51 protein-coding genes (1 of these 51 only partly in view) are annotated in these 56,762 nt (G+C 62.6%); 20 read left to right on the forward strand and 31 right to left on the reverse strand.

What is annotated here, in order from left to right:
* Positions 1–108 precede the first annotated feature (108 nt).
* Positions 109–279, forward strand: coding sequence for a hypothetical protein (locus ACFQ6Y_RS00510; RefSeq protein WP_317555728.1), 171 nt, complete (start codon positions 109–111; stop codon positions 277–279).
* 215 nt (positions 280–494) lie between these two features.
* Positions 495–1,193: a type 1 glutamine amidotransferase domain-containing protein gene (locus ACFQ6Y_RS00515; RefSeq protein ID WP_378627669.1), complete on the forward strand. Its 699-nt coding sequence runs from the start codon at positions 495–497 to the stop codon at positions 1,191–1,193.
* 77 nt (positions 1,194–1,270) lie between these two features.
* On the opposite strand, the gene ACFQ6Y_RS00520 is transcribed toward ACFQ6Y_RS00515, so the two are convergent.
* Genes ACFQ6Y_RS00520 through ACFQ6Y_RS00530 form a run of 3 tightly spaced genes read right to left on the reverse strand, consistent with a single transcriptional unit; the run spans position 1,271 to position 4,112 of the window.
* Positions 1,271–2,569: a DUF222 domain-containing protein gene (locus ACFQ6Y_RS00520; protein ID WP_378627673.1), complete on the reverse strand. Its 1,299-nt coding sequence runs from the start codon at positions 2,567–2,569 to the stop codon at positions 1,271–1,273.
* Between the two features lie 59 nt (positions 2,570–2,628).
* Positions 2,629–3,483 carry an alpha/beta fold hydrolase gene (locus ACFQ6Y_RS00525; RefSeq protein ID WP_378627676.1) on the reverse strand — a complete coding sequence of 285 codons (855 nt, stop codon included), beginning with the start codon at positions 3,481–3,483 and terminating at the stop codon, positions 2,629–2,631.
* The gene (locus ACFQ6Y_RS00530) at positions 3,480–4,112 is read right to left on the reverse strand and encodes a TetR/AcrR family transcriptional regulator (protein WP_378627680.1); all 633 of its coding nucleotides are present in this window, start codon (positions 4,110–4,112) and stop codon (positions 3,480–3,482) included. Before ACFQ6Y_RS00530 ends, ACFQ6Y_RS00525 begins: the two co-directional genes overlap by 4 nt.
* A gap of 68 nt (positions 4,113–4,180) precedes the next feature.
* On the opposite strand from ACFQ6Y_RS00530, the gene ACFQ6Y_RS00535 reads away from it, so the two are divergent.
* Positions 4,181–5,614, forward strand: coding sequence for an amidase (locus ACFQ6Y_RS00535; RefSeq protein ID WP_378627683.1), 1,434 nt, complete (start codon positions 4,181–4,183; stop codon positions 5,612–5,614).
* Here ACFQ6Y_RS00535 and ACFQ6Y_RS00540 read toward each other — a convergent pair.
* From ACFQ6Y_RS00540 to ACFQ6Y_RS00555, 4 genes are read right to left on the reverse strand one after another with little or no spacing between them, the layout of a single operon-like run.
* On the reverse strand, positions 5,611–6,249 hold the full coding sequence (locus ACFQ6Y_RS00540) for a DUF5701 family protein (protein ID WP_378627687.1): 639 nt from the start codon (positions 6,247–6,249) through the stop codon (positions 5,611–5,613). The genes ACFQ6Y_RS00535 and ACFQ6Y_RS00540 overlap by 4 nt on opposite strands.
* Before the next feature lie 10 nt (positions 6,250–6,259).
* The gene (locus ACFQ6Y_RS00545) at positions 6,260–6,904 is read right to left on the reverse strand and encodes a TetR/AcrR family transcriptional regulator (protein WP_378541644.1); all 645 of its coding nucleotides are present in this window, start codon (positions 6,902–6,904) and stop codon (positions 6,260–6,262) included.
* Positions 6,892–7,155 carry a hypothetical protein gene (locus ACFQ6Y_RS00550; protein ID WP_378530453.1) on the reverse strand — a complete coding sequence of 88 codons (264 nt, stop codon included), beginning with the start codon at positions 7,153–7,155 and terminating at the stop codon, positions 6,892–6,894. Before ACFQ6Y_RS00550 ends, ACFQ6Y_RS00545 begins: the two co-directional genes overlap by 13 nt.
* On the reverse strand, positions 7,152–7,586 hold the full coding sequence (locus ACFQ6Y_RS00555) for a hypothetical protein (RefSeq protein ID WP_378541646.1): 435 nt from the start codon (positions 7,584–7,586) through the stop codon (positions 7,152–7,154). The genes ACFQ6Y_RS00550 and ACFQ6Y_RS00555 overlap by 4 nt, the downstream gene beginning before the upstream one ends.
* Positions 7,587–7,740: 154 nt before the next feature.
* On the opposite strand from ACFQ6Y_RS00555, the gene ACFQ6Y_RS00560 reads away from it, so the two are divergent.
* Both ACFQ6Y_RS00560 and ACFQ6Y_RS00565 read left to right on the forward strand, forming a co-directional pair.
* Complete coding sequence (locus ACFQ6Y_RS00560) at positions 7,741–9,069, forward strand: diacylglycerol/lipid kinase family protein (RefSeq protein WP_378627690.1); 1,329 nt, start codon at positions 7,741–7,743, stop codon at positions 9,067–9,069.
* 113 nt (positions 9,070–9,182) lie between these two features.
* Complete coding sequence (locus ACFQ6Y_RS00565; RefSeq protein ID WP_378627694.1) at positions 9,183–10,757, forward strand: carboxylesterase/lipase family protein; 1,575 nt, start codon at positions 9,183–9,185, stop codon at positions 10,755–10,757.
* Here ACFQ6Y_RS00565 and ACFQ6Y_RS00570 read toward each other — a convergent pair.
* Positions 10,750–12,708, reverse strand: a complete 1,959-nt coding sequence (locus tag ACFQ6Y_RS00570) for a BTAD domain-containing putative transcriptional regulator (RefSeq protein ID WP_378627697.1) — start codon at positions 12,706–12,708, stop codon at positions 10,750–10,752. The genes ACFQ6Y_RS00565 and ACFQ6Y_RS00570 overlap by 8 nt on opposite strands.
* A gap of 98 nt (positions 12,709–12,806) precedes the next feature.
* Here ACFQ6Y_RS00570 and ACFQ6Y_RS00575 point away from each other — a divergent pair, with 98 nt between their 5' ends.
* Entirely contained in the window at positions 12,807–13,685 is an 879-nt protein-coding gene (locus tag ACFQ6Y_RS00575) for an alpha/beta fold hydrolase (protein ID WP_378627700.1), read from the forward strand.
* Here ACFQ6Y_RS00575 and ACFQ6Y_RS00580 read toward each other — a convergent pair whose 3' ends face one another.
* Entirely contained in the window at positions 13,686–14,663 is a 978-nt protein-coding gene (locus ACFQ6Y_RS00580; protein ID WP_378627703.1) for an ABC transporter substrate-binding protein, read from the reverse strand.
* 244 nt (positions 14,664–14,907) lie between these two features.
* Here ACFQ6Y_RS00580 and ACFQ6Y_RS00585 point away from each other — a divergent pair, with 244 nt between their 5' ends.
* The 3 genes from ACFQ6Y_RS00585 to ACFQ6Y_RS00595 are packed head-to-tail and all read left to right on the forward strand — an operon-like array spanning position 14,908 to position 18,810.
* The gene (locus ACFQ6Y_RS00585) at positions 14,908–16,461 is read left to right on the forward strand and encodes a Rieske 2Fe-2S domain-containing protein (RefSeq protein ID WP_378627706.1); all 1,554 of its coding nucleotides are present in this window, start codon (positions 14,908–14,910) and stop codon (positions 16,459–16,461) included.
* A 14-nt stretch (positions 16,462–16,475) separates the two neighbouring features.
* Positions 16,476–17,141: a YoaK family protein gene (locus tag ACFQ6Y_RS00590; RefSeq protein WP_378627710.1), complete on the forward strand. Its 666-nt coding sequence runs from the start codon at positions 16,476–16,478 to the stop codon at positions 17,139–17,141.
* 40 nt (positions 17,142–17,181) lie between these two features.
* Positions 17,182–18,810: a cation:proton antiporter gene (locus ACFQ6Y_RS00595; RefSeq protein ID WP_378627714.1), complete on the forward strand. Its 1,629-nt coding sequence runs from the start codon at positions 17,182–17,184 to the stop codon at positions 18,808–18,810.
* Here ACFQ6Y_RS00595 and ACFQ6Y_RS00600 read toward each other — a convergent pair whose 3' ends face one another.
* Positions 18,811–19,248 (reverse strand): DUF2867 domain-containing protein, encoded by a 438-nt coding sequence (locus ACFQ6Y_RS00600; protein ID WP_378530487.1) that lies wholly within the window; start codon positions 19,246–19,248, stop codon positions 18,811–18,813.
* Between the two features lie 53 nt (positions 19,249–19,301).
* Between ACFQ6Y_RS00600 and ACFQ6Y_RS00605 the strand changes: the two genes are divergently transcribed.
* Both ACFQ6Y_RS00605 and ACFQ6Y_RS00610 read left to right on the forward strand, forming a co-directional pair.
* Positions 19,302–19,874 (forward strand): TetR/AcrR family transcriptional regulator, encoded by a 573-nt coding sequence (locus ACFQ6Y_RS00605; protein ID WP_378627717.1) that lies wholly within the window; start codon positions 19,302–19,304, stop codon positions 19,872–19,874.
* Positions 19,875–20,053: 179 nt separating this feature from the next.
* Positions 20,054–20,182, forward strand: a complete 129-nt coding sequence (locus tag ACFQ6Y_RS00610) for a hypothetical protein (protein WP_003943237.1) — start codon at positions 20,054–20,056, stop codon at positions 20,180–20,182.
* 60 nt (positions 20,183–20,242) lie between these two features.
* Here ACFQ6Y_RS00610 and ACFQ6Y_RS00615 read toward each other — a convergent pair whose 3' ends face one another.
* Complete coding sequence (locus ACFQ6Y_RS00615; protein ID WP_378627721.1) at positions 20,243–21,127, reverse strand: NAD(P)H-binding protein; 885 nt, start codon at positions 21,125–21,127, stop codon at positions 20,243–20,245.
* 56 nt (positions 21,128–21,183) lie between these two features.
* Here ACFQ6Y_RS00615 and ACFQ6Y_RS00620 point away from each other — a divergent pair, with 56 nt between their 5' ends.
* Entirely contained in the window at positions 21,184–21,510 is a 327-nt protein-coding gene (locus tag ACFQ6Y_RS00620) for a helix-turn-helix domain-containing protein (protein ID WP_019745900.1), read from the forward strand.
* Between the two features lie 7 nt (positions 21,511–21,517).
* On the opposite strand, the gene ACFQ6Y_RS00625 is transcribed toward ACFQ6Y_RS00620, so the two are convergent.
* The 6 genes from ACFQ6Y_RS00625 to ACFQ6Y_RS00650 form a co-directional block, all read right to left on the reverse strand.
* Positions 21,518–22,579 carry an alpha/beta hydrolase gene (locus ACFQ6Y_RS00625; protein WP_378627724.1) on the reverse strand — a complete coding sequence of 354 codons (1,062 nt, stop codon included), beginning with the start codon at positions 22,577–22,579 and terminating at the stop codon, positions 21,518–21,520.
* Positions 22,580–22,662: 83 nt separating this feature from the next.
* Entirely contained in the window at positions 22,663–24,132 is a 1,470-nt protein-coding gene (locus ACFQ6Y_RS00630) for a cellulase family glycosylhydrolase (RefSeq protein WP_378627728.1), read from the reverse strand.
* An 80-nt stretch (positions 24,133–24,212) separates the two neighbouring features.
* The gene (locus ACFQ6Y_RS00635) at positions 24,213–26,336 is read right to left on the reverse strand and encodes a phosphocholine-specific phospholipase C (protein ID WP_378627731.1); all 2,124 of its coding nucleotides are present in this window, start codon (positions 26,334–26,336) and stop codon (positions 24,213–24,215) included.
* Between the two features lie 104 nt (positions 26,337–26,440).
* Positions 26,441–28,186 (reverse strand): Ig-like domain-containing protein, encoded by a 1,746-nt coding sequence (locus tag ACFQ6Y_RS00640; RefSeq protein ID WP_378627735.1) that lies wholly within the window; start codon positions 28,184–28,186, stop codon positions 26,441–26,443.
* A gap of 29 nt (positions 28,187–28,215) precedes the next feature.
* On the reverse strand, positions 28,216–29,358 hold the full coding sequence (locus ACFQ6Y_RS00645; RefSeq protein WP_378448302.1) for an Ig-like domain-containing protein: 1,143 nt from the start codon (positions 29,356–29,358) through the stop codon (positions 28,216–28,218).
* A gap of 269 nt (positions 29,359–29,627) precedes the next feature.
* Complete coding sequence (locus tag ACFQ6Y_RS00650) at positions 29,628–31,565, reverse strand: O-acetyl-ADP-ribose deacetylase (RefSeq protein ID WP_378627737.1); 1,938 nt, start codon at positions 31,563–31,565, stop codon at positions 29,628–29,630.
* 77 nt (positions 31,566–31,642) lie between these two features.
* Between ACFQ6Y_RS00650 and ACFQ6Y_RS00655 the strand changes: the two genes are divergently transcribed.
* The 3 genes from ACFQ6Y_RS00655 (at position 31,643) to ACFQ6Y_RS00665 (ending at position 33,985) form a co-directional block, all read left to right on the forward strand.
* On the forward strand, positions 31,643–32,323 hold the full coding sequence (locus ACFQ6Y_RS00655) for an NUDIX hydrolase (protein ID WP_378627740.1): 681 nt from the start codon (positions 31,643–31,645) through the stop codon (positions 32,321–32,323).
* 61 nt (positions 32,324–32,384) lie between these two features.
* Positions 32,385–33,509, forward strand: a complete 1,125-nt coding sequence (locus ACFQ6Y_RS00660) for a dihydrodipicolinate reductase (protein WP_378530505.1) — start codon at positions 32,385–32,387, stop codon at positions 33,507–33,509.
* Positions 33,506–33,985: a carboxymuconolactone decarboxylase family protein gene (locus ACFQ6Y_RS00665; RefSeq protein ID WP_378448298.1), complete on the forward strand. Its 480-nt coding sequence runs from the start codon at positions 33,506–33,508 to the stop codon at positions 33,983–33,985. The genes ACFQ6Y_RS00660 and ACFQ6Y_RS00665 overlap by 4 nt, the downstream gene beginning before the upstream one ends.
* Positions 33,986–33,987: 2 nt before the next feature.
* On the opposite strand, the gene ACFQ6Y_RS00670 is transcribed toward ACFQ6Y_RS00665, so the two are convergent.
* The 6 genes from ACFQ6Y_RS00670 to ACFQ6Y_RS00695 are packed head-to-tail and all read right to left on the reverse strand — an operon-like array spanning position 33,988 to position 41,765.
* On the reverse strand, positions 33,988–34,776 hold the full coding sequence (locus ACFQ6Y_RS00670; protein WP_378627743.1) for an SDR family NAD(P)-dependent oxidoreductase: 789 nt from the start codon (positions 34,774–34,776) through the stop codon (positions 33,988–33,990).
* Positions 34,766–36,511, reverse strand: coding sequence for an amidohydrolase family protein (locus tag ACFQ6Y_RS00675; protein ID WP_378627747.1), 1,746 nt, complete (start codon positions 36,509–36,511; stop codon positions 34,766–34,768). The genes ACFQ6Y_RS00670 and ACFQ6Y_RS00675 overlap by 11 nt, the downstream gene beginning before the upstream one ends.
* Entirely contained in the window at positions 36,508–38,169 is a 1,662-nt protein-coding gene (locus tag ACFQ6Y_RS00680) for a class I adenylate-forming enzyme family protein (RefSeq protein ID WP_378627750.1), read from the reverse strand. The genes ACFQ6Y_RS00675 and ACFQ6Y_RS00680 overlap by 4 nt, the downstream gene beginning before the upstream one ends.
* A gap of 19 nt (positions 38,170–38,188) precedes the next feature.
* Positions 38,189–39,229: an NAD(P)-dependent alcohol dehydrogenase gene (locus tag ACFQ6Y_RS00685; protein ID WP_378541680.1), complete on the reverse strand. Its 1,041-nt coding sequence runs from the start codon at positions 39,227–39,229 to the stop codon at positions 38,189–38,191.
* Complete coding sequence (locus tag ACFQ6Y_RS00690; protein WP_378627755.1) at positions 39,226–40,380, reverse strand: serine hydrolase domain-containing protein; 1,155 nt, start codon at positions 40,378–40,380, stop codon at positions 39,226–39,228. Before ACFQ6Y_RS00690 ends, ACFQ6Y_RS00685 begins: the two co-directional genes overlap by 4 nt.
* Complete coding sequence (locus ACFQ6Y_RS00695) at positions 40,377–41,765, reverse strand: flavin-containing monooxygenase (protein ID WP_378627757.1); 1,389 nt, start codon at positions 41,763–41,765, stop codon at positions 40,377–40,379. The genes ACFQ6Y_RS00690 and ACFQ6Y_RS00695 overlap by 4 nt, the downstream gene beginning before the upstream one ends.
* Before the next feature lie 166 nt (positions 41,766–41,931).
* Between ACFQ6Y_RS00695 and ACFQ6Y_RS00700 the strand changes: the two genes are divergently transcribed.
* Complete coding sequence (locus ACFQ6Y_RS00700; protein ID WP_378541686.1) at positions 41,932–42,588, forward strand: TetR/AcrR family transcriptional regulator; 657 nt, start codon at positions 41,932–41,934, stop codon at positions 42,586–42,588.
* A 3-nt stretch (positions 42,589–42,591) separates the two neighbouring features.
* On the opposite strand, the gene ACFQ6Y_RS00705 is transcribed toward ACFQ6Y_RS00700, so the two are convergent.
* Together ACFQ6Y_RS00705 and ACFQ6Y_RS00710 are read right to left on the reverse strand one after the other, a co-directional pair.
* Positions 42,592–43,164, reverse strand: coding sequence for a TetR/AcrR family transcriptional regulator (locus ACFQ6Y_RS00705; protein WP_378627760.1), 573 nt, complete (start codon positions 43,162–43,164; stop codon positions 42,592–42,594).
* A gap of 36 nt (positions 43,165–43,200) precedes the next feature.
* Positions 43,201–44,316 carry an agmatine/peptidylarginine deiminase gene (locus ACFQ6Y_RS00710; RefSeq protein ID WP_378627763.1) on the reverse strand — a complete coding sequence of 372 codons (1,116 nt, stop codon included), beginning with the start codon at positions 44,314–44,316 and terminating at the stop codon, positions 43,201–43,203.
* A gap of 174 nt (positions 44,317–44,490) precedes the next feature.
* On the opposite strand from ACFQ6Y_RS00710, the gene ACFQ6Y_RS00715 reads away from it, so the two are divergent.
* Positions 44,491–44,805 (forward strand): hypothetical protein, encoded by a 315-nt coding sequence (locus ACFQ6Y_RS00715; protein WP_378448288.1) that lies wholly within the window; start codon positions 44,491–44,493, stop codon positions 44,803–44,805.
* A 30-nt stretch (positions 44,806–44,835) separates the two neighbouring features.
* Here ACFQ6Y_RS00715 and ACFQ6Y_RS00720 read toward each other — a convergent pair whose 3' ends face one another.
* On the reverse strand, positions 44,836–46,422 hold the full coding sequence (locus tag ACFQ6Y_RS00720; protein WP_378627765.1) for a helix-turn-helix domain-containing protein: 1,587 nt from the start codon (positions 46,420–46,422) through the stop codon (positions 44,836–44,838).
* Positions 46,423–46,592: 170 nt separating this feature from the next.
* On the opposite strand from ACFQ6Y_RS00720, the gene ACFQ6Y_RS00725 reads away from it, so the two are divergent.
* The 3 genes from ACFQ6Y_RS00725 to ACFQ6Y_RS00735 all read left to right on the forward strand — a co-directional run bounded on the left by ACFQ6Y_RS00725 (position 46,593) and on the right by ACFQ6Y_RS00735 (position 49,614).
* Complete coding sequence (locus ACFQ6Y_RS00725; RefSeq protein ID WP_378627769.1) at positions 46,593–47,423, forward strand: siderophore-interacting protein; 831 nt, start codon at positions 46,593–46,595, stop codon at positions 47,421–47,423.
* Positions 47,424–47,497: 74 nt separating this feature from the next.
* Positions 47,498–48,583, forward strand: coding sequence for an ABC transporter substrate-binding protein (locus tag ACFQ6Y_RS00730; protein ID WP_378627772.1), 1,086 nt, complete (start codon positions 47,498–47,500; stop codon positions 48,581–48,583).
* Positions 48,584–49,353: 770 nt separating this feature from the next.
* A complete protein-coding gene (locus ACFQ6Y_RS00735; protein ID WP_378627776.1) occupies positions 49,354–49,614 on the forward strand; it encodes a MarR family transcriptional regulator in 261 nt (86 codons plus the stop codon).
* Positions 49,615–49,711: 97 nt separating this feature from the next.
* Here the strand turns inward: ACFQ6Y_RS00735 and ACFQ6Y_RS00740 are convergent, their stop codons facing one another.
* The 5 genes from ACFQ6Y_RS00740 to ACFQ6Y_RS00760 all read right to left on the reverse strand — a co-directional run.
* Complete coding sequence (locus ACFQ6Y_RS00740; protein ID WP_378627778.1) at positions 49,712–51,259, reverse strand: ATP-binding cassette domain-containing protein; 1,548 nt, start codon at positions 51,257–51,259, stop codon at positions 49,712–49,714.
* Positions 51,259–52,890, reverse strand: a complete 1,632-nt coding sequence (locus tag ACFQ6Y_RS00745; protein WP_378627782.1) for an ATP-binding cassette domain-containing protein — start codon at positions 52,888–52,890, stop codon at positions 51,259–51,261. Before ACFQ6Y_RS00745 ends, ACFQ6Y_RS00740 begins: the two co-directional genes overlap by 1 nt.
* A 129-nt stretch (positions 52,891–53,019) precedes the next feature.
* Positions 53,020–53,913: a hypothetical protein gene (locus ACFQ6Y_RS00750; protein ID WP_378627786.1), complete on the reverse strand. Its 894-nt coding sequence runs from the start codon at positions 53,911–53,913 to the stop codon at positions 53,020–53,022.
* A gap of 46 nt (positions 53,914–53,959) precedes the next feature.
* Positions 53,960–55,732: a sulfite reductase subunit alpha gene (locus tag ACFQ6Y_RS00755; protein ID WP_378627790.1), complete on the reverse strand. Its 1,773-nt coding sequence runs from the start codon at positions 55,730–55,732 to the stop codon at positions 53,960–53,962.
* A 33-nt stretch (positions 55,733–55,765) separates the two neighbouring features.
* Positions 55,766–56,762 carry the final stretch of a glutamate synthase-related protein gene (locus ACFQ6Y_RS00760; protein ID WP_378627793.1) on the reverse strand. The gene runs 4,472 nt beyond the window's last position, so 997 of the gene's 5,469 nt are visible here — the last part of the coding sequence; its start codon lies off the right edge, out of view — the gene reads right to left on this strand; the stop codon is at positions 55,766–55,768.

Here is a 56,762-nt window from a genome sequence, read left to right on the forward strand (position 1 = left end):
CGTTGTCAAGAGTTACCTGACTGATGCTCAGTTTAATTAATGCACGATCTATTTGTGTACTATCTAAATGGTCTCCGGTCCTATTGGCCGACGTCGAAGGGGTTGCTGGTGAAAATCGTGGTTCTGTCATTCCTGTTGGCGCTGACCTTGATGACGGTCGGGATCATCGCGGCACGCAACCGCAGTACTCGGCCAGCCGTGACCGGGGTAGTTACTGCTGCGTCGACGGTTCTCGCAGCCGCCTGGACACTTTTTGCCGTGGCTTTCGTTTTGGCCTGATCGCGCTGCTCGACCCAGATGCCCGAGTTGGGAAAGTGGGTATGACGGATTCCAGGCCGGTTGGTGAGAAGTCGCACTGGAACCGGCGATGCGGAATTCCCTTCCGGTGAGTGCGTTTTATCCAGGGGAGCGTTCTCCGGGGTTTCGTGTCCCGGGTTCCTGAATACGACGGTTCCTGACTACGACGGTTCCTGACTACGACGAAAGGTTGCGCGATGACAAAGCTGTTGTTTGCAGTCACTTCTGCAGATCACTGGACGCTGAACGACGGAACTGCCCACCCGACCGGGTACTGGGCGGAAGAACTGGTCGAGGCGCATCGCGTTTTCGTCGACGCCGGCTACGAGATCGTGATCGCGACGCCTGGCGGTAAAGCTCCCGTTGTGGACGAGGGAAGCCTGGCGCCCGAGGTGAACGGCGGGCAAGAAGGCGCCGACCGTATGCGCAAGTACATCGCCGATCTGCAGCCGGTGCTCGATTCGCCGGAGATTTTGGAGAACTCCGATGCTGCCGACTACGACGTGGTTTTCGTACCAGGTGGACATGGACCGATGGAAGATCTTGCGGTGTCGGCATCCTTCGGCGAGCTTCTCGTGAACTTCTTGGATGCAGACAAGGTGGTCTCGGCGGTCTGTCACGCACCGGCGGCACTCCTGCCGGCGAAGAGGACCGATGGGAGCTGGCTGTTCGACGGCTATCAGCTGACCTCGTTCACCAATGAAGAGGAGACGCAGGCTGGTCTGGCGGACAAGGCTCCGTGGTTGCTCGAAACTCGACTACGCGAGTTGGGTGGCAAATTCTCGAAGGCTGATGCCTGGTCGCCTTACGTCGTGGTGGACCGGAAGCTCTACACCGGTCAGAACCCGGCGTCGTCGAAGCCACTCGCCGAGCGGATCGTCGCCGACTTGGGCTGAGCATGGCTTCTGGCACCGCATCGAGATCTCCTCGATGCGGTGCTGGGCCGTGTTCTGTTGTCCCCGAGAAGCTCTTCTCAGGTTTTGAATGTTGTGTTCGCCGGCCTGGGGTGCTGCCCGGGGTCGATCGAGGGTGGCGGGATGAACCAGGGTTTGTTGTCGACGCCGATTCGGATTTCCCATTTTCCGACGAACCCCGCTTTGCGGTGCATCAGTCGGTGGTGCGAACGGCACAGCAGGACAAGGTTGTTCATCACCGTCGGACCACCGTTGGCCCAGTGCTTAATGTGGTGTGCGTCGGTCCACGCCGGTACGCATGTGCAGCCGGGGAAGGCGCAGCCCTTGTCGCGGGCGATCAACGCCACCCTCTGTTCCGCGCTGACCAACCGTTTTCCGGGTCTCGCATCCAACGGCGCCCCGTGATCATCGAGCAATACAGTCGACAGGAAACAATCACACCCCAACAACCTCGTCTGAGACACCGACAGCGGTCCCAACCATGGCATGTGCCCGACATCAAGATCTGACGGGGACTCTTCACCATCAGAAGGCGCGGCGGCACAATCCCGATGCTCAGCCAAATCGCGCGCGTTGATGTGCACGTTCACATGCGGACGCTGCCCACCATCGGCACCGGTCTTGGCGCAGTCCAGATACCGGCGGATCAGTTCGGTGAACCCGTCCGCCGTCCGCTTCGCCGCCGACCGAGCGTCAGGGGTTCCGTCCGGCGCCGGGGTCGGCATCGTCAGATTCGACAACGCCGACAGCAACATTTCGCCGGTGAGGGCGTCGAAATCACCCCGCACCACCACCCGACCGTTCAAGGTCGAGGCGATCCGCAGTTCGTTCCGATCGACATCTTCGGCCGGCGGAATCTCATCCGATTCGAACACCCGCTCCAAGGTCGCGATGACGTGCCGCACCTTCGTCGTCGTCGCCTCCACACCCGACGCAGCTGCGAGCAACAAGTCGATGCAGCGAGGGAGTGCTTCCTCCGGCATCCCCTTCGGCGGGGATTCACAAAACGTCACGATCAAGACGGCATGATCGAACGAGCAATCCCCAACATCGAACCGAGCCGCCACCGCGGGAAACGGCCGCAGCGCCGCACCAAGGGCGGCGATCTTCTTCCCGTCCCGAACCTGCAGCATCGTGTTCGCCGCCAACCACGCCCCCACCCCGCGAGAGGCGATCACCTGATCATCCGGGCGCATCGACAACTCGTCCACCACCGCCACCCGCACCGCCTCGAGACGCAGAATCTCCGCACTCGCCGACACCGCAGCCTCGCGCAACTCCGCAGCAGACAACTGCCACAGGCGTCCGCGTAACCCCACCACAGAACCCGACACCACATCCGACGACAAGACACTCATTGAATCCCCCGATCCCCTACACACAGGGTACTCGAACACCCGTTCGAGTCAAGTGGGAATTAAGCGAGGGCGCGAATGAGTGGAGTGGGGTCCGCGACGACGAACAGATGGCCGCCCCCGCTGATCTCTTCGAAGCGAGAGTGGGGCATCAACGAGTGTGCCCAGCGGGCAACTTCGATGGGTACGTTTCCGTCTTCGGTTCCGTGTAGGAAAACTGTTGGTACCGAGATGGATTGGAAGAGCCCTGGCACCTCGTGGCGATACCGAGCCAAGTCGACAACCGCTGCCGATCCGCCCTGCGCGATCCCTTCGGATGAATCCAATTGGAGGGCGGGGCGATGCGACTCGTCGGTCATGACGGCCTGATCGGCGGCCGGCCAGATCGAGACGGAGTCGCTGCGTAGCTTGGAGAACACTCCGGTTCCTGCGAGCATTGCGCCGGCCACACGGGGAGCCCAGTTGGCGGCAAAGTACAACGCAGATACCAGTTTTATTCTGCGTCGCAATGTATCTCGCGGCGCACCGGGAATCATGGCGCACGCCAACACCAGTTTCGAGATCCGTTCGGGAACGGCTGCAGCGACCGCGAGCGCGTAACCACCGCCCCCGGAGAAGCCCATGAGTGTGGCCGAGTCCAACTCGAGGTGATCGATCAGGGCGACGTAGTCGTCGTCCCAGGAATGAAATCCCCTGTCCAGGCACGGATCTGTGCGTCCGAAGCCGGGGCGATCGGGAACTATCAGCCGTATGCCTGCCGCCGCAGCCGCGTTGTCGAGTGAGAGACCCTCGTATCGGCTGCCAGGTGATCCGTGGACCACGACTACCGGGCGGCCGGTCGGATCGCCGTACTCGCAGAACGCGATACGGCGCCCGGAGGCGTCACGAATTTCGGTTGTCGTCACGCTGCTTGTCATGTTGTACTTCCTTGCTGCGCGATCGACGCCACACCGTCCAGGATGAGAGTGACTCCGAATTCGAATCTTCGGGCGGGATCGTGATGAAGTGCGAAGACCGATGCATCGCGTCGATCAGCGGGTGCACTGTCGAAAGCTCCGCGTCCCAATTGAATTGCGACGTGTCCGGTTACAAAATCATGCAGGGCGCCGTACGCGTACGTGGCCTGTTCGTCCTCGAGGCCGGCCAGGGAAAGGGCACTTACGACTCGGTGGGCAGTATCGTCGGCGCCGGGGGCTTCCAGTGATGCCTGCCGATGGGCTTCCAGGACCAGGGGATGGCGCATCAGGAGATCGTGGAGGCCGTAGGCGAACGTGCGGGCAACCCCGCGCCAGTCGGTCGGCCAGTCGATCGACGAGACGGCTTCGCCTACGAGAGTCGAGATCAGATCTCGCCTCAAGGCGTCGATGCCACCGGTTGTGCGGTGGACGGACATCGGCGATATGCCGAGTCGCTCGGCGAGTACCCGAAATGACACCGCATCCAGGCCGTCCGTATCGGCAATCTCTGCCGCGGCATCGAGAATCTGTCTGTGACTCAATGCTTTTGGTCGGCCGGCCCTTGCGGAGCCGGCGGATTCGGATACCATGCTGACAACAATAGCGATACGCGTATCGAAATTACAAGTGTCTATCGACCTACAAGGAGTGCTGCCCGATGACTGATCTCCATCAACTGTCCGCCGTCGAACTTGCCAGTGTGATCGCCGCCAAGCAGGTCTCCATTCCCGAGGTAACCAGGTACTTCGTCGACCGTGCGACCACTTCCGACGACGTGGGCGCGTTCACGACGATTGCCGAGGAGCATGCAGTTGCACTGGCCGAACAAGCCCAGCTCAGGCTGGACGAGCGGGACGCCGGACCGCTTCCGCGCCTGTTCGGCGTTCCGACTGCAATCAAGGATCTCGACGCTACTCGCGGCATCCGCACGACCTTCGGATCGGCGCTGTTTCGGGACTTCGTGCCCGATGCCGACGACGAGATCGTCGAGGCGATCCGCGAAGGTGGGCTGATCGACATCGGAAAGACCACAGTGCCCGAGTTCGGGGCGGCGTGTTATACCGAGCCGGAAGTTGCTCCGCCCGCTCGCAGTCCGTTCGATCGCACACGAAGTGCCGCCGGCAGCAGTGGTGGTGCGGCGGCCGCCGTGGGCGCTGGTCTGGTGCCGTTTGCCCAGGGAAGTGACACGGCGGGGTCGTTGCGTTCTCCGGCAAGTGCGTGCGGTGTGGTGGGCCTCAAGCCGAGCCGCGGTTTGATCACGATGGGAGTGGCAGGGCACGACAACTTCGGATTTGCGAGCAAGGGGCCGATCGCCCGGACAGTTCGCGATACCGCTGCGCTGTTGGACGTTCTGGCAACGCGACCTGGCGCGGGCACTATCCACCCGCCTCGGCCGAAGTCGTTCGAAGAGTTTGTCGTACAGGCTGGGGGAGTGCAAGCTCGCCCCTTGACCGTCGCTCTTGCTCACGGATCGGTCTCCGGCGGAGCCGTGGATCCGCAGCTCTCGGATGCTGTGTCGAAGGTTGGTACTGTACTGGAGGAGCTGGGACACAATGTGTTCGAGCGACCGCAAGCCCGCGATGACGTCTTTGTTGATGCCTTCACCAAAATGTTCTCATCCTTGGCCGGCACCAAGCCGATCCCGGAAGAATACGAACACCTTCTCCGTCCGATTGTGCAGCACTTGCGAGTTCAAGCAAGCGAGGTGCCGTCCGGCGATCTGGCAGCGGCCATTGGTGTGGTGCAAGCATGGGCGCGGCGATGGAGCCTCGACTACGCCGACGCCGATCTTGTCGTCACCCCGACTGTGACCAAGCCGCCGCTTGCGATCGGGGAGTTGCGCAACGACGAAGACCCCGCGACCGAACTGATCGACATGGTCGCATTCACCGGAAACACTATCGTCGCCAACGCAACTGGATTCCCGTCGATCAGCTTGCCGCTCGGTTGGACGGAAGACGGTGTTCCGCTCGGCGTGATGATCTCCGCGAAGTGGGGTTGTGACGCGGAATTGCTCTCGGCCGCTGCACTGCTCGAGGCCGCGATGCCGTGGAAGGATCGGTACCGATTCGACCGCGCAACCGTGCTCTAGTTCGGGAGCGGTACCCGGTCGCTCGCCGATGCAAAGCCCAACCACGTGTGGCGGTTGCCCCACCAACACCACCCGACTTTCGGGGCGTTGCGGTTGTCTTTGCCATCCCGACCGGTTCCGTTGCTGATCCACACGGCGGGAGTTCTGGTGTCGAAAGATCCGTCAGGCTTACGCAATCGGGAACCGATGGTCATGAAGCACTTTCCGCGTTCGAGAATGTCGGGGCGCTGCAACAACCAGTGGATGCCTTCCGTAAGCGTCAGCGGCGTACGGTCTGCGTCGACGATTGCGGGCAGCGCTTCGTCCGGGCTCCAATTTGCCAGGTGGTCCCCACGGTCGACTTCACCGAGCAGATGCAATGCGCTTTCGGGCAGCATTGCCTGCTCGGTGGGTGCGAACAAATCAACATCCGCCATGTCGACGACAACGAATCCGCTTTTGCTCTTGTGCCTGAGCAGTGGAGTCAGAACTGAAGCTGGAGCCAGTTTTTCGTGGACGGTAAGCAATCCCGCGTCACCGTGTCCGGCTGCGGCGGCCGCCCTGACGTCGTTGGCGGAAAGTCCGGCCATCTCGTGCACTCCGAGTTCGATCAATCGCTCGGCCTGCTGATCGATGGGTGGGAGGTCGAAGTGCATACCTGCGATCCTACCGATCGTGGGCAGGCCGATCAGTGGGTTCGGCGGCGAGGGAAGTCGGCCACGCAACGCCCAACGCGCGCATGATGAACGGGACGGTGGTCGCTACGACGGTGTCCACGCGGTCGCCGGCCATGAGCATCGGGCGCCGGCTTTCCACGCAGGCGAGGATGAGTTGCGCGGAGGCGGCTGCATCGGAATCGACAAAGACACCGGCGTCAACACCTTCCTGGACGAGCTGTTCGACCAGAACCGACAGCGGGACAATACGTTCGAGAAATCGTTCGCGATCCTGCGCGGACAACAATTCGACCAATGCGATTCCCGTGAATCGCTGCAGCGAGAACTCGACGAGCGTCAGTTTGACGAGGATTTCGAGTCGGTCGACAGGATTCTCGCGATCCGCGAGTTCGCGCTCGGCCAGGAGTAGGAATCTCTCCATTTCGCGGGTGGACCAGGCGAGCAGTAACGCAGATTTGTCGGGGAAGTAGTTGTACACCGCTGTCCGCGAGACGCCGGCTGCCTGGGCCACAGTCTGCAGCTTCACGTTCTGCCAGCCCTGCTCGTGAAGTTCGCGAATGAAGGCGTCCAGCATGGCTTCTCGGGTGGCGACCTTGTGCTCCGCGGTTGTCGCGCCACCGGTCAACTTCGGCATGATCGATCCTCCTGTGTCTGATTCACGGTCACGGGGAGGTCGAACAGATCCGCAACAAGGCGTGGATCACCTTGCCACATCGAGACTGGTACGAGCATCATCTGCTGCGCGATCGAGCGTACGGATCGGCTGACCTCCTGCTCTTCGGCGGGGGTGAGCGTCGTGCGTTTGCGCAAACGCTCCATCTCCGCCGCAGTCAGATCAGTGATCCATTCTTCGGCCGCAAGCGAGAGGGGTGAATCCGGTGTCACGACCGATCCAACTCGGCACTGGAGAACCGCGAAGTCATCACTGACAGCGTGATGACGGCTACGACCGAGACGGCGTGTGCCGCCGCCAGCCAGAGCGACTCGGGTGCATGTTTGTGGAGTGTCGGCGCCATCAGCATGGCCATGAGGAGGGCGAGACCCGACAACATCGCGGGACCGTCGGGTCGGCCGACAAGCAGGGTGACCAGAAGAACGAGCGCGACGACGCCGCAGGCCACATCTGCAGGCGGGTACGTTGCCGGAACGATTCCGCGGACAGTGTCGGTGAAGGTCAGCCCGATCGTCACCAATTGCGCAAGACCTGTCGCGCCGGCCAACCAGGCCGTCCACCGCAGGCCGTGGAGACCGGCTTTCCGAGTCCCGGTCAGGTGAGCTTCCGGAGATCCCCATGCTGCGGTTGTCGGTGTTGTCACGGGCCTGCTCCTTTTTATGACGAGGTGTCGTCATAACGTATCAGCGCATGAATGGTGGGTTTCCGAGGGCTGGTTATTGGCTAGTCCTGAGGGAGCAGACACGGAAGTATCAACACTTGAATAGCCGGCCAGTCGGACTGCGGGAGGTGGCTCGATGACGACCCCTGTCCGTACGGATCGGCCTTCGTCAAAACAGCGTTGGTTGGCGCGCGCGGCATTTGCGGCGTTGGCCTTGTCGGTTGGGGTGCTTCTGACCTTCGCCGGCTTGAAGACCCTGACGATGCTGCTCCTGGGGATCGGCGGCGTGATTGTGTGCGTCGTGGCGGTGTACTGGTTTCTGACGACCCGCGGGTTTCTGCGCTGGATCTCGTTGGCGGTGGCGGTACTGACGCCGATCGTGGTGCTCACCTTCCTGGTCCGAGAACGCCTCCTGTGGGTGGTGCTCCTCGCGATCGGATTGTTCGTCGTAGCCGGTATCTTCGCTCGCACCGCCTTGGAGGGGGAGGAGAAGGAATTGCCGGTTGTCGAGCGACCGGCACCGCCGCCCGTCAAACCGTTCTTCGTGATGAACCCGAACTCTGGCGGTGGCAAGGTCGAGAAGTTCGACTTGAAACGCAAGGCCGAGGAACGGGGGGCCACGGTCGTACTGCTCGAGGGGCCCGAGAAGATCGATGTGACGGCCTTGGCCAGGCAGGCGGTCGCGGATGGCGCCGACCTGCTCGGCGTTGCCGGTGGTGACGGGACGCAGGCACTGGTGGCCGCTGTCGCGGCCGAACACGATCTGCCCTTCCTCGTCGTCAGCGCGGGAACGCGCAACCACTTCGCAGCCGACCTGGGTCTCGACCTCGAGGATCCGTCACGATGCCTCGACGCACTTGTCGACGGCGTCGAGGTCACGGTCGATCTGGGGAATGTCGGCGGTAGAACCTTCGTCAACAACGCATCGTTCGGTGCATACGCCGAGGTCGTCCAGAGTCCGGAATACCGCGACGCCAAGACCAGTACCTTCCTGCAGATGCTCCCGGATCTGCTCGCCGGACGTGCCGGAGCGGTACTGACTGCCCGCTCCCCGAGCGTGTCCGCGATCGGGCCCCAGGCGGTGTTGATCAGCAACGGACCGTATGAGATGAACGACTTGGCGGGGCTCGGCCATCGCCCGCGTTTGGACCGGGGCACTCTCGGGATCGTCGCGATCTCGGTTGTCAGCGCCCGTCAGGCCGTCGGGTTGCTCCATCGGGCGCATCAGCACGGGCTGGCCCAGGGCACCGGATTCGAGGTGATCATCGACGCCGACACCGATGAGATTCCGGTCGGCGTCGACGGCGAGGCTCTCGTGATGCCAACTCCCGTCAGGTGCACAGTCAGCCCACAGGCACTGCGGGTCAGAGTCCCCCGAGATCGTCCGGGCGTCCGTCGACCCAGGCATGCCTGGGATCTGGTCCGGTTGCGAGAGTTGGCGAAGTTCACGAAATCCGGTGCATGACCTGGCCGATGGCCTTGCGTGACTGCCAGCAGAGTGAATCCGGCAAACATGTCCGTTTTGTACCGGATGCTGGCAGCATTGAGTGCCGGTACGGATCCTCGAGGAGCAATCGAATGACGATCACCCCCAGCGAAGCGCCGGTAGTCGAGACAACGTTCGGGCCGGTTCGAGGATCGACGAAAGGCGCGGTATCGAGTTGGAAGGGTATCCGCTACGCGGCGCCTCCGGTCGGTCCACTGCGATTTCGTGCACCGGTTCCGCCGCAGCCGTGGACCGAGATCCAGGATGCAACTGAATTCGGGCCGTGCGAGCCGCAAAGTCGACTCGCGATGATCCCGCTCGGTGAGAATGTTCCGATGGACGAAGACTGCCTGTTCCTCAACGTGTGGGCGCCGGGTCCCGTCGGTTCTGAAGCTCCGGGTAAACCGGTCATGGTCTGGATTCACGGCGGCGCGTACTTCCGCGGCGCATCCAGCCAACCACTTTTCGACGCAACCACATTGGTTGAAAACGGTGACGTAGTCGTAGTCTCGATCAACTACCGGATCGGTGTGTTCGGCTTCGTCGATTTCTCGTCCTTCAACTCGAGTGAACATACCTTCGAGCCCAATGTCGCGCTCCGCGACATGATTGCAGCACTGCAGTGGGTTCAGGACAACATCGCGGCTTTCGGTGGCGATCCGAATCGAGTGACGCTGTTCGGTGAGTCGGCAGGCGGCGGCGCCGTGACGACGCTGATGACCGTCCCGTCCGCGCGCGGCCTGTTTCATCGCGCCATCGCCGAAAGTTCGCCCGCCACTTCGGTGTACGGGAGTGAACGCGGCGAGATCGTCGCGAAGCTGTTTCTCGAGATCTTCAGTGGCGGAGGCGATCTGGGCCTGTTGCGGTCTACGTCCGCCGAAGACTTGGTCGGGCCTTCGGACGAGTTGTTTGCTCGCGTCCCGCAAGAGACGCCGGGAACCCTTGCGTTCGCGCCTATTGTCGACGGTGATCTGCTCCCCGACTACCCGGTGCGAGCGTTTCGTCACGGCAACGCACACCCGATTCCGCTCATCATCGGGACCAACAGGGACGAGTCTTCGCTCTTCCGGATGATGAAGTCGCCGTTGATGCCGATCGATCCCGTCGTGATCACGTCGATGTTCGCGGAGATCGCCGACGAGCACCCAGGGCTCGAGTTACCCGATCATTCCCAGATCGAAGGGGCATACTCGGGGCTGTCGAAGCTGGGCGCCGGCCTCGGTCTGACCCGTGACTTCGGATTCCGTCTGCCGACACTGTGGATTGCCGAGGCGCACAGCAAGATTGCACCGACGTGGTTATATCGCTTCGACTACGCGCCGCCGATGCTCAAGGCACTGAAGATCGGTGCGACCCACGGCACCGAACTTGCCTACGTCTTCGGCAACATCAATCACGGAGCGCGGGACATCACCTACAAGTTGGGTGGGCTGAGCGCGGCGCGTCGTGTATCGGAGCGTATGCAGGCGAGGTGGTTGGACTTCGCCAGAGCTGCAGGCGATTACGCCGCCGGGACTGATCGTGAACTGGGTACAGATCCAAGGTGGCCAACGTACGACACCGACCGACGTGCGACGTTGTTGATCGACAAGCACGATGCCGTTGTCGCTGACCTCGACCGCGAGATCCGGGAGGCGTGGGGTGACACGGTGATCGCATTCACCTGACGGGTCCGACCGAGCCCAGCTCGGCGAGATAGTCCGAGACAGGTCCCGCAGTGAGCATTCCGCTTCCAGCGCCGGCAATTTCGGATGCGGCAGACAGGAGTGCCGCTCGGGCTCGCTCCTTGACTCGGCTGTCGCCGACCGCAGTCGCCGCAGCAGCAGTCAGGCACCACAGTGCCTCGGAGAGTAAATCTTTAGGCGGGTCTGGCAATGCGTCGACTGCCTGGGCGGCCTCGTTCACCTCTCCGTGTGCGAGAAAGAGGTGTGGCCGGGCCCAGGGTTCGTACGGGCCCCACTGCGTCGTGGCGTCGAACCTTGCCGGCAAACCGCGCCACACTCGGAGTGACAGAATTGCGAGAGGGAGTATTCCGTCCTCGAGTCCGGGCATGCCGGAATCGTAAAGGTTCACCGCCGCAGCTTCGTACAGCTTCTCGCAGTGAGCCGCATCCGCTCCGGTAGCGGCCGTTCGCATTGCGCGGAACCAGGTGGTGAACACCGCTGCCAACGGCCGTTCGTGACGTCCAGCCAATCGGTCAACTGTCTCGGCATGTAGCTCGGCTGCAGCGAATTGCCCCAGTGCACCGAGGGCTTGCATGCGGATCAGATGGCCGAGGATCTCGAAGGTGGCCAGGCCGTGTCGAACGGAGAGGTCTACCAGTTCACGGCCGATGCCGTCGCGCTCGGAGGCCAGACCGGTAGTCCAGAACGTCTGCATGAACAACCCGTTCAGAGCAAACGCCAAGAGTCCTGGATCGTCGAGAGCACGACCGATCTGTACTGCAGCACGGGCACATTCGAGCCCGCGATGATCGGGCAGTCCGCGCGATTCGAGTGCGATCGTCGCCAACAGTCTGGCCCGAGCGGGTTCGTTGCCGTCCGGAAGGCGATCGAGGGTGCGCTGTGCGGCCTCGACGATCCGCGCAGCCTGCCGAGGATCGTCGGATCGTGTCCAGATTCCGGGCACGTCGTAGTTGCCGATGATCCGTGCGGTGAGTTCGACATCGTCCAATTGTTCAGCGGCGCCGATGACTGTCAGTCGCTGGTTTCGGGCAGTCTCGAGTCCGCTTCCGCCGGCAACTGCCAAACTTCGGAGGAGGCCGACGGTTGACTCCAATCTCGATTTCGATCCGGCCTCTACGGTCCTGTCGTACGCTGCCGAAACCTGAGTGAAGATCTGTTCTGCCCCTACAGGATCCAGGTGCGTCTCCCGGCGGAGAATGTCGGACTCGAGGTCGTTCAGTCGTGGACCAGGGTCGATGCCCAACTCTTCGGCGAGTAACCTTCGTGCGCGACGAAGGACTGCCAGAGCATCGCCCTGACGGTGGGAGCGGTACAGTGCGAGGGCGAGTAATCGCCAACCCTCCTCTCGCCAAGGGTGTTCCGTCACGTGGGCATCCAGATCGGGAATCGCTTCGGCGGCTTGCCCGAGATCCAGTTGGGTGGACGCCAAGTGTTCGACGGCCGTCAGACGCAGTTCCTCCAAGCGCGATCGCTCCGTTCGGACCCAAGGCTCGTCGGCGAACTCCGCGTAGGCCGGCCCTCTCCACAGCTGCAGCGCGGTTCGGAGCAGTTCGAGTGCTTGCGCCGACGTCGAATCGGCGGCCTCACGCACCAGCCTTTCGAATTCCCAAGCGTCGACCGCGTCGGGTGCAGCATGGAAGGCGTAGCCAGGCCCTTCGGTGACAATGACTTTCGGCTTCGTTCGCGGCGCACGATCCGGTTCGAGCGCGCGTCTCAGTGCGGAAACGAACGTACGTATTGCGCTGGTCGCCCCGGCCGGAGGATCGACCCAGAGGTCGTCGACGATCACGTCCACCGGAACGACACGTCCACGGGCGACGATCAGACGAGCGAGGACGGCTCGGTGTCGTGGACCCTTCAGAGCAATCTGGTGTGAAGACTGGTTCCACGCGACCACGGGTCCGAGAACTCCGAAAAATGTGTGGTCTCGCATTTCCCCACGCTATCGCGCTCATCGAACGCTCATCGACTCCGGCGAGGCTGATTGCCATCACCCCGACTTGCCATCACCCCTACAAACGAGAGCGACCGATGACGATCACCATTCCAGGCTTCGAGTACCAGCAGATTTCTACAACAGACGGGGTGCGGCTCAACGTCGCGGTCGGCGGAAGCGGGACACCACTCGTGCTTCTCCACGGCTTCCCCCAGACTCACCTCATGTGGCGTCACGTCGCGACCGCATTGGCGTCGGATCACACCGTCATCTGCCCAGATCTGCGCGGCTACGGAGCCAGCGACAAACCGATCGAGGAAAACGCCGACACCTACTCCAAAAGAACAATGGCTACCGAGATCGTCGAGGTGGCGAGGAGATTGGGACACGAGAAGTTCGCCCTCGTCGGCCATGATCGTGGCGCACTGGTTGCCATCAGAGCGGGGCTGGATCACCCAGATGTGATCACGCATCTCGGTTCGTTGGACGTGCTCCCCACCTTGGATATGTGGGACATCCTGCACGGGTCAAATGCTGCTGTTGCATTCCATCTGTATCTCATGGCTCAGCCGCCCGGTCTCCCCGAGCAGATGATCAGCGCCAGCGCCGACGCGTTCTTCGAGTACTTTCTCGACGCGTGGACGCAAAACCGCGAGGCGATTCCGGCTGACGTGCGGGCGGAATACCTGCGTGCCTCACGGGAGGCGGTGCCCTCGATCGTTGCCGATTACCGGGCGTCGGCAGGCATCGACATCGAACACGATCAGGCCGATCGCGATGCGGGCAACCAACTGCACATGCCGGTCACGGTCATCCAGCAGGACTGGGGTTCGATGCTCGGTTACGACGCCGAGGCCCTGTGGAAAGCGTGGGCGCCCGATCTCGAGCACCGCACGCTGTCCGCTGGTCACTTCATGGCAGAGGAGGCGCCTGCCGAAGTGGTCGACGCGATCCGCACCCTGCTGAAGAGGTAGTCAGCGCTTGACCCCGGCAGCCAAGTCGTCGACGAGGACCTTGGCAGTCAAGGCGTATCCCGCGGCCTTGTAGTAGTCGAACGGAATCACGCGACCGGCCTGTGCGGCGGGCAGTCGCTGCCACGTAGGCGAGGTGTACACGCTGCCGGAGGCGCTGCGATCCAAGGCGAAGATGACGTCGGCTTCTTCGAGACGGTTGAACTGCTCCGACCCGAGCATCACGCGAAGGTCAGGGCCTTCACGGAGCACCTCGAGCCCGAGGTCCTCGGCGACGGCGGTGCGGAAATCGTTCTGGAACCACGCGATTTGATCCTCCGCGGCAGCCACGAAGGCAACCTTCTTGCCGGCCATCAGCGGTTCGACGGTCGGGCGGACCTGAGCTACGTGGGCGTCGTAGTCGGCGAGTACTTCTTCGGCGCGATCGCTGCGCCCGATGCCGGTGAGGAAGTCCGACATGACCTTGCGCCACTCCGGTGTGAAGTCCTTGCCGACGGGCAGGACCGGTGCAATCTGCTGCATCCGGTCGTTGCCGTACGACCCGGTGTCCCACCAGCCTGCGCTGAGGACGAGGAGGTCGGCGCCGAGGGTCGAGATGTATTCGAAGTTGGGATCGGAAGCACCTTCGGCGAAGATCTCGACACCCGTGGCATCCGGGACCTCACGGCGCAGGTGTTTGGCTGCGCCGGTCGGGTAGGCGGTCACCGGGTATCCGGCGAGGATCGACAATTCGAGGCCGTCCCGAGGGTCGAGGGCGACGACGTTCTGTGGGTCCGTCGGAATGATCAGCTTCTCGTCGCCGCGGGTGAACGCGAAGGTCTCCGCGTTCTCGGGCGTCGAACTTTCCGTGCTGGCGCAGGCGGCGAGAAACGCGGTCGCAGCGACGCCCGCGCCGACGCCGAAGAAACCGCGTCGCGTCAGGTTGTCCACGATCGCCCAGTAGTCGTGATCGGTCGTGGAGGGAGAAAGGAGTCGAGTCATGCTTGTTAGGTTAGCCTTAGGGGCTGGCCTCGGGAATGCTGAAACAGCCCCCACGAGCGCCAAGAAATACGGCGAACACGCCAGCGTGGAGAGTGTTGTCGGCGTCACCTACCTGTCTGATTCACAACCCACTTTTGACCTCTGACGTGCATGACGTCACAACCGGCCGCCTCCTCGATCGCGATTTGGCCCTGATCGCGCCGACTATGCTGGGTTGACCAGCAGTACGATTTCGGAGGTTGCAATGCAGATCACCAGCGTCGGCCACGCAGGATTTCACATCCAGACCGAGGCCGGATCCATCCTGTGTGATCCCTGGGTGACCCCGACGTATTTTGCGTCCTGGGTGCCGTTCCCCGACAACACCGAGTTGGACTGGGACGCTCTCGGCAACTGCGATTACCTCTACGTCTCGCACCTGCACAAGGACCACTTCGATCCGAAGAATCTGATCGCGCACGTCAACAAGGACGCCACCGTCCTGCTCCCCGATTACCCGGTGCCGGACCTCAAGCGTGAGCTCGAGAAGCTCGGCTTCCACAAGTTCTTCGAGACCGAAGACTCCGTCAAGCACACCGTCAGCGGTCCCAAGGGCGACCTCGACATCATGATCATCGCTTTGCGCGCTCCCGCAGACGGTCCGATCGGTGACTCGGGCCTCGTCGTCTCGGACGGGGAAACCACCTGTTTCAACATGAACGACGCCAGGCCCGTCGACCTGGACCCACTGACCGACGCCTTCGGGAAGGTCGACATCCATCTGCTGCAGTACTCGGGCGCGATCTGGTACCCGATGGTCTACGACATCCCGAAGGGCACCAAGCGCAACTTCGGCAAGCAGAAGCGTCAGCGTGGCATGGACCGCTGCCGTAACTACATCTCTCAGGTCGACGCTGCCTGGGTGGTCCCGTCGGCCGGCCCGCCGGTCTTCCTCGACGACGACCTGCGCTACCTCAACGACGATCACGGCGACGAGGGAAACATCTTTCCCGACCAGATCACGTTCCTCGAGCAGATGCGCATCAACGGCAACGATCGCGGTCTGCTGATGATCCCCGGCTCGGCCGTCGAACTTCGCGGTAGCGAGAAGGTCGCGCTGACGCATCCCATCCCGGACGCAGACGTCGACAAGATCTTCTCCAACAAGGCCGAGTACATCGAGAAGATGGCGGAGAAGATGGCCCCGGTCATCGCCGCGCAGAAGGCCACGTGGGCTCCGGCCGAAGGCGAGCCACTGCTCGACGGTCTCAAGGCCAAGTTCGAGCCGATCATGGCTCAGTCCGATCTCATCTGCGACGGAATCGGCTACCCCGTCGGACTGGTGATGGGGGAGGAGACCGTTGTCCTCGACTTCCCGAAGCGGATCGTTCGTGAACCCATCGACGGAGAAGGTAAGTACCGCTACGGCTTCCGCATCGCTCCCGAACTGGTTCGCACTGTTCTGCGTGACGACGAGCCCGACTGGGTCAACACCATCTTCCTGTCGACGCGCTTCACGGCGTGGCGCATCGGTGGCTACAACGAATTCCTCTACACGTTCTTCAAGTGCCTCACCGATGAACGCATCGCCTACGCCGACGGCTGGTTCGCCGAGGCCCACGACGACAGCGCGTCTATCGAGCTGGGCGGGTACGAGATTCAGCGTCGTTGCCCCCACCTCAAGGCTGATCTGTCGAAGTTCGGTGTCGTCGACGGCACCAACCTCACCTGCGATCTGCACGGCTGGCAGTGGGATCTCGAGACCGGCCGCTGCAAGACGTCCAAGGGTCACGAGCTGCGCACCAGCAAGCTGAGCTGAACCGAGCTCGTCGGGTGACGGGATACAGCAGGTCGCTGATCGGCCTGGCGACAGCGCTCGCCGGGTTGGCCGGTTACGTCGACGCGCTCGGATTCATCACGCTCGGTGGGCCTTTCGTTTCGTTCATGAGCGGCAACATGACGCAGGCGAGCGTCGCATTTGCCGACGGAGTGTGGGCGGCCGCGCGGGTGGCCGGCGGGATCATCGTGCTCTTCCTCCTGGGAATCGCGTTGGGAACCGTCGTCACCCACTTCACGGAGCGGTACTCCGTCCGGACCCGCAAGGTCACGGTGCTCGCGGTTGTGGCCGGGCTGCTGGCCATCGGTTCGGTGATGAGCAGCCTCGACATCACCCCCGGCGCGATCTCGTCGATGGCTTTGGCAATGGGAGCCGTCAACTCGGTGTTCCAGCGCGACGGCGAGGTGACGATCGGCGTCACGTACATGACCGGTGCGCTGGTCAAGATGGGCCAGCGTCTGACCGGAGCCTTTCTCGGCGGCCCGAAGTGGGCGTGGCTGCAGCACTTCGGGATGTGCGCGGGTTTGATCGCCGGCGCGGTAATCGGTGCGTTGGTTCATCGGTGGATCGGCCTTCACGCTCTGTGGCCTGCGTCGGCATTCACGGTTGTTCTGGTCGCCGTTGCCTGGCGGGTCTCGCCCCCGGCGCCGGCGCAGGTGTAGAAAGAGCCAGACACACAAGCTGGGGGTACAGGGGGACGCAGTGGATGCTCTGATCATCGTGGTGCTCGGTCTGCTCGGAATCGTCGCGGCCTCGACGCTCGGAGCGCGTATCGGAGTCGCAGCACCGCTGATTCTGGTGATGGCCGGGATCGTTGTCAGCCTCCTACCCTTTGTCCCAGCGGTGGACATCGACCCGGAATGGATTCTGGCAGGCGTGCTTCCGCCACTGCTGTACTCCGCCTCGGTCTCGATGCCGTCGATGGAGTTTCGGCGTGAGTTCGGTGCCATCGGTGGGCTTTCCGTTCTGCTCGTTGTCGTGAGTGCGCTTGTTCTCGGTGTGTTCTTCTCTTGGGTGATACCAGGACTGGGCATCTGGTGGGGCATTGCACTCGGTGCGATCGTGAGTCCGACGGATGCCGTCGCGACATCTATCGTCAAGAAGCTCCCGGTCTCGCCGCGGGTGGTGTCGATCCTCGAAGGCGAAAGCCTGCTCAACGACGCCACCGCTCTGGTTCTGTTGCGTACTGCCATCGCCGGCGCCGCCGCGTCGGTGTCACTGTGGAGTGTGTTGGGCAAGTTCGCTTTTGCCGTGGTTGTGGCCGCGGTCATCGGTGTTGTCGTCGGCAAGGTCAACCTGATGGTTCGTGCACGTGTCACCGATTCGACGGTCAACACGGTCATCTCGTTCACGGTGCCGTTTCTGGCGGCGATCCCCGCCGAAGAGTTGGGTGCGTCAGGGTTGGTTGCTGCCGTCGTGGCTGGGCTCGTCACCGGCTACGACGCTCCTCGGAAGCTGTCACCGCGACATCGGTTGTCGGACTCCCAGAACTGGCGCACAGTCGAATTGGTCCTCGAAGGCGCGATCTTCCTGGTGATGGGCCTGGAACTCTCGTCGATAGTCGACGATGTCCGGGTCGACCACGAGGGCATATCCACGGCGGTCTTCGTGGCGGCGGGGGCTCTGTTCCTCACGATCTTGGTGCGTGCTCTGTACGTAGCCCCGCTCCTGCGAGCGCTCCAAGCGCGGGCGAGATTTCGTGAACGTATGAAGCCCAGACTCTCCGACATCGCGAATCGACTCGACAATCCGGAAGACTACCCGCCAGACGAACGACGCCGCAGTAGGCGTCGGGAGCCTTCGGCGAGCCAGATGGAACGGTTCAAGATTCGGGTGCGGCGCACGGTTGCCGATATCGACTACTACCTCGCTGCGCCGCTGGGATGGCGTGAAGGCACGATTGTCATCTGGGCCGGCATGCGCGGGGCGGTCACTTTGGCTGCCGCGCAGACTCTGCCGGAAGACACCCCGAGTCGATCGCTCCTGATCTTGGTTGCGTTCCTGGTGGCAGCAGGCTCGTTGATCCTTCAGGGCGGGACGTTGAAGCGCGTCGTAGTGGCGGTCGGTCCGGCAGCACAGGACCTCACCGATTCCGAACTAGACGAGCATCGCAGGTTGCTCGAGCTTCTCGAAGATGCGTCGGCGAGTGTCGTTCTGCCAGAGGGTCGGTCGAAGAAGAGGATCCGTCTCGACGTGATCGACGCGCAGCGTCAAGCGTTACTCGACGCGCGGGACGACGGCCTGTTCGACGCACGGATGCTCGGATCGGCACTTGCCGCGCTGGATGCCGATCAGATCAGTCTCGAACTCAAGGGCGGTCCGGACGGTTGATCACGTGCACAGCCTCTTTCGCGCCGACGTCATCATCGCCCGAGTGATGACGCCGTGCAGTATCTGAACGGGTGCGAAGTAGATTCGGCCCGCTCTATTCTTCAGCTCCACGGCAGTGACGACGTGCAAGAGGCCGGCGTCGTTGTCGGCCTGAACCGAGGCGACAAATCGTAGGTGTTTCTCGTCCGCTTCGATGAGGGCCTCGCCGTCGGCGATTTTGTCGACGGCAAAGGTGTCGGGGCGTCCCTGGGCGATACCGAGCAATCCGACTACCCGCTCCCTCAACCAGAACATCGCGAGAACTGGAGCGGGGACATTTCTGACGTCGAAGACTGCCTGTGCCCACTCCTCGGAAGTATGGGTCGGAACAGGCGGGATGGTGATCGTGGTGGCCTCTGCCCAGTCCGGCGCAGGCATGGCCTTGAAAGCGAGTGTCATTTCGTCCTCCGTACGGTGCCGTATGGAACCTACCCATACGGTACCGTACGGAGGTGACGAATGCCCGCGCCCGACTTTCTCGCGACCAGTGGATCGATGCAGCTTTCCAGGCTCTGGCCAGCCATGGGCCTGATGCAGTTGCCGTGGAAAAGGTGGCGCGCACGCTCGGATCGACCAAGGGTTCCTTCTATTGGCACTTCGCCAACCGCGACGAGTTGCTGCAGGCTGCGCTCGATCGGTGGGAAGTTGTGGCAACCGAGAGACTGATCTCGTCCGTCGAGTCCTCTGGTGAACCGGCGGAGGCGCGATTGCGTCGTCTGGTGGATTCGGTCACGACCGGATTGGCCGATCGCCGTGCGGAGTTGGAACTACTTGCCGGGATCGACCATCCATTGGTTTCGGCGGCGGTTCGACGTGTCACCGAGCGTCGCGTCGCGTACATCGTGACGTTGTTGGCCGATCTGGGTATGGACAGGCACAAGGCGGAACATCGTGGCGTACTTGCATATTCGATGTACCTGGGGCAGATGCAGCTGGTGCACAGTGCGCCCGATGCGGTTCCTCGCAGCGGTGCGGACCGTCACGCACTCGCCGACGAGTTCGTGAACATGGTTCTAGCTAGGTAAGTCCGCCGTCGAACTCGGCGTGATCTGCGCATCACCCTGCGCTTTCAGGTGAGGGACCACACATTGCGCGTAACCCATAGTTACAGATACTTTGAGGTCAGCTGAAGTGGGGTGCCGGATATGTCGGCATTTCCCGGAGGCGCAAAACCGTTTCACGACAGGAAGAAAGGTGACTCACCATGAGCGTTGTGCTTATTTCGTTGCTGGTCGCCGCTGGACTCACCGTGCTGGCCACCAGTGACGGTGCCGGTCTGGACTTCGGGAGTCGGCAGCTGAACCGCCAGTTGAAGACCCGCACGCACCGGTAACCCCGGAAAACGGCCGGCTCCACCCGATCCTTCGCGGAGCCGGCCGTTTGCGCTGTCCGGTCAGTTCACCCCGAGATCTGTCAGCCAGGCCTGGGTGTTGCGTGCATTGATGCCCAGGACAGCGGCAGAACCCGTCGCCGAGTCGAACGCGACGTTGTCGGCAGTTGCGAGTCCTGCGTAGAGTTGAGCAACCCCGGTCGCCGCGCCCGCTCCGATGATCGGCGCAATCGACGCGCCGAACTTCTCGGGTGTCACGGCTTCGAAAGTTACCGCGCGCGAGAAGTGTTCGGCGAAAGCCTCGGCCAATTCGTTGCCGGTGATCGCCGGAATCTGTCCGATGTCGACTGCGTCCGGTGCTACGTCGAGAGTCAGGGCCGCAACGGCTGCATCAGCGACATCGAGGTGCGAACCCCATGCGACCGCGAGATCGGCACGCAATGGGTACCGCAGGACGCCTTCGTCTTTCACTCCCGACAGCACGGTAGGCAGAAGCAAATTTTCGAGGAACAGTCGCGGGGTAAGGACGGTCACCGCGATTCCTTCAGCGCGAAGCCCGTCGACGAGCTCGGAGAGAACGGGTGTGTTGGGGCCGGTAAGCGGCGAAGTAGCGTCGCCGATCACCGTGCCGCTGGTCGAGATCACGAACCGCGAAGGACGTGCCGCTTTCGCTGCTGCCAGAACGTTTCGGGCGTAACCCGCGAGCGTCTCGGGGTCGCCGGCGAGTGGCAGATGGAAGAACACTCCGTCTGCCGCGCGATACGCGTCGGTGAGAGAGTTGACGGACGTATTGTCCGCGACGACGGTGTTCGCGCCCTCGAACGTCTGGTCAGGGTTACGGGTGATTGCTCGGACCTCGGCGTCGGCGGATCCTTCGAGAGCCGCGACCAACCCTGCGAGAACGGGAGAACCTTGAGCGCCGGTGGCGCCATGCACTGTGTAAGTCATGACGCCTATAGTTCACATCGGGAACCAGTTACTTCAAGTGAACTAATGGGGAATCGATGAGTGAATCAGGTCACGTACTTCCGGAGTGTGGCGTTGCGCGCTTCCTGCTGGTCTTGGACGGACCGTGGGCAACACTGATCGTTCGTGAGCTCACGCACGGCCCGATGCGCTTCACCGAACTACGACGCGCTCTGCCTGGCATCAGTCCCAGGACACTCTCAGCCAGGCTCAAGCGTTTCGAGGAGTTCGACCTGGTGACCCGGACCGCCTACGCCGAGGTACCGCCGCGGGTGGAGTACGAACTCACCGCGACGGGGATGGAACTGCGCTCAGTGCTCGAAGCGATGGTCGAGTGGGCGGATCTGGCACTCCCCGTTTCGTGACCTGCCCTCAACGTGGGCCCGAAAGTCCCATCCGCAGAGCGCCGCAGGCCTCGAACATCGCATCTTGGCCGGTATGGCCGACACCGGTGGTGTTGACGAAGGCGTGGATCAATCCACTGTGACGCCTCAGCGCGACCGGAACTCCGGCCTCTCGCAGCCGGTTCGCGTATTCCTCACCTTCGTCGCGCAGTGGGTCGAAACCGGCGACGGCAACGTAGGCCGGCGGCAGGCCGGCCAGATCCGGGGTGAGCAGCGGGGAGACTCGCGGGTCGAGAGCCGAAGCGCCGCCCGACAGGTAATGGGCTGCATACCAATCCAGTTGGGCGTCGGTGAGGAAGAATTCGGTGCCGAACATTTTGTGCGACGGACGCTTCGAGGAAAGGTCCACCCAGGGAAAGAAGAGCAGCTGAAATGCAGGCTTGACGTCGTCTTCGGTCGTGGACTGCGCGACGACGGCAGCCAAGTTCCCACCCGCGCTGTCTCCGCCTACCGCAATGGATTTCGGATCTGCACCCAGATCTGTGGCATGTTCGACGCAGTACCGGAATGCGGTGACGGCGTCATCGACCCCGGCGGGGAAGGGGTACTCCGGCGCTAACCGGTAATCCACCGACAACACACTGACTTCGCCGTGACGGGCCAGGAAGCGGCAAACACTGTCGCCGCTTTCGAGGCTGCCGAGGACGAACCCGCCGCCGTGGAAGTACACCAAAAGTGGAGCGGGCGTTGGCACCCCGGCCGGTCGATACAGTCGTGCGGGAATGGAGTGGTCCGCGGCCGGGATCTCGATGTCACGAACCGTCTCGATGTCGATAGGAGCACCGCCGAACAGTCGCGATTCGGCGTCGATCTGAGCCCGTCCCTCTTCGACCGGAAGATGCTCGAAGCTCGTGCCCTCGACTGCCGAGAGCAATCGCAGTGCAAGTTGGATCTCGGGGTGCAGAGTCTGCCCGTCGATTTCCTTCGGCTTGCCGCCGAGAATGCGCTGCGCGCCGGTCGGCAGGGCACCAACGACGTCGAGAACCACCCGCGCGACACGATCTTGGACAGACACCTTCTCCGTGGACATACTTGCCTTCCGTCGGCCGATCACCTGTCGCTTGTACGTTACGAAAGAACTGGACAAATATCCAGGAACTCTGACACCCGAGATCAGGCTGCCGGAGTGACCGTGACTGTGACCGGACCCCTGTCATCCGCGGTTTCCACTGTGAGAAGACGGCTTTGGGGATTCCAGTTCACTATGTCGGCTCCCGCGACGTCGACGCCGCTGGGGAAACCGCTCTCGGGTAAATAGATCTCGGTCGGTGCCGTCACCGCGGGGTCCGGGTTGAACGTCACCTGAAGGCGGTCGACGGTCGAGGACCATTCGGTGGGTGTGCCCGCGACGGCACGCGGATAGGGCTTGTTCAGGGTGTCGACGAGGAGTGTTTGCGTTCCGTCCGGCAGGTACGGGCCCCACGGTCCGGGATCGCTCGACCAGTACGAGACACCCGCGCCGAGTTCCCGAGCAGTCGTGTAGACGCGGTCGATGTAGTCGGTTGCGCCGGGCAGTGTTGTGTCGAGCCCGAATTCGCCGAGGATGATCGGAGCGCCGCCGAGTACGTTGCCGGCAATGTGTTCGACGCTGGCACGCCAGGTGTCGATGGTCGCGTCGGTGAGAGTGCGCGAGAGGCCCGAGTATCCGTCACCGAGGTCGAGGGGCAACGGATACAGGTGCGGGCAGTACGCGATTCGCTGTTCGTCTGCTCGTGGGTCGTTGATCTTCGTGAGCCCGCTGGGGACACCTTGGTTGACGCCGACCGCTTGCGGGGCCACACATACCCAACTGTCCTGATCCACTTCCCTGATGGCGTCAGTGGTTCGCTGATACAGGGCGGCGAGGGGTCCACCTTCGAAGGCGGGACCCTGCAGGGAACCGCCCCAAGGCTCGTTCATCAGGTCGTATGCCACGACGGTGTCATTGTCGGCAAAACGCTCGGCTACTGCCTGCCAGGCGTTCGCGTAGTGCTCGACCAGTTCGGGGTGTTGACCGGTCGTGTTCCAGAAGTTGTCGAAGGCGCGCATCACACCAGGTTGGATGTAGTACAACTCCCATCGGTCTTGAGGGCTGACCGGAAGGCCGTCCATGTAGGTCGCCCAGGCCGGTGCGCCGTTGCCGATGTTGCCGGCGCCGTTGCCACTGTTGCCTTCTGGAGTGATCGCGCCGGAGTACACGTCCTGATGCATGTCGAGCATGACCTTGTAGCCGCGATCGGCGTACCAGCCGACTCGGTCCTCGACGCGGTCCAGATACTCGTGGTCGTACTGTCCAGGCTCGGGTTCCACCGAACGCCAGGAGATCAGGAAACGCACGAAATTTGTTCCCATGTCGGCATGTTCGCGTTCGAGATCCGCTTCGGTGAACTCCGGCATGCCGTCCGGTGAGCTTTTTGCGCTCGACGCCGTGTTGAACCCTCTCAGGATCAGCGAGCGGCCCGCGTCGTCGGTCAGATACGACGGTGGCACATCGGTGCCGCCGGCACTCCCTGGCATGGGCAGACTACCTTCGGCAGCGGCGATGCCGCCGCCCAAGACCAGCGAGCCTGCGATGATCAGTGCTGAGAGCGGGATGCGACGCACGGAGCCTCCTACTGGATGTTTGGGTGGATTGATTTGTCAGACTGGGGTTTCAGATCTGGATTTGATCACTCGGTGTCGATTCACGTCGGTTGGCTTACGCTGGTCCGCCCGTCTTCGATGTGTCCGACGAGTACGCGCTTGAATTCAGGATCTTCGTCGACCGTCAGGGTGGCCTGATACCAACCGTCCACCGACGGCACCGTCCACCGACCGCGTGCACCCGCCCCGAGCCTGCGTCGATCCCCGTCCACATTGACGGAGAGCGCACGACTTCCGGAATTGGTCGCCGTCAGTACAAGCATGCGCGTCCCTGCGTCGATAGTTGTCGAGACGTCGAGCGAAGCTGCCGCGCTGTCTGTAGCTCCGCTGAACTCGCGCCTGAAACCATTGGGACCCAACAGGGTCAGGCTGTAGACCCGGTCGCCGAGCGCAACGACGTCGTCGACTTCACCGACGACGTCGTAGTGTCGCGGCTCTTCGAACTCTCCCGCGTACGGGTACAAGGCCAAGTGTGCGGACGCGGCACCGGTATTGGCCAGATGGACCGTCAACGAGCCGGCGCCCGGATCCGCCGTCGCGTAAGCGTCGGGCTGATAGGGAAGTGCTCGCGCAGGCCGAGTTCCCTTTTCCTGCACGGGCATGCTCTGTTCGGTGGGAGGGGTTGGCGTCCATCGCGGTTCCAGTGGCGGTGTGGGTTGCGGGCGTGCCAACGTCGGCCGGCTACGCGGGTTGGCGAAGTCGAACGCCGACGTGAGGTCGCCACTCACCGTGCGTCGCCACGGGTCGATTTCCGGTTGCGTGATTCCGAACCGCTTCTCCAGAAATTGCGTGACGGACGTGTGGTCGAATACCTGCGAACAAACGAAACCTCCGACGGTCCACGGCGAGATGATCGTCATCGGCACCCTCGGGCCGAGACCGAGCGGCTGACCGCCGACCCATTCGGTTTCGATCGAGCGTGGTGGTCTGGGCGGCGGTACGTGGTCGAAGTAGCCGTCGTTCTCGTCGAAGTTGACGATCACGGCCGTCTTCGCCCACAGTTCGGGATCGGAGGCTATGGCGTCGAGCACTTGATAGAGCAGTGTTGCGCTCGCCGCTGGTGACGATCCCGAAGGGTGCTCCGAATCCACCTCGGATGGAACGAGATAGCTGACTCGAGGCAGAGTGCCGGACTCGACGTCTTTCCTGAACTCGGCGGCCAGTGTGCCGGGCCGGGATCGGTACAACGCGCGATCGTAGAGTTGGCGATCAGCAGGCGACAGTTGGTCTGCGGCATTCGCGAGGGCCAGTACCGCTGCGTCCTGGACCGGCGTCGGCATCGACGGCAGGGCGAGATAGAACCCGGCCAAGGTCTGAAGTTCGTAGGGGAGCAGGCTTGGCCGGCCGAGCAGCCCTGCCGCCACTTTCTTGAAGGCAGTGAAGTACTCGAGGTTGTTGTCTCCGAAGTTGTCCCACTCCTGGTAGGTCTTCCAGGAAATGCCGGCGGACTGCAGTCGCTCGGGGACCGTCGTCCATCCGTAACCGGCGTGCCAGGGGTTGTAGGCCGCATTGGTTACGGCTCGCCCCTCCGGGCCCGGTGGATCCGAAGGAAGTACCGACTCGGTTGGATTCGGCGAGAGTGGCTCGTATCCGGTGTATCCAGAGACCCAATAGTTCCGGTTGGGGCTCGTCGATGTCGGTACGGAGCAGTGGTAGGCGTCGCAGATCGTGAACGCGTCCGCCAGTTCGTAATGGAACGGGATGTCTTGCCGGTCGTAGTACGCCATCGTCGTACCGGTTTTTGCCGCGATCCAACCGTCGTGCCAGCCGTCGGCGAGTGCGGCATGTCCGCCCGCCCAGCTGTGGTCGAGTCCAGTGACGTTCTGGGTGTCCATGCGTTGCGCCGCAGCCGAATCGCGGATGGGGAAGGGGAGCACAGGACCGGTAGGCCCGGGTTGTTCGAAGACGCTGTGGCCGCCGCGCAGACGCAGCGCATTCGGATCCCCGAATCCGCGAACCCCCCTCAGCGCGCCGTAGTAATGATCGAAGGATCTGTTCTCCTGCATGACGAGGACAACATGCTCGATCGAATCGAGCCCGCCGGAGTTGACGGGTGTCGCGAGTGCTCGCTGAAGCGACGGCGGGAGAAGGGAAGTGGCGGCGAGTGCTGTCGCGCCGACCCCGGCAGCGAGAAACGACCGTCGGGAGAGAGGGTTCCTGGACACTTGTGCTCCATCGACAAATCAATCGGTGCAATGACTACGGCCGCGACATGCTGTTGCCGCTGCTCCGAATCGGTGCAGCGGCAACAGTGTCGAGCGAATTGCGATCAGGAACCGAAGAGACCGCCCAGCGAACCTAGGCTGCCCGAGCCACCGGTCCCGCCGTCGTCAGGGGCAGCAGAAACCTTGACGACGGATTCGTCCGACGCGGACTGTGTGAATCCACTTCGCCCGGCGTATGCCGCCTTGATTCGATGATCGCCGGTTGACGCGAAAGTGTGCGTCAGTCGTGCCACACCATCGGCTCCGACGACAACGGGTTGTCCGATGGGTTGGTCACCGTCGTAGAACTGAACCGAGCCCCCGCCGGGGTTGGGGGTGACCGTCGCGGACAGTTCTGCCGCGACATTCTGCTTGGCCGTCGAGGGTGCTGCCAGTGAGGTCGAGGTGGTGACATCGGACGGTGCGGGATCAGACACGGTGACCGTCTGAGCGGATGCCATCGACGGCATGAATCCTGTTGCGCCGGAGTAATAGGCCGACACGGCATGAGGTCCAGCCGAGGTGAAGGCATGTTCCAGGGTAACTTTGCCGTCAGCGCCCACCGGGGTCGGAGCGCCGATATCTGCAGCGCCATCCTTGAACTGGAGAGTGCCACCGGTCGGTGTCGGCGTGACCTGCGCCCTCAGCGACACCGATACGCCGGTCTTTGCATCGGTAGGAACGTTCACGGCAGTGTCGGTCTGCTTGACGACAGGTGCCGCAGTTACCGTGACCATCGCCTCGGTCGAGTTGGAACTTTGGAATCCGTTGATTCCCTGGAATGTTGCGGAGACCCGTGCGGTTCCGGCGGTGTAGAACGTATGCGGTAGCCGGGCAGTGCCGTCGGCACCCGGCGTGACCGGTGCGCCGACGTCGGCGCCGTCCACCCGGAACTGCACGTTTCCAGTGACCGGAGCCGGATCCACCTTCGCGACAAGCTCTGTCGGTGTACTGGCTTGGATCGAGCCGGGCATCTGGACTGTGGTCGTTGTCGGTTGGCTGACGTAGATGGTGGTCAGAGCCTGGCCGCCGGCGTTGAGGCCGGAGTTCCTGTTGTCTCGCGGGGAGCAGTTGTAGCGCTCCCAGTAGTTGACGGTGAAGACATCCTTTTCGCGCTGGACGAATGTGAGCGCATTTCGGTCGTCGTCGTAGTTGGCGGAGCCGGGATCGGAAACCCTCAACGAAGGCTTGATTTCGGTACCGGCCGCACCAGCTTTGACCGTGACGTCGACCGCGGGGAGTCGGAACTTGGTATTGGCGCCGACGATGATTCCGTCACTGGATCGAACTGCGGAGGACGGACCGTTTCCGGTGGTGCGATTCGATCCGGAGATGCGCAGGTGCGTTCCGGATGCAGAGGGATTTCCACCGTCGTCGATCTGTGTGACTGTTGGAGTGGCACTGTCGGATCCGAGGCCGTATGCACTGTTCGCCACAAGCTGGGAGCTCACGAATTCGACGCCGGACGGGATGTCGAAGTCGTACTTGATTCGGGCCCAGTGCACGACTCCGCGGCTGGCATGCCCGCTGTTGTTTGCCTTCATCTCGTTCGGCTGCACGCGGTAGGTGACGGTCTCACCCGGTGCCGCGGTGGTTGGTGCGGTGATGGTGACTCCCGATCCGAGCGTCTCGTTGAACGTGATCGGGCTTGCCACACCGTCCATCTCGCGCACGTGGCATGCAGTCGTGAAGGGCACGCTCTTGGTCTCGGGGGCCGCAGAGGCGATCCCGCCGCCGGCGATCGAGAACAAGCCGCCGGCAAGTACCGAGACGGTTGCAATCGCAGAGCCGCGTAGCAGTTTCGAGTTCATCGACGAATCCTTGTTTCTGTTCACAGTTTTCACGACCCGAATCCGGGGGTGCCGAGGCTGCCGAGGCTCCCGGTGCCAGGCTCGGGCTCGGACGGTTCGACGACGTTGATCGTCACGGCACCCGACATCGACTCCATGAAGCCTGCAGATCCCGTGTAGTACGCCGTGATGTTGTGGTCGCCCGCTGTTGTCATCGTGCGGTTGGCCTTTGCGACACCGTTGACTACAGCCACCGGAGCGCCGAGGTCTACCCCACCGTCACGGAACTGCACTGTTCCACCCGACGGCCACGGAGTGACCGTTGCCGTCAACTCCACGGAGTCGCCGACGACGGCCTTACCGGGCGCTTCGATTCGCGTCTGTGTCTGAGCGAGGCTGGAGTCGACATTGATCACGGCGAGTGGCTGGCCGCCCGCGTTCAATCCGGCCGAACGATTATCGCGCGGTGAGCAATTGGTGGTCAGCCAGTACTTGACTCCACCGAGCAGCGTCTCCTGCTGCAGGAAGGTCAGGTAGTTGGCGGCACTGTCGTAGGAACCCGAGTTGGTGTCGGACACGCGCAGCATGGGCTTGATCTGGGTGCCGACAGCCCCGGACGTGACGGTGACGTCAACTGCCGGGAGCTGGAACGTCTTTCCTCCACCGACCTCGATTCCACCGCCGCCGTTGTCGTCGGTGTTGGGTCCGTTGCCCGCGGTGATGTTGTTGCCGGAGATACGAAGATGCGTCCCACTCGGATCGGGTGAACCGGCATCGTTCACCCGCGTGATCGTCGGGGCGACCCCACCCAGATTCGAGCTGGTGCCCGCCACGATTTGCGCCCCCACATAGGTGGTGCCTGCGGGGATGTCGAAATCGAACTTCAGGCGGGTCCAGTTCACGACAGACCTGAGGTCGTAACCGTCTTTGGGGACCGTCATCGGCTTGGGGGCAAGACGGTAAGTGAAGGTGGAGTTCGGCGGGACCACGGTCGGGGCACTGATCGTGACGCCGGAATCACGCGTCTCGTTGTGTGTGATCGGCCCGGGGAACTGCCACCCATGGCACGATGCCGTGAACGGAAGGTTCACATCAGCTGCGGACGAGACTCCCGCTCCGCCGACGACCAGGGCAACGCATCCGGTCAAGGACGCGGCCACCCCTACTCCTCGGCGCATCAACGTCGACACCATTCACATTCTCCTTGAGTAGCGCCCGAAAAATTCGAGCTCTCGGCTGAAAGCCGGGTCCGGGAACCGGCCTCGAGCTGACAGAGAAGCGAATGCGTCTTGTCGTCTGCTTACCACCAGCTCAAACCCTGGAGAGGAGTAGAACACAGAGCCGGCCGCAAAATCTGCGATTCGGATAAATTGTTGGACAAACGTCCAATCGGTGAAATTTCTCCACTCGATTGATCGCTCTGCAGCGCTTCAAGGTGGAGTGATGTGGGCCCGGTAAACGGTCAGGCGAGGGCTCGGCGCATCAGGTCTGCCGTCTCCTTGTTGAATGCGACCAGTGTGACAGTCTCGACCTCGGTCTTCGCCGCGCGAATCGCTGAAACGGCCTGCCGGACCGCGTCTTCCTTCGGCCAGCCGTAGACCCCTGCCGAGATCAACGGAAAGGCGACGGTTCGGGCGCCGATCGAGTCGGCTACGGCGAGGCTGCGGGTGTACGCCGATCGAAGCAATCCGGATCGGTCCTCGGATCGCGAATACCTCGGGCCGACGGTATGAATCACGGCCTTGGCGTGCAGCTTTCCCGCAGTGGTGGCTACGGCCGCACCCACCGGCAGGCCGTCGGGAAGGCTGGTGTCGCGCAATACCTCGCAAGCCTTCAGGATCTCCGATCCTCCGGCTCGGTGGATCGCGCCGTCGACACCGCCGCCGCCGAGGAGCCTGGAGTTGGCCGCATTGACGATGGCGTCGACGGTCAGCGTCGTGATGTCACCTTCGACGACTGTAATAGCGGGCATGGATCCTCCTGTGTGTTCGACGGCTGTGTTTCCGACGGCTGTGTGTCCGACGGCTGTGTTCCAGAGTTCACGCTTGGGGCGAGCCCACGGCATGGCCGAGCGTACGTCGTAGGGATCACGTCCGATCAACATCGAGTATCGCGCCGCAACCGACGGTGTGCGGTTGTGCGCCTGAACGCAATGCAAAAGTACGCGCTTTCCCTCAGCTCGCAACGCCTGGACAGTGCGCGCTGCGTCGTCGAGAACGAACTCGAGGTTCGCGTTGGAATCATGACCGTCGTCGACCAACCAGAACTCGACGTGTTCGGAGCTGACCTGTCGGTTTCCCATGCGGCACAGGCTGACCACGGCGTCGTAGTCCGCAGTGGACACCGCATCGACGCCGCCGAGCATGACGCCGTCGTCGTGCGGGTGCGTCGTCAGGTGGTGGGTTCCGCGAAACCTCGCGTAGTCGAGTTCTGCCGTCGACGGCCAACCGTTCTTGTCGTCGGTACCGCCGCGAGCAGTCTTGATCGCCAGGCGAACCAGATCGGAGGAACGATATCCCGGCCAGCCGTGCATGATTCGGCGCCAGCGCGCGGGAACCGCCGACGCTCCCCAACGGGCGCCGAGAAGGCCACCCGCGATGGCCGCAGTCGTGTCGGTGTCCCCGCCGGCTCGTACGGCTGCTTCCAATGCGTACTGGAGGTGGCGAGCATCGGCATTGTCCGTGGAAGTGATGGCCCACCAAGCAGTCTGAAGTGCATGCACCACCCAACCGTTCTTGGAGAAGTCCTGCGGGTTTCCGGTTTCGGCCTGATCGAGCAGCGGGCCCCAGTATTCGGCGACCTCCTGATCGGCAACGGAGAGGAAGCCGCGAATACCGTCGAAGTTGCCGGCGACAACGGCATGACGGATGGCGTAGGTCCACAACTCGCACGCCTGTCCGGCACGCAGATCATCGTGCGTGAGTGAACTGATCCGGTGCGCGGCCGCCATGGCACCGTCTGCATCGTCCAAGTAGGCGAGGGCGACGGGAGCGGTGCGCATGAGTGAGCCGTTGCCGGCCTTGCGGCCGCTGATTACCTGCGCGCGATTTGTCATCGCGGCTGCGTTTTCGGATCGTGCCGACAGTACCGCTCGCGTCTGGTTTCCGATGTCCTCGGGCTTCGAGTCGTACCAGCGGATGAACTGTGCTGCAATGGCATCGAGACCGTCTCGACCTCCGATGTCGATTCCGGTCGCGGCCACCTCGGCAATCGCAACTGCCATCGAGGTGTCGTCAGTCCATTCTCCCGGCGCCCAGTTGAACGGGCCGCCGCCGATCATGTCGATGGCGACCTCGGCCTTCGGGTAGCTGAATTCGTAGCCGGCGCCGAGTGAATCTCCTGCTGCGGTGCCGAGCAGAACGCCGGCCGCTCGATCGGACTGCTGTGCGGTGAGTTTCATAGCCACCTCTTCGGTTCGCGTGATCGTTTGATCAACTTTGCGCTAACCATAGATCATATTTGAGATAACATGCAAGGGTGAATAAATGGACAGACACGAGCGGTAAGGCATTGACGGACTATCCACGTCCGTCCGTGGCGGTGGACGTCGCGGTGCTGACGTACAGCGGTGGATCCCTGAAAGTACTGGTTGTCCGGCATCGTCTCGGCTCGCTGGCACTGCCGGGAACATTTCTGCACGAGCGCGAATTGCTCACGGCCGCAGCCGATCGCGCCTTGTCGGTCAAAGCCGAATTGGCCGAGACGAACTTTCACCAGTTGGCGATTTTCGACCGCCCGGATCGCGACGACCGCGGTTGGGTTCTGTCGGTCGCGCACACCGCCGGCCTGGCGGAATCGGCTCTGCCCGATTCAGCGCTTCTTGTCGATGTGTACGACGATGCGGCGGTAAGTGGGCTTGCGTTCGATCATGCCGACATGGTGCGACTTGCGGTCACGGACCTGCGCACGAGGTATGCGTCGTACGTGGATCCGGACGGATTGTCGGGTGGATCGTTCACCGTTGCCGAACTCAGAGGCCTCTACGAGGTGATCTTCGATCGTCCGTTCCAGAAAGACAGCTTCCGCCGGCAGGTGATCGACGCGCTCGAAAGCACCGGCGAGATGAGTAGGCCAGGTAACGGCCGGCCGGCCGAGACGTACCGGAGGCGGGGTGACGGCGCACTGACTGCGCAGGCAATGGCATTTTTGACCGGATGAAGTGAAACGAATTCTTGCAATTCTGCTGACCTGACGCGCTGAGCTGGGTAATGTCCGATTGATGGGTGCAGTTTCGAATGAAGCCGAGTCCAAGATTCCGACCGTCGTGTGGGGTACAGGCAACGTCGGGCGTGCTTCGATTCGCGCTGTGACAGCCAATCCTGCCCTCGAACTTGTCGGCGTCATCGTTGCCAACCCGGCGAAGGTCGGGCGAGACGCAGGTGATCTTGCCGATCTGGGAGTGCACCTGGGCGTCGCTGCTACCGACGACGCCGAGGCCGTGCTCGCCGCGTCCCCAGGCGCGGTGGTCTACGCGGCGTCCGGTGACATTCGGCCCGATGACGCCGTTGCCGACATCACGCGGGCACTGGCCGCCGGAGCTGTGGTGGTCACACCATCCGTGTATGCGCTGTACGACCCGAAATCGGCACCTCCGGAACTTCGTGATCCCGTCGAGGCTGCTGCCAAGGCAGGCGGCGGCGTCTTGTTCGTCTCCGGTATCGATCCGGGTTGGGGTAACGACATCCTGCCGATTCTCGTCAGCGGGCTCGCGGGGACAATCGATCAGATTCGGTGTCAGGAAATCTTCGACTACACGACCTACGAACAACCGGATTCGGTGCGCTACCTGATCGGGATGGGTCAGCCGATGGACTACGAACCTCCCATGGTCGCGCCGACGGTACCCACCATGGTCTGGGGCGGGCAGATTCGGCTCATCGCGCGGGCACTCGGAGTGGAACTCGACGAGATCCGCGAGACCCTGCTGCGCCGCCCGCTCGAGGAAACCGTGTCGACCGAACATATGGGGGAGTTCGCAGCCGGCACTCAGGGCGCACTGCGATTCGAGGTTCAGGGAATCGTCGGCGGGGAACCCTTGATCGTGATCGAACACGTCACGCGTATTCATCCGTCCTGTGCCCGCGATTGGCCGCTTCCACCCGACGGTGGCGACGGTGCGCACAAGGTGATCGTCGAAGGGCGACCACGAATCGAGATCAACGTCGAGGCCACTGATGAGGGTGGAAACCGCGCGGCCGGCGGAAATGCCACGGCCGTAGGACGTCTCGTCAATGCAATTCCGTGGTTGCGTCAGGCCGAACCCGGTCTTTACGACGCGCTGGACGTTCCGCTCACACCAGGCGTCGGCAAGCTCGGTGCCCGAGACTCGGAGGTACTCACATGAACATCGACATTCCCGAAGGCAAGAACCCGATTGGCTATGTGTGGGGTGAGATGGTCCCCGGCATCGGACCTGCAGCGGCTGGATTCTCCCAAAAAGTCTACACGGACGGCACTCTCGGCCTCCGCGAGTTCGAAGCGGCCCGGCTAAGGATCGCTCAGATCAACGGATGCATCTTCTGTCAGGACTGGCGCACCGAGCGTGACGGCGAAACGGTGGAGTCGACGTTCGATCAGGCTGTCACCGACTGGCGCAACACCGATGCCTTCGACGACAGAACACGCCTCGCTGCCGAATATGCCGAGAGATACGCTCTCGACCACCATGGGCTCGACGACGAGTTCTGGGAACGCATGACCGCTCACTATTCCCAGCGGGAAATCGTCGAGTTGAGCATGTGCCTCGGGTCGTGGTTGGCCTTCGGCAGGCTCAACCACGTCCTCGGTCTCGACACTCAATGTGTGTTGCCCGGCAACTGAACCTAGTTACCCAGCGTTGTCAGATCCGGGTAGTTCGAGACCTCCCAGCCACCGTCGACGACCAGACTGGTTCCCGTGATGTACGAGGCGTCGTCGCTGGCAAGATAGAGGCAGGGGCCGGCGATCTCGTCGGGAGTTGCTGCTCGGGACATGGGGATTCGGCTGAGGAACATGTCGCGGGCGGGTTCGTAGTTCATGACCGGCGCAACCAAGGGTGTGTCGACCAGGCCGGGTAGAACGGCATTGACCCGGATTCGCGACGCAGCGAGTTCGATCGCGGCATTCTTGCTGAACATCTCGACCCCGGCTTTACCCGTCGCGTACGCGCTTCCATAGGGGCTCGGCACGTGCGCGTTGAGGGAGGACACGTTGACTATCGCGCCGCCGCGACCGTGCTCTCGAATATGTCGCGCTTCATGTTTGGTGCAGAGGAAGACGCCCTTCTGAACCAAATCGATGGTGAAATCCCAGTCGGCCTCGTCGAGGTCGACTATCTGCCCCACCCGCGATGCGCCGGCAACGTTGAAGGCAATGTCGATCCCACCGAACTCCGCTGCCGCCGCGGCAATTGCTTCGGCAACATCGGATTCCTGGGTGACGTCGGCCGGTGCGGCGAGATATGAACCGTCGTGTTGAGCCGCAATCGCCTTCAAAGCATCTGCAGCGATGTCGATTCCGGCTACCTGTGCACCTTCGCTGAGTAGCCGTAGGGCGATGGCCGCACCGATACCTGATGCCGCGCCGGTGACAACCGCGGTTTTGCCGGCAAATCTGGACGTGTTAATGGGCACCTGCCTTCAAGAACTTTCCGGTTCGGCGGTTGCCGAGAACCGGTGCTGCTTTTCCGTCGCCGAAGACGTACTCGCCGCCGACGAACACTGCGGTCACGGTCTGATCGTTGCGATTGACCATGCGTGAGAGGTTGTCGTACTCCACAACCGGGCTCTCCGCGTAGGTCTCGAGTGAATCGTCGAGATGGGCGGGATCGATGACGACGAGGTCGGCGCGGTCACCCAATCGCAGGTGTCCTGCATCCACGTCGTACCACTCGGCCAGTTCACCGGTGAGACGATGCACGGCTGCCTCGACCGTCATGAAGGGCCGGCCGATCTTTTGGGCGTCGTAGACTCGGCGCAACAGTCGTAGGCCGAAGTTGTAGAACGCCATGTTGCGCAAATGTGCTCCGGCGTCGGAAAATCCGAGTTGGACGCCGTTGTCCCGGGCGAACTTGTCCAGAATTTCCGGCCGGTGGTTCGAGATGGTTGTGCGCCACCGAACCTTCGTGCCGTGTTCGAGGACCAGATCCAGGAAGGCATCGACAGGGTGGAGGCCACCACGTTCGACGCCGACCTGCCCGAAGCTCTTGCCGACCAGGGATTCATCTGGGCAGGATACGATTTCGGCGTCGAAGAAGTCGCGGTGCCAGACTTTGACGCCGAACTTCTGATCGTAGTCCTTGCGGAATTGCCGACGGTACTCCTCGCTCTGCATCAGAACGTTGCGTTCCATCTCATCGGTCAGATGCAGTGCCGCAGCGCCGGATCCGAACTCCTCGAAGACGACCAGATCGATTCCGTCGGCGTACACCTCGAAGGGGACCGGCAGGTGCTGCCAGCGCAAGTCGCCGCCGAGTCGATTGACCAGATGCGCCAGCGGGCCGAGAATTGCCACGGCAAACTTGTTCGACTTGATGTCTGCTGCAGAGAGCATGCTCGTTTTGAGTCGCTTACGCCAGAGGCCCACGCTGGTGAATGCCATGGCACCGGTGCTCACTGGATTGGTGGGGTCTGGTCCGGCCTGAAACACCCGTCCCCGGTTGCGCAGTATCGCGTTGAGTCGGCGGCGTTCCTTCGTCGTTGCATACGTCGACGGTAGGGTTCGTGAGCGACAGGTTTCGCCGTCGAGTTTGTCGAACAGTAGTTGCTGCCCGGACATTCCGACGAAGCCGGCGTCGAGCGCCTCGGTCAACTGTGCTTCCATCGACGCGAGTTCGGCGTCTGTGGGACGCACGTCCTTCCGGGTTGCACGGTCCAGTCCCATCTCGGCAGCCCGCATGTCGGAGTGTCCGATGAAGGCTGCAATGTTGGGACCTAGCGGAAGCGCCTCGAGTGCAGCGACGTACTCTCTTGCGGAGTTCCAGGTCTTGGCCCGCGTGAGCGCATCGACGACGTGCTGACGAGGGATTGCTTCGACGCGGCCGAAGAGATCACCGGCATCGGAGGGGCTGGCGTGAATTGTGGACAGGGAACACGATCCGACAAAGATCGACGTAACCCCGTGCCGCAGGGATTCACTGAGTGCAGGCCCGTCCAGGATCTCGACGTCGTAGTGCGTGTGGATGTCCACGATGCCTGGGATCACCCACTTGCGCCGTGCGTCGATGACACGGGGACAGTCGGTTTCGTCGAGCGGATCGAGGGAGATGGCCGTGACAAGCCCGCCTCGGATACCCAGATTGCGGACAGCGGGTTTCGCCCCGGTGCCGTCGAACCACAGACCGTTGTTGATCACGGCGTCGTAGGTCATGAGAGAACCACCTTTGCGCGTATCGTTTTTCCGGTTGCGTTGCGGGGGAGAGGAGTTGTGCTCAGTTTCCACTTCACCGGCACCTTGAAGTAGGCGAGTCGTTCGGCGACGTAATCACGTAGTTCCTCTTCGCCGGCGGCGCCCTCGCTCCGCAAAACGACGACGGCTGCAACTTCTTGGCCGAGGTCAGCCGAATCAATGCCGATCACAGCGCATTCCAGTACAGCGGGATGCTCGTCGATGCACTGCTCGATTTCGAGAGGGTAGACGTTCTCGCCGCCGCGCAGGATCAGATCGGATCGGCGGCCCGTCAGGCGGAGTCGGCCGTCTTCGAACACTCCGAAGTCGCCGGTCCGCAGCCATCGATCAGGACCGATGGCGGCTGCAGTCGCGGTCTCGTCGTTCCAGTACCCCAACATCACATAGGGGCTGCGTGCGCAGATCTCACCTTCCTCACCGTCGGGGACTGCAACCCCGAAGGGGTCACGGACCTCTACACTCACTCCGATGATCGGCCGGCCGAGAGTTCCGGGGAAAGCGGCAAGTTCTGGTGGAGTGGCAACCGAAATGCCGGTGGAGGATTCGGTGAGCCCGTAGCTGTCCACCAAGGTGTGCTGCGCAAAAGGCAGCCGTGCACGCAGGCGGTCCTGCAAGGCCGGAGAGGACGGAGCAGATGCGAGCGCAAAGGCGCTCAGTGAGGTCAGGTCGTACTTCTCGAGACTGCCGTGTTCGAGGAGACGGGTTGCCATGGTGGGCACCACCGCCCAGTTGGTGACCTTCTCGCGTTCGACGAGGGAAAGGACTTCGTCGACGTCGAAGGCGCCCTGGTGGATGACCACTGCTCCGCCCGTCGCGAGTCGAGGGATCGCCAGGTTATGCAGGCTTGCAATGTGAAACAGCGGTGCGGTCAGCAGATACCGCAAGTCGCTCGGTCGGCCGTCGCTGGGTTTCCCGGTGAACGCCGCAGCGAGGCGATCACTGTAGCGGTGGTAGTCGATGACGGCCAACACGTTTCGGTGAGTGTGAACAGCTCCCTTGGGGCGGCCGCTGGTTCCGCTCGTGTAGAGGATGACGGCCGGATCGTCCTCGTCGACAGCAGCGCGGGGGAGTGGCGATCCCGAGTACTTCTCCATCAAGGCCGGTAGATCTTCTTCCATCGTGAGCACTCGAACTTCGGTGTTCAGTTCGGAAAGAACTTGTGCACGTTTGGCGTCGGCGATCACCACGGTGGGAGTGGTGTGATCGATGCCGTACGCCACCTCGCGGGTCACCCACCACGAGTTGAATCCGACGGCGATGGCGCCGAGGGACTGAGCCGCCCAGAAGGTCATCACCCATTCCGGCGTATTGGCGGCAAGTATGCCCACCCGATCGCCCTTGCGGACGCCGTACCGCTCGCGCAGTGCTGTGGCCAATGCTGCTACGGCTTCACCGTGCTCGAGGTAGCTGAAGCGTCGGTCCTTGGTCACCAGGTAGTCGCGTGAGCCGTAGTCGAAGGACGCGGCGAGCACGTCGCCGAGTGCCTTGTCACGGTTCTTCATGACGGGCATCGAACTGCCGAGTACATTCTCGACTTGCATTTCGAAAGGACCACCGGGGCCGGTCAATCCGGCCATGACGGACGCGATGAATGCTTGTGTATCAGCGGAAGTGGTCACGTGAAGCGCCTTTCGAAGATCAGGGTACGAGCACTGCGCGTCCGGTGACCTTGCCGTGTTCGAGACGATCGAGTGCGTCGCGGGCATCAGCGAGGTCGAAGCGGGCTACTTCTACGGTTACCAGACCGGCCTGTGCCAGGGCGATGGAATCGACGAGGTCGTTTCTGGTGCCGCCATAGGACTTCCGGATCGATGCGCCCCACGGCCAGCCTGGTCCGCCGGCAGCTTCGGCGGTGATTCCGGGGTTTCCGCCTCCGAGGCCCACCATGCGATACGCGCCGTTCGGTGCAACCGCTTGAACCGACATCTGTGCAGTTGCATCGACACCGACGAAGTCGAAGATGACTTCTGCTCCTCTGGCCGACGTGAGGTCGAGGATCTGCCGCGCGGTGTCCGGCCCCGATTCGAGCGTGATGTCTGCGCCGCAGCGTTTGGCAAGATCGAGTTGATCCTGTCCGACGTCGACAGCGATGATGCGCACGGCACTGATTGCCCGAAGTATCTGTACTGCAACGTGACCGAGCCCACCGACGCCGATTACCACGGCGGTGGCACCGGGCTGAAGATGTTCACGGGCGCCGCGAATGGCGTGGTAGCTCGTCAGCGCCGCATCGGCGAGTGGTGCGGCCTGCAGGAAGTCGAGGTCTCCGATGGGCACGAAGGAGCGAGCCGGAATCTTGACGTACTCGGCCATACCGCCCTCAGGGCCGAGCCCGGGGCAGGGCGGCATCGCAGTGCGTCCGGCGGCGAGGCACATGTTCTCGTTGCCGCTCATACATTCTCGGCACTGTCCGCACGACCAACACAGGTAGACAACGCCGCGTTCCCCGGTGGAACGGCCGTCGACGGCACTTCCGACGGCTTCGATGGTGCCGGCGATCTCGTGGCCGATGGTCAGTGGTTCTTCGCGCATCTTGTACGGAAAGTGCAGGAGATGGAGATCGGAGTGGCAGATTCCCGCTGCGCCAACACGAATCAGTAGTTCCGACGGACCGATCTCCGGGACCGGCACGTCGTTGATTTCCAGGAGCCCGGGCCCCATGAGCTGAGCTGCCTTCATGAACTGACCTCGCTGACCTCGGAGTTGTATGCGGCGCTCAGGTAAGCGTTGCTTCGGTCGGATCCGATCAGACCCGGTGCCATCTTGTTCATGACGTAGGCGAAGGTCATCCGTCGGTCCAGATCGTTGACCAGCATCGAGCCGCCGATACCTGCCCACCAGCAGGCGCGTCCGTCGGGAATCAGTGGCGCGGTAACCGGATGTGGCAGTCCGTAGCCGATGCCGAACTTGAGTGGAGTCATGATCCCGAGATCGATACCGTCGGCTTGGATCTCGAAGATCAGGTCGATGGTGCTCTGCGAGAGCAGCTTCTGGCCGTCGAGCACACCACCGCACGAGATCAAAGATTGGACCCTGGCGATAGAACGTGCGTTGCCGTGGCCGTTGACTGCGCCGATCTCGGCTTCCCGCCAGGGCGCAGTGTTGACCTCGGGGTAGTCGAGCAATGGGCAGGTCAGGGTCTTGATGAAGATGCTGTCCTGGTCGAGCGTGGACAGGTCGAATTCCAATGCGGGCGGCGGAACCAGAGTCGCGATTCGACCGAAATGCTCTGCGGACGTGCCGATGTGGAAGTCAGCGCCCAGTGGACCGGCAAGCTCTTCGGCAAAGAACCTGCCGAGAGTCCGCCCGTCGATGCGACGAATGACCTCGCCGACGAGATGGCCGTAGTTGATCGCGTGATAGCCCGACGCCGTACCGGGGGTCCACCACGGTGGCTGGGTGGCGAGGCGGGCGGTGGACGCCTCGAGGTCGTAGATGTCCTTCAGTTCGATCGGGCGCTCCCAACCGGAGACTCCGGACGTGTGTGAGAGCAGGTGGCGAACTTCGATGTCTTCCTTACCGTTTGCCGCAAATTCGGGCCAGTAATGAGCAACCTTCTGGTACACGTCCAGTTGGCCACGTTCGACCAGGAGTAGTGCGCACAGTGCCGTCATCGTTTTGGTGATCGAGAAGGTGTTGACGATGGTGTCGCTGCCCCAAGGAGTGGTGCGAGATTCGTCGGCGTATCCACCCCAGAGGTCCACGACGGGTTCTCCGTCGACGGTGATGGCGATGGAGCCGCCGAGTTCCTCGCCGGATTCGAGTTGAGCCTCGAAGGCCGTGCGGACGGCGTCGAACTCGTTGTTGCAGTGTCCGTTCACCAGACTCATGCGCGATCCGCCTTCTCGAGTTCGTGTGCGGCTGCACGCGCCGCAACAGGGAGCTTGTTTCCCGAGGCGTCGGCACGCTTGGTGCCCTTGGCGATTTCCTTGTTCATGTTGCGAACGTAGGGATCGAACTCGAGCTGGATGGTGTGCCGCGGCGACTTGTAATAGGGGGCGAGGAAGTACGCCTCGTCGGCCTTGGTGATCTCCTGCATCTCGTTCGCAGACGGCAGTTGGTATTTACCGGTCAGGTAGGCCGCGACGAGTTTGCTCTGCTGCTCGGCGAAGTTGACGAGTGTCGGCATGGGCTGCGCCAGTCCCATGAAGAAGAGGTTGTCGATGCCGGGCTTCATCATTCGCTTGAACAGTGGGAATCGGTTGTCCTTGTCCGGCAGCAGATTCGGATCACTGAAGAAGGGGAAGCTGATGTTGTAGCCGGTGGCGCAGATGACCACGTCGACGTCCTCGGCGGTGCCGTCCGCGAAGTGCACCTGCTTTCCGTCGAGTTTGGTGATGGCAGGCTTGAAGGTTATGTCGCCGGACCCGGCGCGTCCGAGGAACTCGCCGCTGGCCGACGGGTGGGCTTCGAAGGGGCGGTGGTCGGGCTTGGGTAGACCGTAGCCTTCCATCGTTCCCAGATTCTTGCCGAGGAATCGACGGCTCAGGAACAGTCGTAGACCACGCGGCATCCAGGGCGGGGTGATCAGTTTGTCGCCGGGCACTCCGCCCAGATATTTCGGCAGTACCCAGACTCCACGGCGAGCCGACACGATGAGCTTGTCGGCGAGGTATCTCTGGCCCAATTCGGAGGCAATATCCAAGCCGGAGTTGCCCATTCCGACCACGACTACCTTCTTGCCGCGCATGTCGACCGGGTCGAACGGGTCGTTGTAACTGTGGCTGTGCATGAGGACCCCGTCGAACTCACCGGGGTAGTCCGGGATGTTGGGATCCCAATGATGTCCGTTGCAGACCATCAGGACGTCGTAGGTGCGGACTTCGCCGTCGGAGCGCGTGATGGTCCACAGTCCGTCTGCATCACGTTCTGCCGCAACAACACTGGTATTGAAGATGATCGACTCACGCAGGCCGAAGTGCTCGACGTAGTCCTTGAAGTACTGGAAGAGTTCGGAATGGTGAGGGAAGTCGGGAAGGTCGGCAGAGACCGGGAAGTCCTCGAATGCCAAGCGCCACTTCGACGTGTCGATGTGCAGGCTCTGGTAGCAGGCCGACATCCCGTTGGGATTCTTGTAGTACCAGTTTCCGCCGACCTCGTCGGACGCTTCGTAGCAGTCGAAGGGTATTCCGAATTCCTTCATTCGCTTGGCCGTCGTGATTCCGGTGGGCCCGGCGCCGATGATGCACACGCTCGGCAAGGGGGAGGGGCTCATTCGCCATCGCTTTCTGTTCTGTCTCGGGCGTACGAGAGAGGAATCGAAGCCCGAGAAGTGACTTGAGTCATAGTGCGCCACTCGCTGACGTTGTGTCAATGAATGACGCAATGTTTTTTGATGACGGCGAGTCGGTGATTTGCCAGGAGGTCGAAATGCGAGCAAGGTGGGCGACGTGAGCACGACTACGGACGGCCCGAAGAACAGGCGGGGAACACTTCGCGACGAGCAGAAACGCGCGACGCGGGCCAAACTCGTGGACGCCGCACGCACGTTGTTCGAGGAACGGGGATACGCGGCTGTGACGGTCGACGACATCGCCTCGGTCGTCGGATGCAGTCGAGCCACGTTTTACGTGCATTTCGCCAGCAAGGTGGAGATGCTCAAAACGATCGGCGCAGCCGGGATGGCGGCGAGTGCGTTCGCTTTCTACATCGATCTCGATCGGGTCCTCGACACGAACTCTCGCGTGGAATTCACGGCTTGGCTGCAGCGTGCCTTCGACTGGTTCGACGAGAACAAGCGCCTGCTGCCGGCTTGGGACGAGGCCGTGGCACTCGAACCGGAGTTCCGCGAGACAGCGCGAGACGGTATGACCCAACTACCGAATGCCATGCCCAAGTACCTGGGTCGGTGGCCGGCGGAACAGCACGACGAGGCGAGGTTGCGCGTCGAACTGCTCGTGAGTCAGTTGGAGCGATTCTTCACACGCTGGGCCGTGCAGGGGACGATCGACGTGACACGGGTTCAGGCCGCCGAGGTTCTGACCGACATTTGGTTCCCGGCTCTGTCGCCGGAATCGAAGGGCGTCGACGAGCGGTAGAGCCTAGTTCGGATCGATCTCCACGCCGATCGCACCGGTGAGCAGTTCTCGGGCTCGTTCGATGGGGATCGAGCCGCTCAGCCAGCGTTCACTCAGACCCTCGACCAGGGCGGTGAGTCGTTCGGCGGCGTCGGCCGGGCTTGCCTTCGGGTCAGCGAGCCCGGCGTCCTGCGCTTGGCGGATCAAAGATTCGACGTCGTCTGCCCACTCCTGCGTCGTGGTGCGTAACGGTTCGCGCAGCTCGTCGGCGAAGACTGCGCTTGCTCGGAGTTCACCCCAGGCGATGCTGTTCTCCCGAATCTTCGGGGAATTCTGAAACTCCAGCAGGAGCATTTGCTCGAGCTGCGCACGAGGGTCTGTCTCCGTGAAGGCACTTTCGGTGTACAGCGCGGCGCGATCGTTGATGTGATCGAGGGCCCGGCGCAGCACACCTGCGCGATTCTGGAAGTGGTAGTAGATGAGTGCCGTCGACACTCCGGCCTCGGCAGCGAGCGTCTCCACCCTCAGCCCGCGTACGCCGTGTTGGGCAATGACGCGGACTGCTGCTTCCAAGATTTGCGTTTGACGGTTCGACACGAGTCCGAATTCTACGAGGGCGGTCGGGACGGGTTTCTAGTCCGCGGGTTCCTGCTGGGTGGTGCAGTGAATGCCGCCACCACCGGCGGCGATGGCGTCGATGTTGATCTGCACGACGCGGCGGTCAGGGAAGAGGCGCTCCAATACACTTCTGGCTGCCTGGTCGGCCTCGGGGTCACCGAACTCGGGTGCGATGACCGCCCCGTTGCACACGTAGAAGTTGATGTATCCGGCTGCGAAATCATCCGATTCGAAGTCGGGCCTGATTGCGACCGGCGCCTCGAGGACAACCACTTCCAGCTTCCGCCCCTGTGCGTCGGTCGCGTTCTGGAGAATCTCGAGGTGACGTGCGGTCACGTCGTGGTCGAACGACTCCGGGTCTGTGTCGAGGCCTGCGACCACGACACCTGGGCTTGCGAAACGGGCATAGAAGTCCGTGTGGCCGTCCGTGATGTCCTTGCCGGCGATTCCCGGTAGCCAGATGATCTTGTCGAGACCGAGCAGAGGGCCGAGTTCGGCTTCGACGTCCGACTTCGACCATCCCGGGTTGCGGTTGTTGTTGAGTACACAGCTTTCGGTGATGATGGCTGTGCCTTCGCCGTCGACCTCGATGCCGCCGCCTTCGAGGATTAGGTCGGTAGGCAATGATTCGACTCCCGCACGGGCGGCAACGAAGGCTGCGACCTGGCCGTCCTGATCAAAATCCTGCTTTTCGCCCCAGCCGTTGAAGTTGAAATCGATACCCGCTTTGGTCCCGTTGCCTTTCACGAATACGGGGCCGGTGTCGCGCATCCAGAGATCGTCGAGAGGCGCGGTGATCAGTTCGACGGATGGGCCGACGAGGGTGCGAGCCAAGTCCAGTTCCTCGGAACGAACAAGCATCGAGACGGGCTCGAACTGCGCGATAGTCTGCGCGATCGTCGCGAGGTTGCGCTGGACCTCGGGCAACAGAGCCGCTCCCCAGATCGCTTCACTGGCGCCGAATGCCATCCAGGTGCGCTTGTGCGGATCCCCCTCTTCCGGCATCACCCACTCGCGAAGATCGTTGCTGCCATCGCTCCCGCTCGATGCGGAATCGGAATCGCTGCAAGCTGCCAAAAAGAGGCCACTGAGCGCAGCTGCGCCTGCCTGAATGAACCGACGTCTTTGCATTGCGGTGACTCCTTCTGCTCTTCGCGTGCTCGCTTGGTCTTCGAGGAATCTGTTCATCGCGCGCGAGCGGGGCAACATCCAGCTACTGTTCGATCGCGCCAGATTTCACCGGCGCCGACTTACTTGCACAGAGACTAGCTCCTGACTGAAAATTTAGTCAAGAAAGTAGTGATCATGAACGACGACATTCGGGATACCCGTCAGCCGATGGTGACTTCGCTCGGCATCATCTTGGGGTTCTTGCTGAACTTTTTGGCTCAGTGGGCAATTCGCGACGACGGCAAAGCGCCGGTGGAAACCACGACGGACTGGGTCATCGTGGTCACACTGTTCACAGCCGTCGCTCTGATGCTCGTAGTTCTCTTCCGGACTCTGAGTAGTTCGTACGAAGTGGAGCAGGCTCGCGAGAGGTACCGCGGCATTCTGCGTCTCTACTTGTTTGCCATCTCGCTGGTTTTTGCCGGAATGGCTGCCGCATTGTTCGTGTAGTGGGGCCTGTCGGAATTACTCCGACGAAGGTCACGAGTCGATGAGTCCTTCGGTCGCGCCTCGCCACCCACGGCGCTGGTAGTCCCGCGGCGACATACCGTGGGTAGCGACGAAGACCTTGGTGAAGCCGGAGGCGTGCGCGTAGCCGAGCCGGCGGGCAGTCTCTCCGGCCGAAAGGCCCTCCTCGAGATGGGCGCGGGCAAGGGTCATGCGCAACTGAGCACGCCAGTGCGGGTAGCTCTGGCCGGTGGCCGCTACGAAGCGTTTGTGGAGCATGTTCTTGTCGACGCCGAGTCGAGCGCTCCACTCCGACAGCGTGCGCGAATCTTTGGGGTCCGCTCGGAGCGCGGCCAGCATCCGCTCGACGGGATCGGTCTGACGGCCGGCGGGTGGACGCACCGCCGCGACACTTCGGACCTGCCTCGCGATCTGCGCCGGATCGTGGATCTCGGGGCGTAGGTGGGTGTAATTCGCGACCACCGTGTGCAACAGATACGCCTCCGCTTCGCGAGCGAAGTGCAGCACTCGCGGCGGCGGTGCGGTGACGGGAGAGGCGCCTGGCTGGGATCCGAGCGGAAGTAACAGTGAACCCTCCCCGATCTCGACGCTGTTGCGTACTCCCGCGGGAAGCCACATCGCGTCGCCCCGCCGCAGGTTCCAGGTTCGGTCGCCGAAAGTGACCCGGGCGGAACCTCGGTAGATCCAGATGACGACGTGAAAGTCGTTGACCCTTGCCCACGTTCCGGTTGCGGGGATCGTCGGGGGTGCCGGTGCAGAGTCCGACTGGGCGCCTTCCTCCGACAACAGTGCGACGCCCTGTGCCAGAGTCTCGTTCTCCTGGATCGGCGTCGGGCGACGGTGGGCCCGCGCGTAGTCGCTGGGTGTCATGCCAGTGTGTTCACGGAAAGCTCGGGTGAAGCCCGCGGGCGTCGCGAATCCCACCTGCGTACCCGTCCAACCGATTTCGCGTCCGGCGTCCAGGTAAACGGTCGCCGCCGCGATCCGTGCTGTGGTGCGCCAGCGCACGAAAGGCAACCCCGTTTCCTCGGTGAACCTGCGCTGCAGAGTGCGGACCCCGATCTTGAGTCGCCGGGCGAACTGGGCAAGGTCGGTGTCGTCGGCAGGCGTTCGTAGAAGCGTGCGAGCGATCTCGAGGGCCTCGGCCGAGCGTGGCAACTTCGGTGGGGCGTACGACACCGAAGCGTCGGCGTCGTGGGAATGGGCTCCCGCGACAAGCTCGAGTAGTCCGGCTCCCACAGCCGTCCCACCGCGCAGAAATCCCAAGTTGTGCGCGAACTGGTGGACGAGCCAGTCCTGCCAGGCTGCCGGGATCTCGAAGTCGATGATCCGGTTCAACGTGGGCGGCAGGTCGGCAGCGGGCATCGGAATGGGAAACGCGACCGCTCCCGGGTCGACCTGGATGCTGTATGCGATTCCCGCCGGTACCCACACTGCCCCCCCCACGGTCAGGCTGCGGACGCGGTCGCCGATCCGTAGTTCCGCGCGTCCGGTGCGGACCCAGAACAGCAGCGGTTCACGTTCATTCGCGATCGAGGCGAGTCGAGCAGCGGGGATCTCGGGTACTTCGCCCGCGGAGAACACCAACCGTGGTCCCACGATGCCCTCCTGATGTAGATGCCTTCTCGCGTAGGCGGCCGATGAGTGGAAGAAGTCGGCACGCACGGATAACCGTAGCCGATTAGGGCAGGCTAGCTTTATTTATTGGCCCTCCCGCCGTGATCGAACGTGGGCCGAACCCCCGTTTGTGCGCTTCCGAGGAGTCTTCCGTGCCCCGAAACACCCGTCCGACAACGGCGTATCCCGTTACCTTGCGCGAACTCGAGGTACGTCGCGTGACAGACGTGACGCCGGGAATGCGGAGAGTGACGCTCACCGGAGCGCAGCTCGACTCCTTCACCAACGCGGACGGTCACGTCGAGCCTGCCTTCGCCAGCACAGGCTTCGACGACGACATCCGATTGTTGTTCACCTACCCTGGCGAAACCGATCCGGTCCTGCCGGTGATAGTCGACGGCAGTGTGACCTTCGCTGCGGGACGCCGTCCACTCGCCCGCGCGTACACCGTGCGGCGCTACGACCCGCGAACAAGGGAACTCGACGTCGATTTTGTCGTTCACGGCGGTGGAGTGGCTACCACCTGGGCGCGCGACGCCAGCCCGGGTGGCCGGATACATATCGCGGGTCCCTCGGTATCACAAGGACTTCCGCATGATTACGAGCATCTGTTGGTCGTCGGTGACGAGACGGCGCTGCCTGCGATCGCATGTCTGCTCGAGGAATTTCCCGCCGACGCCAGGGGGCAGGTGTTCGTCGAAATTGCGGACCCGGCTCACATTCAATCGGTGCGCGAGTTGCCCGGGGTGAGCATCACGTGGTTGCCACGCGAGGAGGCCGAGCCCGGCACTACTTCTTTGTTGCTCGATGCGGTCCGTGCTGCCGAATGGTCTGACGGACGCGTATTCGCTTGGCTTGCCGGAGAACAGGCGACGGTTCGATCGCTCCGTCGATACCTCATCCGTGATCGGGGGATCGCGAAGACCGACATCGACTTCACCGGCTATTGGAAGCGCGGGGACACCGTGCGCGCAGATTCCTGACCTGGATCCATCACTCGGTAACACCCAAGGCGCTCAATAACACCGAAAGTGTTCGATAACACCGAAAGGCAGAAATGACAGTCCTGCGCACCAGACGATCACGGATCACCGGACTGATCGGGGCCGCGCTCGCCGCAGCGCTCCTCGTAACCGGGTGCTCGGCCTCGGCCGAAGACTCGAAAACGGCATCCTCTCCCGGTTCGGAAGGGAGTGCCCTTCCTGCGGCGGAAGGAACAACCACCTACCCGCTCACCTTGGAATCGCCCTACGGTACAAGCATTCTCGAGAAGCGGCCGGAGCGGATCGCCGCCATCGTGCCCAACGCCGTCGACACGGAAATGCTCCTCGCCCTCGGCGTCAAACCCGTCCTCTCTTCGTCGATGGTCAAGGAGTCGGCTTCCAAGTCGTACTTGGTGCCTTACGGCGCAGAGGAACTCGACACCTTCGAGTTCGCGATGGGCGGCACACTTCCCGTCGAAGCGATCGCCGCGAGCGAACCTGACCTCATCGTCGCCGTCGGCTGGGCCGACGGCCTGGGCGGTTTGTCGATGGGCGATTACTACGAACGTTTGTCCTCCATCGCACCGGTGGTGACGAGCCCCGACACGAAGTCACGGATGCTGGTTCCGTGGAAGGAGTCGATCCGCGTACTAGGCGAGACACTCGACCTCTCGAAGGCTGCCGAAAAGATCGTGACCGACCACGATCAGTATTTTGCGAAGGTGCGTCAGGAGAACCCAAAACTTACGGGCCTCAACGCAACGTGGGCGATCTTCTACGGCACTGGCAATGGGCTGCAATATCTTTCAGCTCCTGGTTCAGCTCCGGCAGTCTTCTTGGGTGAGCTCGGTTTCGCCGAGAACCCGCGCGCAAGAGAGTTCGTCACCCAGAGCACTGTCGGCGAGGAACTTCTCGAAAACATCGATGCGGACTTCCTGCTGATCGGCCGCAGTGCCGCCGGCAGCGAGGAAGATTTCAACAAGCTGACCGGCGGGAAGCTGTTCCAAGCACTTGGAGCGGTGTCCTCCGGGCACTGGGTTGGCCTGCCTCCTCGCACCGCCGACGGCGGGGATGTTCTATGGGCAATCACGAGCGGTGGCCCGATCGGAACGATGTGGGCGGCTGAACATATCGTGCCGCTCATCAACGAGAAGCTTTAGGACGCAGAACTTTCATACTCGGAACGAACAGCCGCCGCCACACGATTGTGTGACGGCGGTTGTTCGTTCGCAGTATTCGTCCGATGAGGTTCTGCCGTCGGGAAGGTGATCCCGATGTTTATCTCACGACCGATTGCCGAGCGGACAGCGCAACGTCAGGCCGACCACCAGTTTTCCGGCCGAGGTCGATCTCTCCAACTTTCACCATGGGAGGATCACCGCACCCGCACCTGATTAGTTCGCGACACCTACACCGCGGTTGATCACCACGTACAGCGGCGGGCATAGCACCGTCGCGTGCTGGCCGCTCTTTGCAGCCTTTGATCCGCCATGCACCGTCGCGGTCCAGTTTGGCCATGTCGTCATTTTGCAGTTCGCCCACGCCCAATAGCGGCCGGATCCGCCGGAGCAATACGCTGTGGAGTAGACGTTGCCGCCGCCCGTGGTGCATCCAGTCGGTGCTGCACTTGCAGTGGACGCGGACACCGGGAGGATGACCGCTAAGCTCGCAGTAATAACCAGGACGGCCCTCGAGATTCGAGTTTTCATTTCGCTCCGTTCATTGAATGGTCGACATCATTGTTCCGTTCAATAGGGGCGATGTATGTCGTCTGAACGCATGACCGCTCCAGTAGCAGGTCTGTCCCGAAGCCTTTGTCCGACAAAGAAATGATCGGTGGAACAGTTGCTTCAGCTAGGCACGCATCACAAGCGAAGAAGGGACATTCCCCGCCGATTCGAGGCAACTCCGAATCCGCCCCGGACCGTCGATGTGTGAGTATGCGATCTTGACCGAAGTCGCCTCGAGCACGGCGATGTCTCAGGTAGAACTGTCTCGCCGGACGCGACGCGATCCCACTCGGCTTGGGCGGCATCTGGACGAGTTGGTTTCGCGGGGACTGGTCAGTCGGGAACGGTCACGAGATCAACGGCAGCGCACTGTCGGGATTACTTTCGACGGGCAATCCTGCTTGATGCGGTCCGAGGCAGAATCAAGGAAGCAGAGGACGGGTTACTCCACGCAACCCTGACGGAGAGCGAATCCAGGGTTCTCCGCCAGTTACTCGCTCGGCTCGCAACTGCCTGTGAATGATTCGAGATGTACACCCGGTCGCGGGGCAACCAATGTCAGAGGGTGATCGTGCGGGTGGGCTCCCAGATGGCAGGGTCGCGGTGGGTGACGACGAAGACGGTTGCCGCCAATTCCCGCACGGCGTAGGCGATGCGGCGTTCGGTGCCCTCGTCGAGAGCCGAGGTCGCCTCGTCGAGCACCAGGACGGGAGCGTCTTTGAGGAAGGCGCGAGCGATCGCCACCCGCTGACGTTCGCCACCGGAGAGAGCGGCACCCTGGTGCCCGATGTCCTGATGGATTCCTAGCGTCGAGCGATCGAGAACGGCACCGAGGGCAGCGCGCCTGGCGGCGTCCTCGATCTCGGTTTCGGAAGCGCCCGGTCTTCCGAGTCCGATGTTCTCACCGAGAGTGCCCGAGAACACGAGTGGATCCTGGGGGACGTAGCCGATGTGCGCCGCCAGGTCGTCGTAGGGCAAGTCGCGCAATGAAACTCCGCCGAGAGTGACGCTGCCTTGGTCCGGGTCGTCGAAGCGCATGAGTAGCCCGAGAAGTGTGCTCTTGCCCGTACCGGAGCGCCCTGCGACGAGAACACGCTCACCAGCGGGGATCTCCGCGTTGATACCATGCAGAACCGGAGCGTGGTCCACCACGACGACCTTGATGTCCGTTCCAACAGGGCGCGCGGCGTCCTGGGGTGCGGGCTCAGGCAGTGCGGGAGCCGAAGTCGCGGCGCGGTAGTCGCGAACCGTTGCGCGCAGTTCGTTGACTCCGATTCCGGCCAGGGCGAGTTCGTCGAGCGGCGCAGCGGCGCGAGCGGTGAGGATGACGAGGGCGAGAGCGGCTGCGGGATCGTCGAATCCGGTGGCGTCGAGGAAAATCACTGCGCCTGCCAGCGGCACAATGGTGGCGATCGCCGAGATGAATGTCGCTGGTGCCGCGGCGAGATTTGTCCGTGCGAGCGCAGCTTCCTGATCCCGCCAGCTTCGCTCGATGCGATCGACTGCACGCGTGGGACCGGCTGCCGTACGCAGTAATTCGAGATGGTCGGTGAGCTCGAGTGTCGACTGCGTTGCTGCGAGTTCGGCTTCGTGTCGGCGCTCGTCCGCTCGGCTGAGCGCGCGTTGGGCCAGCGTCTGAGCGGCGAGCGACACGGCGAGCAGTCCGCCGACGAGCAGCATGACGCCGGGTCCCGCAACGACCGCGATTCCGGGAAGCAGGAGCAGCGGGATCAGTGGTGCAACGAGGAAGGTCTGAAGTTGGTGCGCGGGAACGCTCATCAGTGACGGGATTCCGCGGCCGGCGACGGTGGCGAGCAGTGCCCGGTTGTCGTCGGTGAACCAGGACAGCTTCGCGCGGGCGAACGCGCCACCAAGAGTGTCGTAGAGATCGCCGACGAGTCGGGCGCCGGTGAAGTATCCGGCTCGCGAGACGAGCACGGTCACGAAGAGCGCGATCGCCGCCGTGGACAGGACGAGAACCGGCGACCGGTGATCGGCGATCGAGAGCGCGAGGGTGGTGTACGCGATCGCTTCGAGGACGGCAACGGACACCCAGCCGAATCCGATGGTGATCAAGCGTCGGCGGGCCGCATTGGCGCTGTTCATTATTCGGCTCCAGTCAGGGCTGCATTGTGCGAGGTGGCATCGTGCACATTTCGACCGCCGAGGTCGAGTCGATCGTCGGCATCATCTGCGAGAGCGGGGTCGTGGGTGACGATCACAATCGTTTTTCCTTCGTCATGTGCGAGGTGTCGCAATTCCTTCAGCAGTTCGGCGGCCGTGCGATCGTCAAGTGCACTGGTCGGCTCGTCGAGCAGCAGTACTGCTGCGGGCGAGAGGAATACACGAGCAAGCCCGACGCGCTGGCGTTCTCCTCCCGAGAGTGATGTGGCGTCGGCATCGAGGCTGACGTCGATCTGTGCCCGGCGTAGTGCAGCGGTGTATTCCGCGTCCGTTGCATCGGGTGCGGCCAATGCGATGTTCTCGCGCACCGTGGCAGGCAACACGTCTGCGCCCTGGGGTGTGAGCAGAATGGACTGTGGCCGCAGGTTCTCGTCGATCGCGGTGATGCAACGACCTGCGTAGCGGACGGTACCCAGTTCCGGGACTTCGAAGCCGGCCAATGCTTTCAGGAGCGTCGTCTTGCCCGCTCCACTCGGTCCCGTGATCGCAGTGATCGTGGCCGGGCGGAATGCATGCGTGACGTCGTCGATGACTCTGCGGTCCGCGATCGTGACAGTCAGGTTGACGATCTCCAGTCGATCGGAGGGACTCGAGGCCGGAACGGTTGGCGCTTCACCGGCAGGGAGGGTGGGTTCGTCCAGGGCTGCTGCGAGCCGGACTGCAGCAGAGCGTCCCGCCGTGACGTAGTCGAGGCCGTGCCCGAGCCGCAGGGCCGGTGTCACGATTGCGAGGCTGAAGAGGATGGTTGCGGCTAACGTCGGTGCATCCCAGCGAAATCCGACGGCATAGGCGATCGCGAACGTCGCCGTCGCCTGCATGAGGGAAACTGCGACGGCCGCGGGGGTAGCCACGAGTCGAACGCGCTCCTGCATTCCGCGAGTGAACCGTGCCGTCGATGCTGCATAGTCGGCGGCAGCGCCGGTCTGCGCGCCGTAGATCCGGCAGACGCGGATGCCGCGAGCATAGTCATCCACGGAGGTCACGATGTCGCCCATGACATCCGCGCTTTCAGCGCTGTGGCGCGCGGCCATTCGGGGGATCACGATCAGGTAGAACAGCGCGGCCACGATGCCGGGGACCAGAGCGAAAAGCGCCACGGGGCCGGCTGAGATGACCAGCACCGTGATCGTGACCGCGGGGACCACGATCAGCGTCGCGAACTCGGCCGGTAGGTGCGCAGTCATATGGTGCAGCGCCGAGATATCTTCCGAGACGAGCCTTCTCAGTGCGTCGCCGCTGTAGCGGGACAGCGTACTTGCCGGCAGGCGAACGAGGTGGGCTGCGAGCTGGCGTCGGAGCCTGGCCTCGAAGAGCGACTCGGCGTGGTGCGAGAGCCACGACGACGTGGCCGCGAGAGTTACGCCGACGAACCAGAGCGCACATGCCCATCCAGCCCAGCTCATCGACGGTTCACCGATGAGCTGCACGACGCACCAGAGCGCACCGAGCATCGCGATTCCCGACGCCGCCGCCGAGACCACCCCGGCTGCCAATGCAGGCAGCGCCGGGCGCAAGGCCGGGACCAGCGACGGTTCGACGAGAGGGCGGGGCATGGATAACTCCTTGAATCAGCGTCAGGATGCAGGCACGACAAGTGACCGAAACCCAAGGCTAGGCTTCGGCCATCCTGTTTGGTTATCGCGGTACGCCGATTTCTTACACTCGATCAGCAGCTGTCGGTGTCAGGACGCGGCCGAAATCGAACTCATGACGTCTTCCCACACACCCATGACCGCGGATTCGGTTGGGCCAGTCTGAGTGAACACGGCTACGCACTTGCGGCGGAAGTCGTACACCTCGATCGAACTGGTCAGTCCGTGAACGCCGTGGGCACGGGTCAGCCAGCACTCCGAGACGCCGTTCAGATCGATCATCGTCCGGCAGGTGTCCGACGCCAAAGTCAACGTCCCCCCGAACATCGCTGCGGCGTCGAGATCGCCACGGTGGATCTGCAGGCAACCGTTGCCTGCGACGACGGTCGTGACGGGCAGTTGGTGGTAGGACAGGTGCTCCACCCCGGCAGCCATGAGGTGTGGATCGATTCGCCGGTAACCGAGGGCGCCCAGAGCGACCAATCCGCTGCGGCGTTCGCTGCCGCCGTCCACGAGGATGAAGTCGAGCTGTGTCAGTTGATCGGCTTCGGCCCAGAAAGCGGGTGTATTCACTGACTGGACGGGAGGGCTTGTCTCCCTTGCAGTCTCCGGTGCGGCTCGCATCGCCTCGAAGGCGAGACGATCTGACGTCGGGGTCAAATAGGTGGTGTGTGAACTGGATCCGTGGGTATCGAACATCCGAAGTGTTGGCGGGAGGTACTGCTCTGCGTCAGTGGTCACCACCGAACCGAGGGCGGAAGTGTTCAAACGCAGAGAGACAAGTCCGGGCGTGCAGACCAGTGGATCACCGGGAAACGTGGGAACGGCGTACTTGCCCGAGTTGTTGACAGCCGCTGGCCCCGCAACGGTGATGGCGACGACGTCTCCCAAGAGTGGCAGCATTTCGCCGACTACCGCGGGTGCAGTGTCGATCAGGCCACCGCGGAATCCTGGGCGCGCAAGCAGCACGTCCAGGTCCGACATGCGCGCTAAAGCTGCGCAACGACATTCGCCACGGTGCGGGCACATCTCAGTAGACATCCCGTAGATACCGCTTCGATCGTTTGAGGTTGTTGACGTAGTCCTCAGCGGCATCCGCATCCAATCCGCCGTGCTCCGCGATCACCTCGTGCAACGCGTCGTCGACGTCCTTCGCCATCCGCGTGGCGTCGCCGCACACGTACACGTGCGCGCCCTTTTCGAGCCAGGCGAACAACTCCCGGCCCTGCTCGCGCATGCGGGTCTGGACATAGATCTTCTCGGATTGATCGCGCGAGAAGGCCAGATCGAGACGCGTCAGGACGCCGTCACGGGTCAGCCCGGTCAACTCGTCCTCGTAGATGAAGTCGCTCGACTGATGCTGATCACCGAAGAAGAGCCAATTCTGCCCCGACGCTTTGCGTGCGCGACGCTCGTGCAGGAAAGCACGGAAGGGAGCGATTCCGGTTCCCGGGCCGATCATCACGACGGGAGCAGTATCATCCGCGGGTAGGCGGAACGAATTATTCTTGGAGACAAAAACTCCGACCCGATCGCCCTCGGAGACACGATCTGCCAAATAGGTCGAGCAGACGCCACCGCGATCCCGCTCGCCGGAGCGGTAGCGCACACTCGCTACCGTCAGATGCACGGTGCCGTCGTGGGCCAGCGGACTGGACGAGATCGAGTAGACCCGATGCTGAAGCGGACGCAGGAGAGCAAGAAACTCTTCGGGATTCATCCGAACGCTGCTGCCCAACCGCAGGAGATCGAGAACGTCCTTGCCCCACAGCCACGCGTCGAGCGCTTCCCGATCTTCGGTGTCGAGAATGTGTTGCAGTTCGGCGTCTCCGCTGCGTCGGGCGATGTCGTCGATCAAATCGCGCGAGGGAATCGAGATCTCGTAATCGCTGGTCAACGCCTGGTCCAACGCTGCGGAAGAGCCGTCTTTCGCGGTGACGACGTAGTCACTGCTGACCCCGAGCTGATGGATGATCGCCTCGACGAGAGCGGGGTCGTTGATCGGGCGGATGCCCAATCCATCTCCGGCCTCGTAATCCAGACCGTCCTCGCCGAGTGCAAAGGTGACGTGGCGGACTTCCTTGGCGGAGTCCCCGCCGGACAACAGTCGGTTGTCGAGGACTGTTGCAGGATACGGGTTCTTGCGTGTCCATTGGGACTTGGTCTTCGTCGGAGCAGGCGCAACCGGCGAGACAGCCGCCCCCGCATCACCGTCGACGCCAGCCACCGCAGCGACTGCACGAACGATCCACTCGGCAGCGGCATCCTCGTAGTCGACGTCGCAATCGGTGCGGTCGACAACCCTGGTCCCGCCGAGCGCTTCGAAGCGGGCGTCGATGTTCTTGCCCGACTGGCAGTAGCCGTCGTAGCTGGTGTCACCGAGCGCGAGCACGCCGAAGTAGAGACCGTCCAATCTGGGTGCACTCTCGGATTCGACTACTTCCCAGAACAGTTGCGCGTTGTCAGGCATTTCGCCCTCGCCGTACGTCGAGGTGATCACCAGTACCCGGCGCATCGCCGAGAGGTCGCCTATGTCCACGGTATCGAGGCCGGCGACGAGCGGTTCCAAACCGTGGGCACGGGCAGAAGCGGCCACGTCCTCGGCGACGGACTCCGCATTACCGGTCTGGCTTCCGAAGAGGATGTGCACGGCTGCGCCGGCAGTTCTCTCCACTGTTGCTGTTGCAGTACTGGTTTGACCGGGCATGACGGTTCGTGAGTGTAGGCCGGCCAGGAATCCGGAAAGCCACGCGCGCTGGTCGCCGGTGAAGGGTGCGTATTCGGGGATGTACGGGATTTCCATGATGTGAAGCTCACCTACGTTCGGGGGAGGAGGTCAGGAGACCAGGTCGGGGATCGCACGCGAGGCGAACAACTCGTCGAAGTTCGGCAGCGATCCGAGCTTGTCCCGGTTCTTGTTGTCTTGAAACAGAATCCACCCGTACGTCGCTGGGCTGTCCATCGCCAGCACGTTGCGCAGACTCAACGCCTGCTTGTAGTCGTCGACCCGCTTGGCTGCAATCAGCGCTGCCAATTGTTCGTCGTCGTAGCCGGCCAGAATCTCTTTCGAGTACTTGACCAGGTGCTGGACGAGTGCAAAGTCCTCGGTCAGCACCAGGTTGCGGGCAGCTTTCTGCAGCGTCGGATCGTCGGGTCCGGACGCACCCGGCGTGCGGGCGGCGGCGAGTTGTTGCGCAAAGTGAAGCACGGTGTACTCACTGAGCAACGCATACATCGTCGCAGTATCGGTCTCGCCGTAGCCGGGGACCGCACCGCCCAGCGCAGGGCGCCCGTCGCGCACAGCGAGTTTGAACGTGCGAACCTGACGTGCTGCGATGGCTGACGCCAATTCTTCGAGAAGTTCCTTGTGCGTTTTGGCAGCCAGGATGGCGTCGCTGTCCTGGTAGAGCATCAGCGCCTTGGGCATCGCGTAGACAAACGAGTGCTGTTCGACTTCCCAGTTCTCGAGCAGCCGGGTTCCGAGCGCGGATCCCGTTGCCTCCACATGCAGTTCGAGCAAGAGTTGCACTGCGTGGTTGTGGACGGCGGCAAGAGGGTCGGTCGCAGCGGTGATCGAACCCAGTAGCACGGAATCGGTACTTGCTCGCAGTGCCAGTTCGCCGCGAGGGTCGTACTGATAGAAGAACCCGCCACTCATGCCGTTGCCGACGCCTTTGCCGAACTCGCCGAGATTCACGACAGCACCGTTTGTCATGTATTCGCCGGCGAAGTCGCCGACACCTTCGACGACAGCACTGGCGCCAGAATTGCGGACCGCAAAGCGATCGCCTGCTTCACCTTCGACGAACACTCGTCCACCGGTGGCGCCGAAG

Origin of the sequence: Rhodococcus sp. NPDC056516, assembly GCF_042794655.1 — a bacterium.
In the GTDB taxonomy this organism is placed as follows: domain Bacteria; phylum Actinomycetota; class Actinomycetes; order Mycobacteriales; family Mycobacteriaceae; genus Rhodococcus_F.

Excerpts from the sequence above, each read along its gene's own strand:
- ACFQ6Y_RS00515 (WP_378627669.1), top strand. The coding sequence starts at position 495 with ATGACAAAGCTGTTGTTTGCAGTCACTTCTGCAGATCACTGGACGCTG.
- ACFQ6Y_RS00520 (WP_378627673.1), bottom strand. The coding sequence starts at position 2,569 with ATGAGTGTCTTGTCGTCGGATGTGGTGTCGGGTTCTGTGGTGGGGTTA.
- ACFQ6Y_RS00525 (WP_378627676.1), bottom strand. The coding sequence starts at position 3,483 with ATGACAAGCAGCGTGACGACAACCGAAATTCGTGACGCCTCCGGGCGC.
- ACFQ6Y_RS00530 (WP_378627680.1), bottom strand. The coding sequence starts at position 4,112 with ATGGTATCCGAATCCGCCGGCTCCGCAAGGGCCGGCCGACCAAAAGCA.
- ACFQ6Y_RS00535 (WP_378627683.1), top strand. The coding sequence starts at position 4,181 with ATGACTGATCTCCATCAACTGTCCGCCGTCGAACTTGCCAGTGTGATC.
- ACFQ6Y_RS00540 (WP_378627687.1), bottom strand. The coding sequence starts at position 6,249 with ATGCACTTCGACCTCCCACCCATCGATCAGCAGGCCGAGCGATTGATC.
- ACFQ6Y_RS00545 (WP_378541644.1), bottom strand. The coding sequence starts at position 6,904 with ATGCCGAAGTTGACCGGTGGCGCGACAACCGCGGAGCACAAGGTCGCC.
- ACFQ6Y_RS00560 (WP_378627690.1), top strand. The coding sequence starts at position 7,741 with ATGACGACCCCTGTCCGTACGGATCGGCCTTCGTCAAAACAGCGTTGG.
- ACFQ6Y_RS00565 (WP_378627694.1), top strand. The coding sequence starts at position 9,183 with ATGACGATCACCCCCAGCGAAGCGCCGGTAGTCGAGACAACGTTCGGG.
- ACFQ6Y_RS00570 (WP_378627697.1), bottom strand. The coding sequence starts at position 12,708 with ATGCGAGACCACACATTTTTCGGAGTTCTCGGACCCGTGGTCGCGTGG.
- ACFQ6Y_RS00575 (WP_378627700.1), top strand. The coding sequence starts at position 12,807 with ATGACGATCACCATTCCAGGCTTCGAGTACCAGCAGATTTCTACAACA.
- ACFQ6Y_RS00580 (WP_378627703.1), bottom strand. The coding sequence starts at position 14,663 with ATGACTCGACTCCTTTCTCCCTCCACGACCGATCACGACTACTGGGCG.
- ACFQ6Y_RS00585 (WP_378627706.1), top strand. The coding sequence starts at position 14,908 with ATGCAGATCACCAGCGTCGGCCACGCAGGATTTCACATCCAGACCGAG.
- ACFQ6Y_RS00600 (WP_378530487.1), bottom strand. The coding sequence starts at position 19,248 with ATGACACTCGCTTTCAAGGCCATGCCTGCGCCGGACTGGGCAGAGGCC.
- ACFQ6Y_RS00610 (WP_003943237.1), top strand. The coding sequence starts at position 20,054 with ATGAGCGTTGTGCTTATTTCGTTGCTGGTCGCCGCTGGACTCACCGTG.
- ACFQ6Y_RS00615 (WP_378627721.1), bottom strand. The coding sequence starts at position 21,127 with ATGACTTACACAGTGCATGGCGCCACCGGCGCTCAAGGTTCTCCCGTT.
- ACFQ6Y_RS00620 (WP_019745900.1), top strand. The coding sequence starts at position 21,184 with ATGAGTGAATCAGGTCACGTACTTCCGGAGTGTGGCGTTGCGCGCTTC.
- ACFQ6Y_RS00625 (WP_378627724.1), bottom strand. The coding sequence starts at position 22,579 with ATGTCCACGGAGAAGGTGTCTGTCCAAGATCGTGTCGCGCGGGTGGTT.
- ACFQ6Y_RS00640 (WP_378627735.1), bottom strand. The coding sequence starts at position 28,186 with ATGAACTCGAAACTGCTACGCGGCTCTGCGATTGCAACCGTCTCGGTA.
- ACFQ6Y_RS00645 (WP_378448302.1), bottom strand. The coding sequence starts at position 29,358 with ATGGTGTCGACGTTGATGCGCCGAGGAGTAGGGGTGGCCGCGTCCTTG.
- ACFQ6Y_RS00650 (WP_378627737.1), bottom strand. The coding sequence starts at position 31,565 with ATGAAACTCACCGCACAGCAGTCCGATCGAGCGGCCGGCGTTCTGCTC.
- ACFQ6Y_RS00660 (WP_378530505.1), top strand. The coding sequence starts at position 32,385 with ATGGGTGCAGTTTCGAATGAAGCCGAGTCCAAGATTCCGACCGTCGTG.
- ACFQ6Y_RS00665 (WP_378448298.1), top strand. The coding sequence starts at position 33,506 with ATGAACATCGACATTCCCGAAGGCAAGAACCCGATTGGCTATGTGTGG.
- ACFQ6Y_RS00675 (WP_378627747.1), bottom strand. The coding sequence starts at position 36,511 with ATGACCTACGACGCCGTGATCAACAACGGTCTGTGGTTCGACGGCACC.
- ACFQ6Y_RS00685 (WP_378541680.1), bottom strand. The coding sequence starts at position 39,229 with ATGAAGGCAGCTCAGCTCATGGGGCCCGGGCTCCTGGAAATCAACGAC.
- ACFQ6Y_RS00690 (WP_378627755.1), bottom strand. The coding sequence starts at position 40,380 with ATGAGTCTGGTGAACGGACACTGCAACAACGAGTTCGACGCCGTCCGC.
- ACFQ6Y_RS00695 (WP_378627757.1), bottom strand. The coding sequence starts at position 41,765 with ATGAGCCCCTCCCCCTTGCCGAGCGTGTGCATCATCGGCGCCGGGCCC.
- ACFQ6Y_RS00710 (WP_378627763.1), bottom strand. The coding sequence starts at position 44,316 with ATGCAAAGACGTCGGTTCATTCAGGCAGGCGCAGCTGCGCTCAGTGGC.
- ACFQ6Y_RS00715 (WP_378448288.1), top strand. The coding sequence starts at position 44,491 with ATGAACGACGACATTCGGGATACCCGTCAGCCGATGGTGACTTCGCTC.
- ACFQ6Y_RS00730 (WP_378627772.1), top strand. The coding sequence starts at position 47,498 with ATGACAGTCCTGCGCACCAGACGATCACGGATCACCGGACTGATCGGG.
- ACFQ6Y_RS00735 (WP_378627776.1), top strand. The coding sequence starts at position 49,354 with ATGTGTGAGTATGCGATCTTGACCGAAGTCGCCTCGAGCACGGCGATG.
- ACFQ6Y_RS00740 (WP_378627778.1), bottom strand. The coding sequence starts at position 51,259 with ATGAACAGCGCCAATGCGGCCCGCCGACGCTTGATCACCATCGGATTC.
- ACFQ6Y_RS00745 (WP_378627782.1), bottom strand. The coding sequence starts at position 52,890 with ATGCCCCGCCCTCTCGTCGAACCGTCGCTGGTCCCGGCCTTGCGCCCG.
- ACFQ6Y_RS00750 (WP_378627786.1), bottom strand. The coding sequence starts at position 53,913 with ATGTCGGACCTGGACGTGCTGCTTGCGCGCCCAGGATTCCGCGGTGGC.
- ACFQ6Y_RS00755 (WP_378627790.1), bottom strand. The coding sequence starts at position 55,732 with ATGGAAATCCCGTACATCCCCGAATACGCACCCTTCACCGGCGACCAG.